The 57,671-nt window shown below is 68.6% G+C and carries 49 protein-coding genes and 2 pseudogenes (1 of these 51 running past the window's edge); 25 read left to right on the top strand and 26 right to left on the bottom strand.

Going from position 1 to position 57,671, the window contains the following annotated elements:
- From ACSGC5_RS13985 to ACSGC5_RS13970, 4 genes are all read right to left on the bottom strand, one after another.
- A protein-coding gene (locus tag ACSGC5_RS13985) for a thioester domain-containing protein (protein ID WP_434971210.1) crosses the window boundary here: on the bottom strand, positions 1-774 show its 5' portion. Its footprint begins 720 nt before the window's first position; only the first 774 of its 1,494 coding nucleotides appear in the window; the start codon lies at positions 772-774; the stop codon falls past the left edge of the window.
- The gene (locus ACSGC5_RS13980; RefSeq protein WP_434971209.1) at positions 771-1,250 is read right to left on the bottom strand and encodes a cupin domain-containing protein; all 480 of its coding nucleotides are present in this window, start codon (positions 1,248-1,250) and stop codon (positions 771-773) included. Before ACSGC5_RS13980 ends, ACSGC5_RS13985 begins: the two co-directional genes overlap by 4 nt.
- A gap of 60 nt (positions 1,251-1,310) precedes the next feature.
- Entirely contained in the window at positions 1,311-2,552 is a 1,242-nt protein-coding gene (locus ACSGC5_RS13975) for a cation:proton antiporter domain-containing protein (RefSeq protein WP_434971208.1), read from the bottom strand.
- Between the two features lie 84 nt (positions 2,553-2,636).
- Entirely contained in the window at positions 2,637-3,110 is a 474-nt protein-coding gene (locus ACSGC5_RS13970; protein WP_434971207.1) for a DUF4383 domain-containing protein, read from the bottom strand.
- 183 nt (positions 3,111-3,293) lie between these two features.
- Between ACSGC5_RS13970 and ACSGC5_RS13965 the strand changes: the two genes are divergently transcribed.
- The 4 genes from ACSGC5_RS13965 to ACSGC5_RS13950 all read left to right on the top strand — a co-directional run bounded on the left by ACSGC5_RS13965 (position 3,294) and on the right by ACSGC5_RS13950 (position 11,522).
- Positions 3,294-4,835 (top strand): FAD-dependent oxidoreductase, encoded by a 1,542-nt coding sequence (locus tag ACSGC5_RS13965; RefSeq protein WP_434971206.1) that lies wholly within the window; start codon positions 3,294-3,296, stop codon positions 4,833-4,835.
- On the top strand, positions 4,832-5,800 hold the full coding sequence (locus ACSGC5_RS13960) for a TIGR03557 family F420-dependent LLM class oxidoreductase (protein WP_434971205.1): 969 nt from the start codon (positions 4,832-4,834) through the stop codon (positions 5,798-5,800). The genes ACSGC5_RS13965 and ACSGC5_RS13960 overlap by 4 nt, the downstream gene beginning before the upstream one ends.
- 186 nt (positions 5,801-5,986) lie before the next feature.
- Positions 5,987-10,756, top strand: coding sequence for an Lhr family ATP-dependent helicase (locus tag ACSGC5_RS13955; RefSeq protein ID WP_434971204.1), 4,770 nt, complete (start codon positions 5,987-5,989; stop codon positions 10,754-10,756).
- On the top strand, positions 10,749-11,522 hold the full coding sequence (locus ACSGC5_RS13950; RefSeq protein ID WP_434971203.1) for a DNA-formamidopyrimidine glycosylase family protein: 774 nt from the start codon (positions 10,749-10,751) through the stop codon (positions 11,520-11,522). The genes ACSGC5_RS13955 and ACSGC5_RS13950 overlap by 8 nt, the downstream gene beginning before the upstream one ends.
- 29 nt (positions 11,523-11,551) lie before the next feature.
- On the opposite strand, the gene ACSGC5_RS13945 is transcribed toward ACSGC5_RS13950, so the two are convergent.
- Positions 11,552-12,253 (bottom strand): YitT family protein, encoded by a 702-nt coding sequence (locus tag ACSGC5_RS13945; protein WP_434971202.1) that lies wholly within the window; start codon positions 12,251-12,253, stop codon positions 11,552-11,554.
- Positions 12,254-12,442: 189 nt separating this feature from the next.
- Here ACSGC5_RS13945 and ACSGC5_RS13940 point away from each other — a divergent pair, with 189 nt between their 5' ends.
- The gene (locus ACSGC5_RS13940; protein WP_434971213.1) at positions 12,443-12,850 is read left to right on the top strand and encodes a transferase; all 408 of its coding nucleotides are present in this window, start codon (positions 12,443-12,445) and stop codon (positions 12,848-12,850) included.
- A gap of 53 nt (positions 12,851-12,903) precedes the next feature.
- Here the strand turns inward: ACSGC5_RS13940 and ACSGC5_RS13935 are convergent, their stop codons facing one another.
- Positions 12,904-13,290: a DUF1304 domain-containing protein gene (locus tag ACSGC5_RS13935; RefSeq protein WP_434971201.1), complete on the bottom strand. Its 387-nt coding sequence runs from the start codon at positions 13,288-13,290 to the stop codon at positions 12,904-12,906.
- Between the two features lie 119 nt (positions 13,291-13,409).
- On the opposite strand from ACSGC5_RS13935, the gene ACSGC5_RS13930 reads away from it, so the two are divergent.
- The gene (locus tag ACSGC5_RS13930) at positions 13,410-14,057 is read left to right on the top strand and encodes a LysR family substrate-binding domain-containing protein (protein ID WP_434971200.1); all 648 of its coding nucleotides are present in this window, start codon (positions 13,410-13,412) and stop codon (positions 14,055-14,057) included.
- An 8-nt stretch (positions 14,058-14,065) separates the two neighbouring features.
- Here ACSGC5_RS13930 and ACSGC5_RS13925 read toward each other — a convergent pair whose 3' ends face one another.
- The 9 genes from ACSGC5_RS13925 to xylA form a co-directional block, all read right to left on the bottom strand.
- A complete protein-coding gene (locus ACSGC5_RS13925) occupies positions 14,066-14,566 on the bottom strand; it encodes a glutaminase (RefSeq protein ID WP_434971199.1) in 501 nt (166 codons plus the stop codon).
- A 4-nt stretch (positions 14,567-14,570) separates the two neighbouring features.
- Positions 14,571-15,761 (bottom strand): cation:proton antiporter, encoded by a 1,191-nt coding sequence (locus ACSGC5_RS13920; protein WP_434971198.1) that lies wholly within the window; start codon positions 15,759-15,761, stop codon positions 14,571-14,573.
- A 37-nt stretch (positions 15,762-15,798) separates the two neighbouring features.
- Positions 15,799-17,610 (bottom strand): malto-oligosyltrehalose trehalohydrolase, encoded by a 1,812-nt coding sequence (gene treZ, locus ACSGC5_RS13915; protein ID WP_434971197.1) that lies wholly within the window; start codon positions 17,608-17,610, stop codon positions 15,799-15,801.
- 72 nt (positions 17,611-17,682) lie between these two features.
- Positions 17,683-20,079 (bottom strand): malto-oligosyltrehalose synthase, encoded by a 2,397-nt coding sequence (treY, locus tag ACSGC5_RS13910; RefSeq protein ID WP_434971196.1) that lies wholly within the window; start codon positions 20,077-20,079, stop codon positions 17,683-17,685.
- Between the two features lie 2 nt (positions 20,080-20,081).
- Positions 20,082-22,292 (bottom strand): glycogen debranching protein GlgX, encoded by a 2,211-nt coding sequence (gene glgX, locus ACSGC5_RS13905; RefSeq protein ID WP_434971195.1) that lies wholly within the window; start codon positions 22,290-22,292, stop codon positions 20,082-20,084.
- A gap of 28 nt (positions 22,293-22,320) precedes the next feature.
- Positions 22,321-22,446, bottom strand: coding sequence for a hypothetical protein (locus ACSGC5_RS13900; protein WP_434971194.1), 126 nt, complete (start codon positions 22,444-22,446; stop codon positions 22,321-22,323).
- Positions 22,443-23,159, bottom strand: coding sequence for a GTP pyrophosphokinase (locus tag ACSGC5_RS13895; protein WP_434971193.1), 717 nt, complete (start codon positions 23,157-23,159; stop codon positions 22,443-22,445). The genes ACSGC5_RS13900 and ACSGC5_RS13895 overlap by 4 nt, the downstream gene beginning before the upstream one ends.
- Before the next feature lie 118 nt (positions 23,160-23,277).
- Positions 23,278-24,612 (bottom strand): xylulokinase, encoded by a 1,335-nt coding sequence (locus ACSGC5_RS13890; protein ID WP_434971192.1) that lies wholly within the window; start codon positions 24,610-24,612, stop codon positions 23,278-23,280.
- Positions 24,613-24,816: 204 nt separating this feature from the next.
- A complete protein-coding gene (gene xylA, locus ACSGC5_RS13885) occupies positions 24,817-26,007 on the bottom strand; it encodes a xylose isomerase (protein WP_434971191.1) in 1,191 nt (396 codons plus the stop codon).
- Positions 26,008-26,098: 91 nt separating this feature from the next.
- Between xylA and ACSGC5_RS13880 the strand changes: the two genes are divergently transcribed.
- A complete protein-coding gene (locus ACSGC5_RS13880) occupies positions 26,099-27,286 on the top strand; it encodes an ROK family protein (protein ID WP_434971190.1) in 1,188 nt (395 codons plus the stop codon).
- Here ACSGC5_RS13880 and ACSGC5_RS13875 read toward each other — a convergent pair.
- The gene (locus tag ACSGC5_RS13875) at positions 27,249-27,638 is read right to left on the bottom strand and encodes a response regulator transcription factor (protein WP_434971189.1); all 390 of its coding nucleotides are present in this window, start codon (positions 27,636-27,638) and stop codon (positions 27,249-27,251) included. The two genes, ACSGC5_RS13880 and ACSGC5_RS13875, sit on opposite strands and share 38 nt — an antisense overlap.
- A 100-nt stretch (positions 27,639-27,738) precedes the next feature.
- Between ACSGC5_RS13875 and ACSGC5_RS13870 the strand changes: the two genes are divergently transcribed.
- The 4 genes from ACSGC5_RS13870 (at position 27,739) to ACSGC5_RS13855 (ending at position 31,082) form a co-directional block, all read left to right on the top strand.
- Positions 27,739-29,745, top strand: coding sequence for an ATP-binding protein (locus ACSGC5_RS13870; protein WP_434971188.1), 2,007 nt, complete (start codon positions 27,739-27,741; stop codon positions 29,743-29,745).
- Positions 29,746-29,887: 142 nt separating this feature from the next.
- Positions 29,888-30,289 (top strand): DUF4259 domain-containing protein, encoded by a 402-nt coding sequence (locus tag ACSGC5_RS13865; protein WP_434971187.1) that lies wholly within the window; start codon positions 29,888-29,890, stop codon positions 30,287-30,289.
- 76 nt (positions 30,290-30,365) lie between these two features.
- Positions 30,366-30,725, top strand: coding sequence for a YidH family protein (locus ACSGC5_RS13860; protein ID WP_434971186.1), 360 nt, complete (start codon positions 30,366-30,368; stop codon positions 30,723-30,725).
- Positions 30,726-30,737: 12 nt separating this feature from the next.
- Positions 30,738-31,082 (top strand): DUF202 domain-containing protein, encoded by a 345-nt coding sequence (locus ACSGC5_RS13855; RefSeq protein ID WP_434971185.1) that lies wholly within the window; start codon positions 30,738-30,740, stop codon positions 31,080-31,082.
- On the opposite strand, the gene ACSGC5_RS13850 is transcribed toward ACSGC5_RS13855, so the two are convergent.
- A complete protein-coding gene (locus ACSGC5_RS13850; protein ID WP_434971184.1) occupies positions 31,083-32,084 on the bottom strand; it encodes a LacI family DNA-binding transcriptional regulator in 1,002 nt (333 codons plus the stop codon).
- A gap of 194 nt (positions 32,085-32,278) precedes the next feature.
- On the opposite strand from ACSGC5_RS13850, the pseudogene ACSGC5_RS13845 reads away from it, so the two are divergent.
- The 6 genes and pseudogenes from ACSGC5_RS13845 (at position 32,279) to ACSGC5_RS13820 (ending at position 38,968) form a co-directional block, all read left to right on the top strand.
- Positions 32,279-33,559 (top strand): annotated as a pseudogene (locus tag ACSGC5_RS13845) (extracellular solute-binding protein).
- Positions 33,560-33,568: 9 nt separating this feature from the next.
- A complete protein-coding gene (locus tag ACSGC5_RS13840; protein WP_363497488.1) occupies positions 33,569-34,579 on the top strand; it encodes a carbohydrate ABC transporter permease in 1,011 nt (336 codons plus the stop codon).
- Positions 34,579-35,463, top strand: coding sequence for a carbohydrate ABC transporter permease (locus ACSGC5_RS13835; protein ID WP_434971183.1), 885 nt, complete (start codon positions 34,579-34,581; stop codon positions 35,461-35,463). Before ACSGC5_RS13840 ends, ACSGC5_RS13835 begins: the two co-directional genes overlap by 1 nt.
- Positions 35,464-35,572: 109 nt before the next feature.
- Positions 35,573-37,849: a beta-glucosidase gene (locus ACSGC5_RS13830; protein ID WP_434971212.1), complete on the top strand. Its 2,277-nt coding sequence runs from the start codon at positions 35,573-35,575 to the stop codon at positions 37,847-37,849.
- 100 nt (positions 37,850-37,949) lie between these two features.
- The gene (locus ACSGC5_RS13825; protein ID WP_434971182.1) at positions 37,950-38,603 is read left to right on the top strand and encodes a hypothetical protein; all 654 of its coding nucleotides are present in this window, start codon (positions 37,950-37,952) and stop codon (positions 38,601-38,603) included.
- A 47-nt stretch (positions 38,604-38,650) separates the two neighbouring features.
- Entirely contained in the window at positions 38,651-38,968 is a 318-nt protein-coding gene (locus tag ACSGC5_RS13820) for a YbjQ family protein (RefSeq protein ID WP_292709477.1), read from the top strand.
- 138 nt (positions 38,969-39,106) lie between these two features.
- Here the strand turns inward: ACSGC5_RS13820 and ACSGC5_RS13815 are convergent, their stop codons facing one another.
- Positions 39,107-39,331 carry a three-helix bundle dimerization domain-containing protein gene (locus tag ACSGC5_RS13815; protein WP_434971181.1) on the bottom strand — a complete coding sequence of 75 codons (225 nt, stop codon included), beginning with the start codon at positions 39,329-39,331 and terminating at the stop codon, positions 39,107-39,109.
- 143 nt (positions 39,332-39,474) lie between these two features.
- Positions 39,475-40,596, bottom strand: a complete 1,122-nt coding sequence (locus tag ACSGC5_RS13810) for a LacI family DNA-binding transcriptional regulator (protein WP_434971180.1) — start codon at positions 40,594-40,596, stop codon at positions 39,475-39,477.
- A gap of 51 nt (positions 40,597-40,647) precedes the next feature.
- Here ACSGC5_RS13810 and rhaI point away from each other — a divergent pair, with 51 nt between their 5' ends.
- The 6 genes from rhaI (at position 40,648) to ACSGC5_RS13780 (ending at position 49,207) form a co-directional block, all read left to right on the top strand.
- Positions 40,648-41,814: an L-rhamnose isomerase gene (rhaI, locus tag ACSGC5_RS13805; protein ID WP_434971179.1), complete on the top strand. Its 1,167-nt coding sequence runs from the start codon at positions 40,648-40,650 to the stop codon at positions 41,812-41,814.
- A 137-nt stretch (positions 41,815-41,951) separates the two neighbouring features.
- Positions 41,952-43,988 carry a bifunctional aldolase/short-chain dehydrogenase gene (locus ACSGC5_RS13800; protein WP_434971178.1) on the top strand — a complete coding sequence of 679 codons (2,037 nt, stop codon included), beginning with the start codon at positions 41,952-41,954 and terminating at the stop codon, positions 43,986-43,988.
- A gap of 138 nt (positions 43,989-44,126) precedes the next feature.
- The gene (locus tag ACSGC5_RS13795) at positions 44,127-45,566 is read left to right on the top strand and encodes a rhamnulokinase (RefSeq protein ID WP_434971177.1); all 1,440 of its coding nucleotides are present in this window, start codon (positions 44,127-44,129) and stop codon (positions 45,564-45,566) included.
- Positions 45,567-45,582: 16 nt separating this feature from the next.
- A complete protein-coding gene (locus ACSGC5_RS13790; protein WP_434971211.1) occupies positions 45,583-46,845 on the top strand; it encodes an alpha-hydroxy acid oxidase in 1,263 nt (420 codons plus the stop codon).
- Between the two features lie 77 nt (positions 46,846-46,922).
- On the top strand, positions 46,923-47,564 hold the full coding sequence (locus tag ACSGC5_RS13785; protein ID WP_434971176.1) for a TetR/AcrR family transcriptional regulator: 642 nt from the start codon (positions 46,923-46,925) through the stop codon (positions 47,562-47,564).
- Positions 47,561-49,207, top strand: coding sequence for an MDR family MFS transporter (locus ACSGC5_RS13780; protein WP_434971175.1), 1,647 nt, complete (start codon positions 47,561-47,563; stop codon positions 49,205-49,207). The genes ACSGC5_RS13785 and ACSGC5_RS13780 overlap by 4 nt, the downstream gene beginning before the upstream one ends.
- Positions 49,208-49,325: 118 nt before the next feature.
- Here ACSGC5_RS13780 and ACSGC5_RS13775 read toward each other — a convergent pair whose 3' ends face one another.
- The 7 genes from ACSGC5_RS13775 to ACSGC5_RS13745 all read right to left on the bottom strand — a co-directional run bounded on the left by ACSGC5_RS13775 (position 49,326) and on the right by ACSGC5_RS13745 (position 56,365).
- Positions 49,326-50,258 carry a ribokinase gene (locus ACSGC5_RS13775; RefSeq protein WP_434971174.1) on the bottom strand — a complete coding sequence of 311 codons (933 nt, stop codon included), beginning with the start codon at positions 50,256-50,258 and terminating at the stop codon, positions 49,326-49,328.
- An 11-nt stretch (positions 50,259-50,269) separates the two neighbouring features.
- Positions 50,270-51,268, bottom strand: a complete 999-nt coding sequence (locus ACSGC5_RS13770; protein ID WP_434971173.1) for a nucleoside hydrolase — start codon at positions 51,266-51,268, stop codon at positions 50,270-50,272.
- An 8-nt stretch (positions 51,269-51,276) separates the two neighbouring features.
- Complete coding sequence (locus tag ACSGC5_RS13765; RefSeq protein ID WP_434971172.1) at positions 51,277-52,131, bottom strand: carbohydrate ABC transporter permease; 855 nt, start codon at positions 52,129-52,131, stop codon at positions 51,277-51,279.
- 2 nt (positions 52,132-52,133) lie between these two features.
- On the bottom strand, positions 52,134-53,021 hold the full coding sequence (locus ACSGC5_RS13760) for a carbohydrate ABC transporter permease (RefSeq protein WP_434971171.1): 888 nt from the start codon (positions 53,019-53,021) through the stop codon (positions 52,134-52,136).
- Between the two features lie 54 nt (positions 53,022-53,075).
- Positions 53,076-54,371: an ABC transporter substrate-binding protein gene (locus tag ACSGC5_RS13755; RefSeq protein WP_434971170.1), complete on the bottom strand. Its 1,296-nt coding sequence runs from the start codon at positions 54,369-54,371 to the stop codon at positions 53,076-53,078.
- Positions 54,372-54,413: 42 nt separating this feature from the next.
- On the bottom strand, positions 54,414-55,433 hold the full coding sequence (locus tag ACSGC5_RS13750; protein ID WP_434971169.1) for a LacI family DNA-binding transcriptional regulator: 1,020 nt from the start codon (positions 55,431-55,433) through the stop codon (positions 54,414-54,416).
- A gap of 146 nt (positions 55,434-55,579) precedes the next feature.
- Entirely contained in the window at positions 55,580-56,365 is a 786-nt protein-coding gene (locus ACSGC5_RS13745; RefSeq protein WP_434971168.1) for an SDR family NAD(P)-dependent oxidoreductase, read from the bottom strand.
- A gap of 241 nt (positions 56,366-56,606) precedes the next feature.
- On the opposite strand from ACSGC5_RS13745, the gene ACSGC5_RS13740 reads away from it, so the two are divergent.
- A complete protein-coding gene (locus tag ACSGC5_RS13740) occupies positions 56,607-57,374 on the top strand; it encodes an aminotransferase class III-fold pyridoxal phosphate-dependent enzyme (protein WP_434971167.1) in 768 nt (255 codons plus the stop codon).
- Positions 57,298-57,671, top strand: a pseudogene (locus ACSGC5_RS13735) (hypothetical protein); the annotation flags it as partial. The gene ACSGC5_RS13740 and the pseudogene ACSGC5_RS13735, both read left to right, overlap by 77 nt.

The following is a 57,671-nucleotide window of genomic DNA, read 5'->3' as shown; positions in this document are numbered from 1 at the left end:
CGGAACGGGGACTGTACCGGCAGGATCCGAGAACACATCCACCCCCCGAGCCTCGATCGTCGACGAACTCACTGACCCGCCCACCGCGAACGGCCCGACGACGTCTCCGGTCGTCGGTGCCGTCCCGGCGTCGGGGGTGATGGTCAAGGTGGGAAGCGGTGGCGCGGGGGGCGACCCCCCGGCCAGAGCCGTCTGGGTTGCCTGGACGATGTCGCGGATCGCCGCGTGCTGCGCCGGATAGCCGAACTGCGGCACGACGAATTGATCGGTGAAGTACCAGATCGCGCCCTGCACCGCCGCGACCTTCTCGGCGTCCGTCGACAACGCCGGCGCACCCGGCACCACGGGGTAGTAGTTGTTGAGGATGTAGGTGACGTAGTCGAGGTTCGGGACGTTGGCCGAGGTCCAGTCGCCGAGTTCGTAGTGCACGCCGATCTCGGTCTCCGTGGCCAGATCGATGCAGTAGGTCAGGATGTCGCCGGGACTGCTCGAACGCGGATCGTTCAGCACGATCTGCGCTGTCGAGAACGTCCCGCCGGTTCCGGTGATCGTCGTGGGATACGGCGTCTGCGGGTCGGTGATGGTGGTCTCTTGCGATCCGAACAGACCGCTCTGATGCCGCATCGCGACGACGGTTGCTTCGGTCGAGACCTGCGGCGGGTCTGTGACGCCCGGACCAGTGCCCGGTTCGGCGAGCGCGGGTGCGGCGGCTGTGCCGACGAGAACTGCGGCGATCAGGACGGCGGCGAGGGCAGCGGGGCGGCTCCGCGTCATCCGGCGTCGGGCTCGCTGTCGTAGTAGTCGACGGCGTCGTCGTCACGGAAGAGCATCGTGGGGCGGACGGTCGTGTACGCCATCGTCTTGTCCGAGTCCGGGTAGCCGATCACGTCCGGATCGGAGGTCGTGTCGAGGTCGACGTACCGCAGCGGCTCACCGCCGGTGGCCGTCATCCGGTGCGCACCCGCCGGCCCGGGCGGGAAGACGACGACCTCCCCGGGGCCGACGTCGAACTCGGCATCCGGGGTACGCACCCGACCGGTGCCCGACAGGATGACGTACGCCTCGGTGATCCCTGCGTGCCAGTGGTAGGGGTACGCCGACTGGCCCGGCGGGATCTCCATGAAGGAGACATGCAGCTGAGTGCCCTCTTTGGGAACAACGACGTGCTTGGCGAATGTGAACCGACCGCGGTCAGTGCGCCGCGCCTCGAAATCGTCCTGCCGCCCGTGCACCACCTGATCGAATGCCATGACCGCTCCTTCGCTCACCGCCACGGTACTCGCTCGTGGGCGGCACCGGAGGGTCTTCTGTCACCCTCGGCGCGCAGCCCGGGCGCGCGCACGATCCAGTAGCAGACTCGCCGGCAGCGTCGAGAGTCCGTGCACCAGCACCGACAGCGCGATCGCGACGAGCACGATGCGACGGATGTCGTCGGTGCCGGTCTCTTGCGCTGCCAGTGACGCGTAGAGCAGTGCCGACACCCCGACCGGCGCGAACCATGAGATGAACGCGGTCTCGGGCAGCGACTGAACGCGGCCTAGCAGGGGTCGTAGCATCCAGACGGCGGCAAGGCGCCGGCCCAGAAGTGCCAGCAGCAGGACCGGCACCAGCCACGGGCTCTGACCGAGCAGCCACGAGACCGGAATCAGCGTGCCGATGAGGGCAAAGACGGGGACGATGAGGAACTGCGAGATCCCTTCGACGTGTTCGGACAGTGAGGCGCGGATGGGCTCTGGGACGATGACGGCGAAAGCCACAGCGGCGACGAAGGCTCCGAGCACGGCATCCAGATCTGCCAGGCGCAGCACGGCGAATGTGACGATGACCAGGGACAGCGCGAAGGGCACTCGCGATGTCGGCTCCGCCTCTGCGTGCTCCGCCGTGTGGGTGTACAGCAGTCCCCCGACGGCGCCGATCGCGAGCCCCCCGACGATCGGGACGAGAACGTCGATGAGAAGCACTGTCGAGCCCCACTCCTGCCAGGCGAGGTCAGCAGGACGGGTCAGCAGGAGCACCGGGAGCATCAGCAGGAGGTAGCCCAGGCCGTCGTTCAGGCCGCTTTCGGCCGAGAGGTCCCAGCGCACGGACGTCGGGATCCGCCGCTCGGCTTCGGGCCCGGTCACGATCGGTGTGATGACCACCGGATCGGTCGGGGTGATCGCCGCACCGACGGCCGCGGCCACCAGCAGGGGGAGCCCGAGCAGAGCGACAGCCCCCGTTGCGATGACGAACATCAGGGGCATCCCGAGCGCGATGCTGAGCACGATCCAGCGCCGCCGTGACCGCCACGCGCGCCCCGGGAGTCGGAGCGCCACGCCGCAGAGTGTCACGACGAGCACGACCCGACTGATCTCGGCGGTCGCCGCCGCCGAGCCGTATCCGAGCACTGTCGGATCGACGACGGCGAGGATCTCGGGTCCGATGAGCAGCCCCAGGCAGAGGGCGACGAGCAGCCGCGGGATGCCGCGCCGCTCGGCCGACAGGGAGAACGCCGCAAGGGCGCACGCCAGGATACCGACGACGACGAGGGCGATGAGGACTCGGTCGGTCACGGCATCTCCCCCTTGCTGCGGCCCGAGCATCCTGCGTGGCGCCGCGCGAGGAAAGCCCTCGCGCGGCGCCATGCAGTCTGCGTTCTATTGCGTTGCGGGGTCGGCCCGCACGGCGCTGCCCCGGGGGACGAAGATGCCGAGCAGGATCATCGCCACAGTCAATCCGAGGTGCAGCCAGTTGTCGGCGGTGTTCAGCGGCACGAAGTTCCAGGCATCCGCCATGCCCGCCGTGAACAGACCGTAGATCCAGAGCACGGCATAGATGACGCCTCCCCAGATGAGGTACTGGCGGCTTGCGACCGCACTGGCTGCCACCGCGAGTCCCACGATTCCGAAGAGCAGATGAACGGCGTTGTGCAGCACGGAAACCTGGAAGACCCCGAGCAGCATCGCCTCCGAGTGGTGCCCGGCGAACATCATGGTGTCGAAGTTCTGCGTGAGGCCGGGGATGAAGCCGGCGATCCCGACGAGCAGGAAGACGACGCCGAAGACGAGGGCGACGATCTGGATGAGCGAGCCGCCGTATCGGCGAGTGGCGGCGGGCGCGGATGCGGACATAGCTCCTCCTTGGTCGTGGCCGCGGTGCGACCTGGAGTGATCGACCCTACGGAAGCGACGCCGGCAGCACGGGGGGCCTTGACATCTCAGGGAAACGTCAGGCACAGCTACTGCCCGAGGTGCGGGATCGCCACACTGTCAAGGCCCTCGGAAAGGACGGATGCGGCGCCTAGCGTCCACAGGGTGACGCGATCGTTCCCCCCTCCCGAGTCCCTCTGGCATCGGACGGCTCCTCCCATTCCGACCGACGACGAGGTCCCGGGCAGCACCGAAGTCCTGGTGGTGGGAGCAGGCCTCACCGGCCTGTCCGCCGCGACGATGCTCGCGGAGGCGGGCCTCGCGCCCGTCGTCATCGACGCCCACCGCGTGGGCGCCCTGACGACGGGCGCGACGACGGGCAAGCTCAGCATGCTGCAGGGGAGCACGCTCTCGCAGGTGCGCAGCCATGCGGGCGACGACGCCGTGCGTGCCTATGCAGAGGCGAACCGCGCCGGCATCGCTTGGCTGCGGTCGGCTCTCTCTGAGCATCCGCGAGCGATCGAGAGTCGCACTGCCTACACCTACGCGACAACCGATACCGGCCTGCACACCCTGGACAGCGAGGCGGAGGCCAGCAGGATCGCCGGCGTCGACGTCCGATCCGCCGTCGATGGTCGCGATGAGAGCGGACTGCCGTTCCCCGTACGCGGCGCCCTCTGGCTGGCCGATCAGGACCAACTGCATCCGATGGAGGTGCTCGCGGTGCTGGCGGCGCGCGTGCGCGATGCCGGGGGCCGCATCCTCGAAGGATGCCGACTCGTGACCGCGGACGTCGGGAGCGAGGCCGTGCGGGTCACGACCTCCGCAGGCCGGATGACGGCGCGTCGTGTCATCCTCGCCACCGGAACACCCGTGCTGGACCGGGGCCTGTTCTTCGCAACCCTCGAGCCGACGCGTGAGTTCGTCGGCGCGTACCGCGTGGACGGGAGGATGCCGGAGGGGATGTACCTCTCGGTCGACCCCACCTCGCGCTCGCTGCGCACAGCGCGAGACACCGACGGCGCCGAGGTCCTTCTCGTCGGCGGCAATTCCTACACCCCTGGCCGTGACCAGGACACCGCTGAGCGACTCGCAAAGCTGGATCGATGGGCGCGCGGCACCTTCGGCGTCTCCTCCCGCGTGACGTGGTGGGGCGCGCAGGACTACCGACCCGTCAGCCGGCTTCCGGTCGCGGGACCCGTGCCCGGCGGCCGCGGCCGGCTCTTCGCAGCATCCGGATACAACAAGTGGGGCATGAGCAACGCCGTCTCCGCCGCACTCGCGCTGACGGGGCAGCTCACCGGTGACGTTCCGGAGTGGGCACGAGAGCTCCGCGCGCACGCGCTGAGCCTGCCCGACATCGGCAGTTACGCGAGCGCCAACGCGGCTGTCGGCGGCTGGTACGTCAAGGGGTGGGGCGGAGCGCTCGCGGGCGAGCGACGGCGCGGCATCCGTCCCGTGGCCGAGGCGACGGTCGACGGGGTCACGTGCCGCGTATCCGGAGTGTGCACGCATCTCGGCGGGGTCGTTACGTGGAACGAGGCTGAGCGGTCGTGGGACTGCCCCTTGCACGGTTCGCGTTTCGCGCCCGACGGAACAGTCATTGAAGGTCCCGCGACGCGACCGCTCGCGCCTGTGCCCCCGGCATCCGACTCCCCCGAACCGCCGTCGCCCGCGGGTGACCCCACGACGAAGGAGACCGCATGACCGCTGCATCCGCTCCCCGCATCGGACTCAAGCTCGCCACGGAAGACCTCGGCCCCGCCGAGGTCGTCGAGCTGGCCGTGCTCGCCGAGGACGCGGGACTGGATTTCGTCGAGCTCAGCGATCACTTCCACCCGTGGCTGAGCACGCAGCACCACAGCCCCAACACGTGGGTGACACTCGGCGCGATCGCCGCGCGGACGACGCACCTCGGCCTCGTGACGGGGGTGACCTGTCCGTCCTTCCGCTACCACCCGGCGATCGTCGCGCACATGGCAGCGACGCTGCAGCTGATCTCGGACGGGCGCTTCACCCTCGGAGTCGGCTCCGGCGAGCGGCTCAACGAACACATCACCGGCGAACCGTTCCCCGCTGTCGACAAGCGGCACGAGGCGCTGCGCGAGGCCCTGCAGATCATCCGGATGCTGTGGAAGGGCGGCTACCAGTCGTTCGACGGGCGGTACCTGCAGCTCGAGGATGCTCGCGTCTTTGATCTGCCCGAGACCCTCCCCCCGATCTGCGTGGCAGCCAGCGGGGGCCAGTCCCTGGCTGTCGCGACCGACCTCGGTGACGGACTGTTCGCGGTCGAACCCGATGCCGATCTCGTCTCGGGCTTCCGCTCCGCAGGTGGCACCGGGCCGATCTACGGCGAGGTCTCGATGGCGTGGGGACCGGATGCGGATGCTGCCGCAGCTGCTGCAGCGAAGACCGCGACGTTCGGGCTGCTCGGGTGGAAGGTGATGGCGGAGCTTCCCAACCCGGTCAACTTCGACGCTGCTGTCGCGCACCTGGGCGAAGACGACATCCGCGCCCAGATGCCCGTCGGCCCTGACCTGGAGCCGCACGTCGAAGCAGCCCGCGCCTATCTCGATGCCGGGTTCGACAACCTCGTGCTCAACTGCACCGGCGGCGACGTCCGCGGCTTCATCCGCTTCGCCGCCGAGGACCTCATCCCCCGGCTGCGCTAGCCGCGGGATCCTGGGTCGGGGCGGTTCGGGCGTCGCGAACTCCTCAAGATCGGCCCGCATAGCCCGGTCCCATGCGCCCCACGCAACACCCTGCGCCGGTTTTGAGGAGTTAGCGGCGGGACGTCGGCGCGACGGCGGCTCCCCGGCCTCGTCCCGGATGTCGGCGGGGCGGGCGAAGATAGGGGGATGGCGGATGTGCTCGAGAGGTTCGGTCCTGCCACGCAGGACTGGTTCCGGGGCGCCTTCGCCGCACCGACTCCCGCCCAGGCGGGGGCGTGGGAGGCGATCTCCGCCGGTCGACACGCTCTCGTGGTCGCACCGACCGGATCCGGCAAGACGCTCTCGGCGTTCCTGTGGGCCATCGACCGCGTCTTCCGCGAAAAGGCCGAAGCACCGCAGGATGCCGCGGGTACCCGCATCCTGTACATCTCGCCCCTGAAGGCGCTCGGGGTCGACGTCGAACGCAACCTCCGCTCGCCGCTGGTCGGCATCGACCAGGCGGCGAGACGTCGTGGGCTCACCCTGCCTGCGGTGTCGGTCGGCGTCCGATCGGGCGACACGCCCTCCGCCGATCGGCGGAAGCTCGTTGCCTCACCGCCCGACATCCTGATCACGACGCCCGAGTCGCTGTACCTCATGCTCACGAGCCAGGCAGGTCGCACGCTCACGGGCGTCCACACGGTGATCGTCGACGAGGTCCATGCCGTGGCCGCGACCAAACGCGGCGCGCACCTGGCCGTCAGTCTCGAGCGGCTCGACGCCATGATCCGCGCCGAGAACCCGGATGCGGCATCCGTGCAGCGCATCGGGCTGTCGGCGACGGTGCGACCGATCGACGAGGTCGCGCGATTCCTCGGGGGTGCGGCTCCCGTCGAGATCGTGGCTCCGCCGGCCTCGAAGACGTTCGAGATGAGGGTCACCGTGCCGGTGGAGGACATGCTCAACCCCCCTCCCGCGGCACCCGCGGCCACCGGCGGCCCGGGGGTGAGATCGACGGATGCCACATCATCGGCATCCGCCCCCGAGAGCGGAGACTGGTTCGCTCCGCCCGGCGGAGCATCCGCGCGCCCTGAGAACACCGAGATGACCGGCTCGGTGTGGCCGCACGTCGAAGAAGCGATCGTCGATCGAGTGCTGGAGCACCGCTCCACCATCGTGTTCGCGAACTCGAGGCGGCTGGCCGAGCGCCTCACGGCACGCCTGAACGAGATCTACGCCGAACGCCTCGGCATCGATCTGCCCGAGCCGACCATCGCGGCGGCGATGCCGGCGCAGAGCGGACAGACTGCCGGGGCCGAGCCCGTCCTCGCAAAAGCGCACCACGGCTCCGTCTCCAAGGAGCAGCGGGCACTCGTGGAGGAGGAACTCAAGGCCGGCATCCTGCGGTGCGTCGTTGCGACCAGCAGCCTGGAGCTGGGCATCGACATGGGCGCGGTCGACCTCGTCATCCAGGTCGAGGCGCCGCCGAGCGCGGCTTCCGGCCTGCAACGCATCGGCCGCGCGGGTCACCAGGTCGGGGAGATCAGCCGGGCGTCGTTGTTCCCCAAGCACCGTTCCGACGTGCTGCACACGGCGATCGTGACCGAGCGGATGCTGGCGGGCCAGATCGAGGCGATCCAGGTGCCGCAGAATCCGCTCGACATCCTGGCCCAGCAGACCGTGGCAGCCGCGGCTCTGGCGCCGCTCCCTGTCGAAGAGTGGTACGAGACGGTCAAGCGCAGTGCGCCGTTTCGCGCGCTCCCCCGATCCGCGTTCGAAGCCACGCTCGACCTGCTCGCGGGGAGGTTCCCGTCGGACGAGTTCGCCGAGCTCCGTCCGCGGGTCGTGTGGGATCGGGATGCGGGGACGTTGACCGGCCGCCCCGGTGCGCAGCGAATCGCGGTGACCAGCGGCGGCACGATCCCCGATCGCGGGATGTTCGGGGTCTTCGTCGCAGGCGAAACCCAGAACGCGCGGGTCGGCGAGCTCGACGAAGAGATGGTGTACGAGTCGCGTGTGAACGACGTGTTCACGCTGGGTACGACGAGTTGGCGCATCGTGGAGATCACACACGACCGGGTCAACGTCGTGCCCGCGTTCGGTCAGCCCGGCCGCGTTCCGTTCTGGCACGGCGACGGCATCGGCCGGCCGGCAGAGCTCGGCGAGGCCCTCGGCGCCTTCACGCGCGAGATCGCCGCCGCGGCGCCGCCCGCCGCCGACGCCCGGCTGACGGATGCCGGGCTCGACCCCAACGCGAAGGCCAACCTGCTCTCCTACCTCGCCGACCAGCGCGAGGCGACGGGAACGCTCCCCACCGACCGGAGCCTGACGGTGGAGCGCGGCCGCGACGAGGTCGGCGACTGGCGCGTCATCCTGCATTCTCCGTACGGAATGCAAGTGCATGCACCCTGGGCCCTTGCCGTCAATGCCCGGATTCGGGAGCGTCTCGGCGTCGAGGGCTCCGCGGTGGCCAGCGACGACGGCATCATCGCTCGCGTTCCCGACACGACGAGCGAACCACCGGGCGCCGACCTGTTCGTCTTCGACGACGACGAGCTGGAGCCGCTCATCACCCAGGAGGTCGGAGGCTCCGCTCTGTTCGCGTCGCGGTTCCGGGAGTGCGCTGCCCGCGCGCTCCTGATGCCCCGCACCAACCCGAACCGGCGCAGCCCGCTCTGGCAGCAGCGCCAGCGATCGGCGCAACTGCTGGAGGTCGCCCGCCGCCATCCGACCTTCCCCGTCATCCTCGAGACGCTGCGCGAGGTGCTTCAGGATGTCTACGACGTGCCCGCCCTGCTGCGGATCATCCGGTCGATCGCCGACCGTCGCATCCGCCTGATCGAGGTCGAGACCGCGCAACCGTCGCCGTTCGCGCGCGACCTGCTGTTCGGGTATGTCGGGGCGTTCATGTACGAGGGCGACTCCCCGTTGGCAGAGCGTCGCGCCGCCGCTCTCGCTGTCGACCCGGCTTTGCTGTCGGAGCTGCTCGGCACCGTCGAGATGCGTGAACTCCTCGACCCGGAGGTCATCGCGCAGTTCGAGACCGAGGCGCAGCACCTCGCGCCGGATCGACGCGTTCGGGGGCTCGAGGGCGTCGCCGACCTGCTCCGGCTCCTGGGACCCCTGTCCGTCGCCGAGGTCGCTGAGCGACTGACCCCGACATCCGTCCCGCATGCAGAATCCTCACCGTCGGACACCGCCGGTACGCAGGGGGCGGACGCAGCCATCGCCACCGTCGCCGAGGCAGCCGCGCACCTCGACACTCTCGTTGCGAGTCGCCGCGCGATTCCGGTCACGATCGCGGGAATCGACAGGGTCGCCGCGATCGAAGACGCGGGCCGTCTCCGCGATGCCCTCGGACTGCCGCTCCCGGTCGGCATCCCGGTGGCCTTCCTCGAGCCCGTGGCCGACCCGCTCGGCGACCTGGTCGCCCGCTATGCCCGCACGCATGCTCCCTTCACGACGGATGCCGTCGCCGGCCGCCTCGGGATCGGCGCCGCTGTCGCCCGCCTGGCACTGCAACGGCTCGAAGCACAGGGCCGCCTCACAAGCGGGTATTTCCTACCCGCCTCGTCAGCGCTCGATGGCGGCGAGAACGAGTGGTGCGATTCCGAAGTGCTGCGCCGGTTGCGGATGCGGTCACTCGCCGCGATCCGCGGCAGCATCGAGCCGGTGCCGCAGGCGGCGTTGGCGAGGTTCCTGCCCGCCTGGCAGCACCTGACTCGCCCTCTCGAGGGTGTCGATGGGGTGCTCGCGGCGATCGAGCAGCTCGCGGGGGTACCCATCCCGGCGAGCGCGTGGGAGGCGCTCATCCTGCCGTCCAGAGTGCGCGACTACCGTCCGAGCCTGCTCGATGAGTTGACCGCGACGGGTGAGGTTGTCTGGTCCGGGCACGGCACGCTTCCTGGCCGCGACGGATGGATCGCGCTGCACCCCGCCGAGACGGTGTCGCTGAGCCTGCCCGCGAGATCAGCCGATGACATCCCGGCCGAATCGCTGGAGTCCCGCATCCTGGACGCGCTGGCCGGGGGCGGTGCGTACTTCGCGGCGCAGCTTCGTGCCCTGACCGAGGCTCCCAACGAGCAGTCGGTCATCGACGCGCTGTGGGTGCTGACCTGGGCGGGACGGGTCACGAACGACACCTTCGCGCCCGTCCGCGGACTTCTGTCGGGCGGGTCCCAGGCTCATCGCAGCGTGCGGCGCGCTCCCCGCGCTCGAATGTTCCGCGGATCGTCGCTTGCCGCGACGCGCGCCGTGATGTCGCCCACTCCCGGCGCCGCCCCTCGCACCAGCGCCGCCGCGGGTGGACGCTGGTCGCTTCTTCCCGAGCCCGAGCCCGATGTCACCGTGCGCGCAGCCGCCACCGCCGGCATCCTGCTCGACCGGTACGGTGTCGTGACTCGCGGCCCGGTCCAGAGCGAGGGAGTGCCCGGTGGCTTCGCGCAGGTGTATCGCACTCTCGCGGATGCCGAGCGTGCGGGCCACTGTCGACGGGGCTATCTGGTCGAAAAGCTCGGCGGCGCACAGTTCGCCGCATCCGCGACGGTCGACCGACTGCGCGAGTTCGCTGCCGTTCCCGACCCCGCGCCCCTCACAGCGATCACCCTCGCCGCCACGGACCCCGCGAACGCGTATGGCGCCGCCCTGCCGTGGCCGACCCTCGACGGTGTCGGACACCGCCCCGGCCGCAAGGCCGGCGCCCTCGTGACCCTCGTCGATGGCGAGCTCGTCCTCTACCTCGAACGCGGCGGCAAGTCAGCTCTCGTCTTCACCACCGACGAGCACGCGTTGGCGGCCGCGACCGCACACCTCGCGGCGACCGCGCGCACCCGACACCTCGATACGCTCACCGTCGAGCAGGTGGGCGGTGAACCGGTGTTCGGCACGGCTCTGGCACGGGCACTTCGGGAGGCGGGCTTCGTCGAGACGCCGCGGGGTCTCACTCTGCGCAAGGCATCGGGCCCACCTCGTGCCTGAGGGAGACACCGTCTTCCGCGTGGCACGGATGCTCAACGCCGCGCTGGCCGGCCACACGGTGACCCGTTTCGAGCTGCGGGTGCCGCAGCTAGCGACCGCCGATCTCACGGGCGACCCGGTGCACGCCGTGGTGCCGCGAGGAAAGCACCTCCTCGCCCGCATCGGGCCCTGGACCCTGCATTCGCACCTGAAGATGGAAGGGGAATGGCACCTCTACCGGCCGGGAGAACGGTGGAGGGTTGCGGGGTTTCGCGCGCGGGCGATCGTGGCCACGACACACGCCGAGGCCGTCGGGTTCGACCTCGCCGATATCTCGCTCATCCCCACCGCGCGCGAGAACGAGACGGTCGGATACCTCGGACCCGACCCCCTGAGCGAGGCGTGGGATCTCGACGAGGCATCCCGCCGCGTGGGCGCTGACCCGCGCGCGGTCCACGTCGCGGTGCTCGACCAGCGCAACGTCGCCGGCTTCGGCAACGTGTACGCGAACGAAATGCTGTTCGTCCGCGGCATCCGCCCCGACACACCGGCAAACGATGTCGACGCGCCAGCGCTGCTGGGTGTCGGCACGCGGATGATCCGAGCCAACCGCGACCGGGTCGAGCGCACCTTCACGGGCGACGATCGGCGCGGCCGGCGAACCTGGGTCTACGGACGCGAAGGGCAGCCCTGCCGCCGGTGCGGAACGCCTATCCGGGTGGGCGCGCTCGGGGCAGACCCCACGCGGGAGCGCAACGTCTTCTGGTGCCCGCGCTGCCAGAGATGAGGTCCGCAGGCACGGGGCAGCGGAGACCGTCAGTGGCCGATGTATCTGCCCGGCCGGTGGTTCATCGCCAGGACGAGGTTGAGCACGACCGCACCCACGGCACTGAGCACCACGTTCGGCCACGGGACCACCAGCAGTGCCGTGGCGACGATGATGACGTCGAAGATCATCTGCGTCCACCCCGCGCGCAGTCCCCACCGGTCCTGCACGATGAGGGCCACGATGTTGATGCCGCCGAGGCTCGCCCGGTGGCGGAACAGGATGAGCAGACCGACCCCGGCGAGCAGGTTGCCGCCGAGAGTGCCGTAGATCGGGTCGAGCGAATCGATCCGGAAGAGGGCGTGATGCACGACGGACCAGCCCGAGACCATCGCGATCGCGACAACCGTCCGGATCGTGAAGCTCCACCCCTTCTGCCACACCGCCAACCCCGCGAACGGGAGATTGATCAGCAGGAAAAGCAGCCAGAACGGCAGGCCGGATGCGTATTGGATGAGCAGGGACAGCCCCGCCGTCCCGCCGGTGACCGCTTCCGACGTTTGCAGCAGGTAGAGCCCCAGGGATGCCGTGAACGTGCCGGTCAGGATGCCCAGGAGGTCCTCGGCGGGCGAATGCGCGGTGGCGCGTTCATCGAAGACGAGCGTTCGACTCGCCTCCGCAGGGGGAGTGGGGGACGGATCCGGGGTCACCGGATCGGTGTCGCGCGCGGCACCGAGATCGTCGGCTGGCATGTATCCCATTCTGTGCCAATCCGATATCGCATCGGTTCCGAACAGTTGTCAAGCCGGGAGACGACCGACCCGACATCCGCCACCATGGCCGCTACGCAACCACTATCGGCAAACGGATGCAGGGGAATGAATCTCCGCATCACGGCGTTGGGGATCGTACTGGGGCCGAACGGCCCCGTGGAGGAGATCGTGGGCAAGAACTACGTCGACATCGAGAACGACCACGGCGAGACGCTGCGGTATCGCAAGCACGCCAACGGGCGGGGATTGATCGCGCACGGGGCCAAAGTGCACCCCACGGCGGTCGTCGAGGCGGGAGCCTATGTCGAACCGGGAGTTCAGATCGCCGCGGGCGCACGGATCGGCCGTGGCGTGTGGATTGAAGCTGACGCGCTCATCGGACCGGAGGTCGTCGTCGCGCCTCACGCGCACATCGGCCCCGGCGCGGCCATCGGCGCCGGCTCGCGTATCGGCGTTCGCACCGTGATCGGCGCCCACGCTCGCGTCGCCGTGGGTTCACTCCTCGGCGACGACGAGACCGTCAGCGAGAACGAGCGGGTCGCCACCGACCGCCGAGGGCTCCGGCTCGCCGCCTGAGGCGCGCGGGCGGGGCACCTGCGTGTCCGCTGCGTGAGGCGCGTTCTGTGGGCTCAGGCGAACAGAAACGCAATCCCGGCCAGAAGCGGCAGTGTGCCCTGCACAGCCGCCGGCCGTAGGTAGCGTGCGCCTCCGGTGGCCAGGACGATCGCAGCGGCCACCATCGACCCGAGCGAGAACAGCGCGAGCGCGAGTCCGGCAACCGGTGACGCTGCCCAGAACAGGGTGACGCCGAGCAGAGCACCGATGGCCAGGAACAGGTTGTAGAAACCCTGGTTGTATGCCATCGGACGCAGTGTCTCGGCCGACTGCTGGTCTCGGACGCCGAAGCGGCGCCACACCCGTGGGGACCGCCAGGAGATGCTCTCCATCGCGAAGATCCAGACGTGGAGCACGGCGGCGAGCGCGGCGAGAACGGATGCGATTATCCCGACGACCATGCACCGCACCCTACCCCGCCGCCGCCCGAAGGGCGACGGTCCAGCTGCGCAACACCGAACCTGCCGGCGCATTGAGCCGGGGCGAGGGGTTCGCGCAGCGGTGCGGGTAGCCTGACGGAATGGCAAGGCGTGACCGACCCGACAGTTCGCGCACTGCGCCCTCCCCGGCTCCCGCCGCCGTGTTCCGGTTGGGCGCGGTTCCCGGCGCCACCCCGGGGAAGTGGATCTCGATCTGGCGGCAACGGATGCGGCAGACGACCATCGAACTGGTCGAGCTCGATCCCGCCTCGCAACGGCAGGAGCTCGTCGCGGGGCACGTCGATGCAGCACTGGTCCGACTCCCGATCGACAGGGCCGATCTGCACGTCATCGCCCTCTACGACGAAGTCCCCGTCGTGGTCATGTCGACGGATTCGGCGCTGACCGTGGCGGAGGAACTGACCCTCGACGACCTCGCCGGGGAGGTGCTGATCGTCCCTGACGACGACGTCCTGCATGCTGCCGCGCCCGGCACGAGCCCTCCCGCGTTCGCCGCGCCGGCGGACACGGCGTCAGCGACCGAGCTGGTCGCGACGGGCGTCGGCATCCTGATCGTCCCGATGTCGCTCGCCCGCCTGCATCATCGTAAGGATGTGACCTATCGTCCGCTCGGGGACGGGCCCCTCTCCAGCGTCGGTCTGGCGTGGGTCGCGGAACGGACGACGCCCGAGGTGGAGGCGTTCGTGGGGATCGTGCGCGGTCGCAGCATCCGTTCCTCCCGCAGCTGACCTGCCCATCAGGTAGCTCCCTGCGGCGGGTGCCGAAGCAGCTCGACCCGCTCACGCACGTACCTGTCGGCGTCCGCGAAACCGCCCGACGCGCTCCAGCGCACCCGGACCTGCCCGTCGATCACCGCGAGTGGCGAGCTGTCGACGGATGCCGCGCCGGCGAGGGTCTCGAGGTCGATCCTTCGCCAGCCCAGATGGACAGCGGTTCCGGGGAGGATGCCCCCACGAAAGGCTGCCTCCGCCAGGCTCGCCCGCGCCCGTTGAGACTCCGCCGTGTACCCGCGCCGCGCCGGCTCCCGCGACCGCACGATCTCGCCGGTCGCGTACACCTCGTCCTCTCCGAGGAGCAGCACCCCGAGGTGCCACGCCTGGGCTCGCAGCGCGACGCGCGGCGCGCGAGGGATGCCGAGCATCCGTGGCGTGACGACCTCGCCGAGGAGGTCCTGGGGTGCGCCCGCGAGCTCGGTGCGGGCCCAGCCCAGGAGGTCGCGGAATTCGGCGGGTCGCACGGCGTCAGACCGCATCATCGAGCTCGGCGGGCACGCGGCTGACGCGTTCGCCGCGCAGCATCATGCCGATGAGGGGGTAGAGCAGCACCGACAGCATCCCGCCGGTGACAAAGAGCGCGGCCTGCGCAGACGTGAGGAGGTTCTCGTCGACGCCGATCGCGGTGACGGCGACGATGATGGGCAGGCCTGTCGCGCCGAGGAGGCCGAGCGCGAGCCGGTCGCGCACCGTCGCGCCGGGCGGCGCCACGAACATCGACGGGATCCCGCGCACCACGAGCAGGGCGATCAGCACCACGGGCACGAACAGGAGCAGCATCGGGTCGGCCAGCAGCGCCGCCAGGTCGAACGTCACGCCCGTGTAGATGAAGAAGATGGGCACGAGGAAGCCGAACGCGATGCCCTCGATCTTGCTCTCCACGGCCTCGCGGTTCTCTTCCGACGCATCGCGCATCATCAGTTGCCAAACGATCCCTGCCGTGAAGGCGCCGAGCAGGATGTCGAGATCGAGAGTGATACTCAGCGCCAACAGCGCCCCGAGAATCAGAAAGACCACGCGGATCGCGTACTGCCCCGACGTGTGCAGTGTCGCGCTCACGACCCGGTGCATCATGCCGTGCGGGATGCGGAAGGCGAGCCAGATCGCGAGCCCGGCAATCAGCAGGAACGCCGCGAGCACGATCGAGGCGACGCCCGGGTCGCGTCCACCGAGGAAGACGGAGATCGCGACGAGGGGACCGAATTCGCCGACGGCTCCCACCGCGGCGACTGCCTTGCCGAACGGGGTCTTCAACTCCCCCGCGTCGCGCAGGATCGGAAGGATCGTACCGAGCGCCGTCGAGGACAGCGCGATGCCGATGATGATCGCCGCCCCCAGCGGACCGACGAGCAGCCCGATGAGGATGCCGATGCCCAGCGACAGCAGCCACCCGACCGCGGCGTTGCGGCCGGTGCGGCCTCGGAAGGCAGCGAAGTCCAATTCTGAGCCCGCGACGAAGAAGAGCATCGCCAGTCCGAACTGCGCGAGCGTCGCGAGGAACTCGATCGGCTCGACCCACGCGAGGACGGAGGGCCCGACCAGGATGCCGAGCACGAGCTCGAAGACGACGATCGGCACGGCGAACCACCGTCCGATCACCCGCGTCAGCAGCGGTGCGAGCGCCGCCAGCAGCGGGACGATCAGGAGGTTCGCGGACATTCCTTCACGATAGCGAGAGCTGTCTCACGATCGGGGCTCAGCGGGTCGGTGGACCGACGATGGCCGCGGAGTCGGGCGCGAGCGTGAGGAAGGATCCCGCATCCCTCGACTCGTGCCGCAACGCGGCCGCCGCGAGTTCGGCGGGGCCCGACCCGTCGGGCGCACCGGTGTGCAGCAGGATGCCGGCATCCGGGGCCACAGCGAAGGTGTGGGAAGCGCCCGTGAGATTCACCAACACCGACAGCTCGCCACGCTGCAGCACGAACCACCGCGCGCGGGGGTCCTCGCCCTCGGCGCCGCCTCCGGAGAGCGCCTCGCAGTGCGCGAACGACGGGTCGGCCAGCTCCGGCCGCGCCCGGCGCAGCGCGGCAAGATCGCGGTAGAGCTGCAGCAGCCGGGCATGATCGACGCCCACGTCGGGGGATGTCGATGCCTCGTCCCAGTTCAGCCTCGAGCGGCGGAACGTCTCGGGATCCTGCGGGTCGGGAACGATCGCCGGGTCCCAGCCCATCTGCGCGAACTCCTCGATCCTGCCCTTCGCGGTGGCCTCGCCGAGCTCCGGCTCGGGATGCGACGTGAAGAACTGCCAGGGCGTGGAGGCGCCCCACTCCTCGCCCATGAACAGCATCGGCGTGCCGGGAGTGGTGAGGGTCAGGACTGCCGCGACGGCGAGCCGATCGGTGGACAGGGTCTGGCTGAGCCTGTCGCCAGCAGCGCGGTTGCCGATCTGGTCGTGGTCCTGACCGAACGTCACCAGGCGCCAGGTCGGCACGGCGGGCGGGATCGGGAAGCCGTGGTCGCGCCCCCGGAATGACGAGTACGTGCCGTTGTGGAAGAAGCCCTCTGTCCAGACCTTGGGCAGCGCGCCGAGAGCTCCGAAGTCCTCGTAGTAACCAACGGTCTCGCCGCTCACGGCGACATGGAGGGCGTGGTGGTAGTCGTCGCTCCACTGCGCTGTCAGCCCGTAGCCCCCTGCCTCCCGCGGCAGGATCAGCGTCGGGTCGTTGAGGTCGGACTCGGCGATGAGGGTCAGCGGCCGCCCCTGGTGTGCCGAGAGCGCATCGGCGGCCTCGGCCAGCTCCTGCAGGATGTGCGTCGGACTCTCGTCGTGGAGGGCGTGGACGGCATCCAACCGCAGCCCGTCAACGTGGTAGTCGCGCAGCCACATGAGGGCGTTCTCGACGATGTAATCGCGCACCTCTCGGGCGTCGAGGTTCACCGACAGCCCCCACGTGTTGCGCGCGGCGTCCCTCAAGTACGGCCCGAACTCGGGCAGGTAGTTCCCGCTCGGGCCGAGGTGGTTGTAGACGACGTCCTGGATGACGGCGAGCCCGGCGGCGTGCGCGGCATCCACGAAGCGCTGGTATGCGGCGGGGCCACCGTAGGCCTCGTGGACGGTGTACCAGAGCACGCCGTCGTAGCCCCAGTTCCAGGTGCCGTTGAACCCGTTGACCGGCAACAGCTCCACGTGTGTGACGCCGAGGGAGATGAGGTGGCCGAAGCGATCGATGGCGGCATCCAGGGTGCCTTCGGGCGTGAAGGTACCGACGTGCATCTCATAGATGAGCCCGCCGGCGAGCTGGCGGCCGGTCCAGGCCGCGTCGGTCCACGCGAAAGCGCCCGGGTCGAAGAAGGCGGATGCGTCGTGGACCCCGCGGGGCTGGCGGCGCGACCGCGGGTCGGGGCGCAGGGCATCTCCGTCACCGAGGACGAATCCGTACTCCTCGCCATCGGCGAGATCGACCTCTGCCGACCACCACCCGCGGGGCCGGGCCGACATGTCGATGTCCCCGCCACCAGCGCGCCGCACCCTCACGCGCTCCGCTCGGGGAGCCCACACCTCGATCATTGCTTCTCCTCCATCACGGGCGAGACACGCTCATGCGAACGAGGCGCCCTGCGCGCCGCGGCGCCTCGGTGCTCATGGCGCGTCTCGGTGCTCATACGGTGTCTCGCGGGTCAGCAGGGCGACGGGATAGCGCTCCAGCAGATCCGCGAGCGGTAGCTCGCCGCCCGGATAGACCCGGTTGGTGAGCGCGTCGATCCACACTCCGCCGGGGATCAGGATCCGCGTGTCGCCCCACCCTCCCCGCGACGCGAGACCGACCGGAAGGCGGGTCGCCACGGCAACGGCACCACCGCGATCGAACGCGATCGCGTGCCCGGATGCTGTGCCGAGCACCTCGACGGGAAGATAGCGCGTGAACAGCTCGGGCCGGTCCCGCCGCATCCGGAGCACACGCGAGGTGACCAGGAGCTTCGCCGCGCCGGATGCGTCGATCGCGGGCGTGCGCCCGTCACGCGCATCGCGGTCGAGCTCTGCCAGCATGGCGGCGCGCTGCTCGATGTCGACGGGGCGACGGTTGTCGGGGTCGACCAGCGAGGTCTCCCACAGCTCCGAACCCTGGTAGACGTCGGGAACGCCGGGGCCGGCCAGTTGCACGAGCTTGGCCGACAGTGCGTTGCTCCAGCCGGGGTCGGCGATCTCGTCGACGAACGCCGTGACGATCTCGCGCGCGGACCCGAATGCGGCGTCCACCACGGCGTGCATGCGGGCCTCGAAGTCGGCATCCGGATTCCACCACGTCGTCACCTCGGCAGCTTCGCGCGCCGCCTTCTCGGCGTAGGCGTGGAGTCGCTCGGGGGTCGCGGGCCAGGAGCCGATGATCGCCTGCCACAGCAGGCTGTCGAACGGGCCATGGCCGGTGGAGGCGACACGGCGCAGGTCTTCCAACGTCGCCGCCCACCGGTGCGGGATCTCGGCGAGCACCGACAGTCGAGCGCGCACGTCCTCGCCGCGCTTGGTGTCGTGGGTCGACAGCGCCGTCATCGCGTTCGGCCGCTGCGCCTGGCGCCGCGCGAACGCGGCGTGGAAGTCCTCGACGCTGAGCGAGAACACCGACGGGTCGCCGCCGACCTCGGTGAGGGTGCCCAGCCTCGTCGCGCGATAGAACGCGGTGTCCTCGACGCCCTTGGCCGTGACCGGCCCCGTGGTCTGCTGGAAGCGGCGCGCAACCTCGAGAGCCGGGTCGGCGAGGACCGCGCCGAGGGACTCGATGGCGGGCGCGAGATCGGGGCGGTGAACGGATGCCGCGGCAAGCGCGTCCTCGAGCGCGTCACGGCCCGCGGGGAGATAGGACCGGTAGACCGGGAAGCACGCGAGGATCTCGGCGAGCGCGTCTTCGGCATCCTCGATCGGGTCCGGCAGGCACCGCACGAGCCGGCGGATCTCGCTGCCCTGGATCGTGTCGGCGATCATTCGCTTCGTCCCGTGGATGAGCTCCGCCCAGGAGGGCGCAGGCGGTAGGCCGGTCGCTTCCCGAAGGCGGTCATCGAGCGCGTCGAGAGCTCCCTCGCCCGCCGGATCGATGAAGACTCGGTCGATCTCGGCCATCGCGTCATAGCCGGTCGTCCCGTCGGCATCCCACCATGCCGGGAGCAGTTCGGGATGGTCGGTCGCGCTGTGCTCGAGGATCTTCTCGACGAGCGTGTAGCGGCGGCCGGTGAGCGTCGCGAGCCGCTCGAGGTAGCCGCCGGGATCGACGAGGCCATCGGGATGGTCGATTCGCAGTCCGTCGGCGAGGCCCTCCCGGAACCACCGGGCGACCTCGACGTGCGCCTGGTCGAACACCGTCGGGTCTTCGATCCGCAGACCGGCCAGGCTGGAGACGGCGAAGAATCGCCGGTAGTTCAGCTCGGATGCCTCCCGCTGCCAGAACATCAGCTCGAAGTGCTGCCGGGCAAGAACCTGGCGGACGGCATCCGGATACGACGTCGCCTCAGCCGGCGCCGTCCCCGCCGCCAGGGGGAAGACGTGGTCGAAGTACCGCACGGTGCCGTGCGGTGCGAGCCGGGTCGGGGAGGGATCGACGCGGATCTGCATCTGGTCGATGACCTCGTCGGCGTCGGCGCCCAGGACGGGAACGCGCACCTTTCCGCCGCCGAACTCCCAGTCGATGTCGAACGCTGGCGCGTGGGGCGAGTCGCGCCCGCGCAGCAGGACATCCCACCACCACGGATTCTGCGGGGGATCCGAGATGCCCATGTGGTTGGGAACCGTGTCGATCAGGATGCCGAGGCCCTCGGCGCGGGCTGCGGCGGCGAAGCGCGTCAGCCCCTCCTCGCCGCCGCGTGCCGGGTCCACGCGGGAGGGGTCGACCACGTCGTAGCCGTGGTCCGATCCCGCCGTGGACTGCAGCAGCGGCGAGAGGTACGCCCATCCGACGCCGAGCTCGCGCAGGTATCCGGTGACGGCCGCTGCGGCATCCAGGTCGAACGTGGCGCGGATCTGTAGGCGGTACGTCGACGTGGGATGCATCACTACCTCGGCAGCTCTTCCTTCGGGGCGGCGCCGGGGACCTCGTCGATCGGGACGGTCCCCGCGGCCAGCGACGCGGCGACGAACCGGTCGACCTCGATCTCCTCGTCCACGTGCTCGCACAGCACGACGACGGACTTCGTCGCCAGCTCGACGACGGTTCCGGGATGGACCGGCTCGGTGTGCCCGAGCACCCCGGCGGTATCGACCAGCACGTCCCAGTTCGGGCTGAACTCGACATCCGGGAGGGTGAACTCGACGGGCTCGTCGCCGGCGTTGAACAGGACGAGGAAGTGGGCGTCGGTGATGGGCTCGCCTCGCCGGTCCCGCTCACGGATGCCGTTGCCGTTGAGGAAGACGCCGATCGACCGGCCGAATCCGGAGTCCCAGTCCTCGGGCTGCATCTGCGTCCCGTCAGGACGAAGCCACACGATGTCAGGGATCCGCTCGACCTCTTCGCGTCGCACAGGACGGCCATCGAAGAAACGACGCCTGCGGAACGTGGGGTGGTCGCGGCGCAGGCGGGCAAGCGCGGACGTGAAGTCGATCAGACTCGCATCGACGTTCTCCCAGTCGATCCAGGTGATCTCATTGTCCTGCGCGTACCCGTTGTTGTTGCCGCGCTGCGTGCGCCCGAGCTCGTCACCGTGCAGGAGCATCGGCACACCCTGCGACAGCAGCAGCGTGGCGATGAAGTTGCGCTGCATCCGCTCCCGCAGTTCATTGATGGCCGGGTCATCCGTCGGGCCTTCGACGCCGAAATTCATCGACCGGTTGTCATCAGCGCCGTCGCGGCCGTCCTCGCCGTTGGCCTCGTTGTGCTTGTTCTCGTACGAGACGAGATCGCGCAGGGTGAAGCCATCGTGGGCGGTCACGAAGTTGATGGATGCCACCGGCCAGCGCCCCGAGTGCGCGTAGAGATCGCTCGAGCCGGTCAGTCGCGAGGCGAACTCGCCCAGCGCCTGCGGCTCGCCGCGCCAGAAGTCGCGGACGGTGTCGCGGTACTTGCCGTTCCACTCCGTCCACTGCGGGGGGAAGTTTCCGACCTGATAGCCGCCGGGCCCGACGTCCCAGGGCTCGGCGATGAGCTTGACCTGGCTGACCACCGGATCCTGCTGCACGAGCTCGAAGAAGGTCGCGAGGCGATCGACGTCGTAGAACTCGCGGGCCAGCGTTGCGGCGAGATCGAAACGGAAACCGTCGACGTGCATCTCGAGCACCCAGTACCGCAGGGAATCCATGATCAGCTGCAGCGCGTGCGGGTTCCCGACGTTCAGGCTGTTCCCCGTGCCGGTGTAGTCGGTGTAGTACCGCTTGTCGTCGTTCTCGAGCCGGTAGTACGCCTCGTTGTCGATCCCGCGGAACGAGAGCGTCGGACCGAGGTGGTTCCCCTCGGCGGTGTGGTTGTACACGACATCCAGGATCACTTCGATGCCCGCCTCGTGCAGGGCCCTGACCATCCCCTTGAACTCCTGCACCTGCTGGCCCCGTTGGCCCGAGGAGGAGTAGGTGTTCTGTGGCGCGAGGAACGCGATGGTGTTGTAGCCCCAGTAGTTCGACAGGCCCTTCTCCTGCAGCATCGAGTCGTTGATGAACTGGTGAACCGGAAGCAGTTCGATCGCCGTGACGCCCAGACGCTTGAGGTGCTCGATGATCAACGGGTGCGCGATCGCGCTGTAGGTCCCGCGGATCTCATCGGGAATGTCCGGGTGACGCATCGTCAGGCCCTTGACGTGGGCCTCGTAGATGAAGGACTCCGAGTAGGGCGTGCGCGGGGGCCTGTCACCTCCCCAATCGAAGAAGGGGTTGATGACGACGCCCTTCATCATGTCCGCGCCGGAGTCGTCGTCGTTGCGGGAGTCGGGGTCGCCGAAGGTGTAGCCGAAGACCGACTGGCCCCATGTCACCTGGCCGTCGACCGCCTTCGCGTACGGGTCCAGGAGCAGCTTGTTGGGGTTGAAGCGCTTGCCGGATGCGGGGTCGTATTCGCCATGGACCCGGTAGCCGTACCGCTGCCCCGGGGCGATGTTCGGGAGGTAGGCGTGCCAGACGTAGGCATCCACCTCGATCAGGTCGACGCGCGTCTCGCGCCCCCGCTCACCGAACAGGCACAGCTCAACCCGCTCGGCGCCCTCGCTGAAGACAGCGAAGTTCGTTCCGTTCCCGTCGAAAGTCGCACCCAGCGGATACGCCGACCCTGGCCATGTCTGCACGGCACCCCTTCCTGGTGGGGCTTCCACACTAGTCGAGCGCGATGACGCGCTGCCCCGGGTTGCGCCCGTCCTGCCGATCTGCAACCGCTGCCCGCGCACGGCACAGGATCGCGAGCGCGTGCAGCCTCGGGGGACGCGGGAGAAGGGCGCTCACACCTCGAGGGTGCGAGCGGTCGGGGAGGGGTGGATGCTGTGCACCTGGCGGTGCAGGCGCTGCATCCGTTCGTCGAGCTCCGCCGCGCTGGCTGCCGCATCGCGCAGCTCCGCGAGGAGGGACTCGGGAACCTGGCGGTCGAACTTGTAGTAGATCTTGTGCTCGAGACTCGCCCAGAAATCCATCGCGATGGTGCGGAACTGGACCTCGACCGGCACGTCCACGCGGCCGGTCGAGAGGAACACGGGAACGCGGACGATCGCGTGCAGACTCTTGTAGCCGTTGGGCTTCGGGGAGGCGATGTAGTCCTTCACCGAGTGCACCTCGATGTCGTCCTGCTGCGTGAGCAGGTCGAAGAGGCGATACGTGTCGGCGACGAAACTGCACGTGACCCGGACGCCGGCGATGTCGGTGATGTGCGCGCGGATCGACTCGAAGTCCCCGTCGATGCCCTTGCGGCCGACCTTCGCCACGAGACTGTCGGCTGACTTCACCCGGCTGGTGATGTGCTCGATCGGGTTGTAGTCGTGAAGCTGGCGGAACTCGTCGCGAAGGATCTGCACCTTCGTCTCGATCTCTTTGAGCCCGAACTGGTAGGGCAGCAGAAACCGCTGCACCTCGTCGCGGGCGGCGCGAAGCTGCGAGAGCGACACCGTCACCTCGTCGTCGATCGGAGGCTCTGACGGGCGGAGCGGGGCCGCAGCGTGGCTCATGTCTCCAACCTAGGAACCCCGCGTACGAGATCGCTGTGAACCGCACGCGTCCTCATGTCCGCGTTCCGCAGTCGCGCTCCGCCCCGCGGGACGGCGGGAGAGGGCGCCGCGGCGCAGGTCAGGCCAGCACGGATGCCGCCTGACGGGCGGCGCCCAGGGCGACGTACTCGCCCGGCGGGGGGACCTCCACCGGCATCCCGAACACGGCCGGCGCGATCTGGCGGACGGCGTCGGACTGGGCGCCGCCGCCGATCAGCAGCGCCCGCCGCAGAGGGACTCCGAGAGCCCGCAGTGCCTCCACGCCCGCGCCGAGGCCCGACAGCATCCCCTCGACAGCCGCACGCGCGAGGTTCTCGCGAGTTGTCGAGGCCAGCGTCATCCCCGTGAGCGACGCGGTCGCGTCGGGAAGGTTCGGCGTGCGTTCGCCCTCGAAGTACGGAACAAGCGTGAGACCTGCAGCGCCGGGCTGGGCAGCGAGCGCCAGCGCGCTCAGGCCGGCGTGATCGACACCGAGCAGCCCGGCGATGGCGTCGAGCACCCGCGCCGCATTGAGGGTCGCCACCAGCGGAAGGTAGTGCCGGTCGGCATCCGCGAACCCCGCGACCGTCCCCGACGGATCGATCGTCCGCTGCTCGCTGACGGCGAAGACCGTCCCGCTCGTGCCGATCGAAACGACGACGTCCCCGGGAACCGCGCCCACACCGAGCGCCGCCCCGGCGTTGTCACCGGCTCCCGCGCCGACGCGGCGGCCGTCGGCATCCGTGACCGACTCCCGCGGTCCGAGCACGCGGGGCAGCACGGCGTCGTGACCGAGCGCGGCGACCAGCAGCTCGCGGTCGTAGCCGTCCGCGGTCGCACGGCCTTCCGGGGCCGCGCGCCAGGCATCCGGCGCCCAGTATCCCGTTCCCGATGCGTCGGAGCGATCGGTGATGAGCTCATCCAGGACAGGACCTCGGGGCGACTCATCGACAGGCCCGAAGCCCCGCAGGCGCCACGTCAGCCAGTCGTGGGGCAGCGCGACTGCCGCCACACGTGCCGCATTCTCGGGCTCATGGTCGCGGAGCCACCGCACCTTGGTGATCGTGAACGACGCGACCGGGACCAGTCCCGTACGTCGGGCCAGCGCGTCCGCAGTGAACTCCGCGATGAGCTCCGTCGCAGCGCCCGCCGAGCGCGTGTCGTTCCACAGCAGAGCGGGACGGATGACGCGGCCTTGGGCATCCAGAGCGACCATCCCGTGCTGTTGTCCGCCGATCGACCACGCTGCGACGTCATCGATGCCGCCGGCGGCACCGATCGCCTGCTGGAGCGCTGTCCACCATGCCTCCGGGTCGACTTCCGTTCCGCCCGGATGCCGCGAGCGGCCCTCTCGGACGATCGCGCCGGTGTCGGCATCCGTGATCACGACCTTGCATGACTGGGTCGACGAGTCGACTCCCATGACCAGCGTCATGCCTGCCTCTCCTTCTGCCCCGAAGGGCATCACATCCTCGGCGGCTCGCGTCGCCCGGCTCACGCCGGCCTGTTCCTCCCCCGTGCGGGCGCCTCCTCAACAACGGAACCGAAGGACCCGGACGGCGAGGGCCGCCGTCCGGGTCCTTCCGCTCGTGAGGACCTCCCTGCCGGCTGCGGTTCGGGGTTCGCGCCGCGGCGGTGGTCAGCCCCGGGCGCCCATCAGGTGCTCGGTGGCCAGCTGCTGGAGGCGGACGAACCCGAAGCCCTTGGCGCCGAAGTACTGCGCCGGGTCGAAGTCCTCGAAGGCCGAGCGGTCGGCGAGCAGGTCGTCGTACGACTCGCCCTCGCCGAGCGTCGGAACCGAGAGCTCCGGCACGCGGGCGGCCGCGAGCGCCTCCTGCACCTCGGGGTCGGCGCGGAACGCCTGCGCCCGCTCCTTGAGCAGCAGGTACGTGCGCATGTTGGCGGCAGCCGAGTCCCAGACCCCGGTCTCATCCTCGGTCCGGCTGGGCTTGTAGTCGAAGTGGCGCGGCCCCTCATAGGACGGTCCGCCGTTCGGGCCACCGTTTTCGAGCAGGTCGACAAGGGCGAAGGCGTTGTGCAGGTCGCCGTGCCCGAACACGAGGTCCTGGTCGTACTTGATCCCGCGCTGGCCGTTGAGATCGATATGGTAGAGCTTGCCGTGGTACAGCGCCTGCGCGATGCCTGCGGCGAAGTTCAGGCCCGCCATCTGCTCGTGTCCGACCTCGGGGTTCAGACCCACGAGTTCGGGCCGTTCGAGGGACTCGATGAACGCGAGCGCGTGTCCGACCGTCGGCAGCAGGATGTCGCCGCGGGGCTCGTTGGGCTTGGGCTCGATCGCAAATCGGATGTCGTAGCCCTTGTCGGTGACGTAGTCGCCGAGCAGGTTGACTGCCTCGCGGTAGCGCTCGAGGGCGGCACGGATGTCTTTCGCGGCGTCGTATTCGGCGCCTTCGCGTCCGCCCCACATGACGAACGTCTTCGCGCCGAGATCCGCGGCGAGGTCGATGTTGCGCAGAACCTTGCGCAACGCGAATCGGCGCACCTGCCGGTCGTTGGAGGTGAAACCGCCGTCCTTGAAGACGGGAGCCGAGAAGAGGTTCGTGGTCACCATCGGCACGATCAGACCGGTGTCGGCCAGAGCGCTCTTGAGGCGGTCGATCTGGGTCTGGCGCTCGGCATCCGTCGATCCGAACGCGAACAGGTCGTCGTCGTGGAACGTGAGTCCGTAGGCGCCGAGTTCGGCGAGTTTCTCGACGGCGTGGACGACGTCGAGTGCGGGCCGGGTCGGGCCACCGAACGGGTCAGCCCCGTTGTAGCCGATGGTCCAGAGGCCGAATGAGAACTTGTCGGCGGGGGTGGGCGTGGGCATGACCGCTCCTTTGCACAGCACGCGGATGGAAATGTTGTCAGCAACAACCTATACCACGACGGATGCCGCCGCCATCCCCTACAGTGAACGCATGATCGAGCCGGGAAACGACAACGTCAGGACCCGAAACCTAGCCCGCATCCTGGGACTGGTTCATCTCGAGGGTCCTCGGTCGCGCGCGGCGCTGACCTTGGCGACGGGGCTGAACCGGTCCACCATCGCCGATCTGGTCACCGAACTGTCAACGGCCGGGCTCGTGACCGAGACAGCGCCCGATCCCTCCCGGCGCGTCGGTCGCCCCTCGCCGATCGTCGCGGCCGACCCGCGGATCGTCGCGATCGCCGTCAACCCCGAGGTGGATGCCGTCACGATCGGGGCCGTAGGACTCGACCAGTCGATCGCCGCCCGGGTTCGTCTCGAGCGCACCGAACTCGTCTCTCCCGACCAGACCGCTCACCTCGTCGCCGAGACCGTCGAGCGATGGCGCACCTCCGCGCTCGCCGACAATCGCATTGTCGGCGTCGGCGTCGCCGTTCCGGGCCTCGTGCGCGCCCGCGATGGACTGGTGCGCACCGCCCCGCACCTCCAATGGCAAGACGCGCCGATCCGGGAGCTCATCGCCGAGTCGACGGGACTGCCCACCGCCGTCGACAACGATGCGACGCTCGGCGCGGTCGCCGAACACCTCTACGGCGCAGCGCGCGGGCTCGATCACGTCGTCTACCTCAACGGCGGGGCCAGCGGCATCGGTGGTGGGCTCATCGTCCATGGGATGCCGGTCCGTGGCGTGTCGGGCTACGCCGGCGAGTTCGGACAGAACCGGCCCGGTATCGCGGCGACGACTGATCAGCAGGCTCCGGATGGCGTCCTCGAAGACGAGGTGAGCCGCGCCCGGCTGTTGCAGGCGCTCCGCCTCGGCAGTGCGGACGACCCCACACTCGAGGCGGCGCTCAGGGCATCCGACGTCCCCGCCGTCGCCGCCGAGACCGACAGGCAGCGACGGATCCTCGCAACAGCACTGGCCAACGCGGTGAACGTCCTGAACCCCCGGGCGATCGTCCTCGGCGGGTTCCTCGCGATGCTCATGGAGGGCGCGACCGACCAGCTCACCGACCTCGTCCGCGCGCAGTCGATGCCCGCGAACGCCGAAGACGTCGACATCCGCGCCGCCGTGCTCGCCGATGACCGGCTGCTGATCGGGGCCGCCGAGGCTGCTTTCGCGGGCCTGCTCGCAGACCCGCTCACTCAGCTGTCGAGTCCTGCTCGTTCGGAGGGATGAGCGCGTTCACAGCGCTCAGCAGTTCCGTCTTGGTGAACGGCTTGGTCACAACTGCCGAGAAACCCTGGGCACAGGCGTAGTCGTGTTCGGCAGGATCCGACCGGGCGGTGAGCAGCAGTAACGGCATGTCAGCGAGGGTCGGGTCCGCGCGCACCGCCTGTGCAACACCGATTCCATCCAGACCCGGCATCATCCAGTCGACCACGGCAAGATCCGGGCGCGAGGATCGGATCGCATCCAGACCCGCGGTTCCGTCGTAGTACTCCGCCACGTCATGTCCGACGCGAGAGAGTCGGATCGCAACGAGACGGACGATGTCCGCGTCGTCATCGATGACGATGATCCTCGCCACGCAACCCTCCCGATCCACGAAAGCCCGCCTGTTATCTGCCAAAGGCGCGCCTCCTGAGCCATGCTAGTGCGAAGGGGTGGGGACGTCAGAAAGGATCGGGATGACGCGGCCGAGCGTTGCGGCAACGATTCGCATGGCGCGACCGGCATGGAGGACAGTCGCCGTCGCAGGCCTCGTCGTCCTGAGCGGTCTGCTCGCGGTGGTCTTCGCCCTCGAGCAGGCGGGGCCGACGGGACTTGCCTGGTGGTGGCCCTCGGCAGCTGTGGGGGCGGTCGCCGCGGCAGCATCCCCGGTGCGGTGGCGATGGATGACGGCGATCGGTGTCGGGCTCGCCTCGGCCCTCGGCTCCGCGGTCGCCGACCGACCCCTGCTGGTCGTGGTCTTGGGCGGGATCGGCACAGCTGCCGAAGCATGGCTTGTCGGCACCGCCGTCTCGGGTGAGTCCGATCGCCCGCGTCTGACGACCCTCATGGATGTCGGGCGCTTCGCGGTCGCGGTGATCAGCGGGGCGGCACTTGTCGCTGCCCTCATCGGGATCGGGCGCGAGTTCACCGGCGGTGCGTTCCTGGACGCCTTCTGGACCATCGGCGCATCGCACCTCTCAGCGATGGTCCTCATCGCTCCCCTCGGTCTCATCGCGATTCCGAGGTCACCGTCTCCACACTGGTGGCGCAGTGCGATGCTGACCGTGGCGATGCTCGGCGCGACGGCTCTCGCGTTCTTTCCCGGCACGCCGGTCCCGGTGCCGATTCTGGCGATGCCGCTCATCGCCTGGGCCGCCGTGGCGGAACCCATGTTCTTCGTCGCCGTGCAACTGCTGGCGGTCGTGGGCACCGCTGCCGGGCTCACCGTCATGGGCGGCGGCGTGTACCCGATGCTGGCGTCGCAGATCCCGACGGCGACGGCGCTTCAGCTCTTCACGATCTGCCTGGGGGCGACGACGCTCGCGATCTCGGCCTCGCAGAACGATCGCCGCGCTCTGGAGAGCAAACAGATGGCGATCTCACATCTGCTCCATGACGCGTTCCGCCAGTCCAAGAGCGGGTTCGTCATCCTCCAGGAGGAGGGAGCCGACAAGTACAGCGTGCTCGAAGTCAATGCCGCAGCCGTCGTGATGCTGCGCAGCGAGTTCGAGCGCACGGATGCGGGCCGGTGGCAGCTTCGCGCGGACGCGCTCCTGCGCCCCTGGCTCGCGCAGGCGACATACGACGTGTCGGTGACTGTCGACTGGGAGGATGTCGCACCCGGGAACACCCCGGCGACGATCACGATCGACGCGGTCAACCGGTCAGGGCTCAATCGGGTACTGCTCGTGTCGGTCCAGGACCTCCGGCCCCTCCGCGAGGCCGAGCGAGAGATGGAGTGGCGGCTCGAGCGCGAGCGGCAGGTGAGTCGGACCTTCCAAGCGCTCACGCAGCAGAAGGTCGACTTCGTGGCCAGCGTCACGCACGAGCTTCGAACCCCGATCACCTCGATCCTCGGGTTCGCGGAAGAACTCAGCGAGACGACGGCGGACCCGGCCGTGCGCGAGCAGGTCGACGTGATCCTCCGCAACGCGAGCAGGCTGCGCGGGGTCATCGACGACGTCCTCCTCGTCTCCAAGCTCAGCCGGGGCCCTGCGACAACCGATGCGCTCCCGGTCACGGATGCCGGCCTCGCCCTGCAGCGCAGCATCGAGGACGCCAAGCACAGCATCCGGCACCGCGAACTCACGGTGGTCACCGAGATCGAGGACGACCTTCCCGTCCACGGTCGCGAAATCGACCTCACGCGCGTCTTCACCAACATCCTGACCAACGCGATCAAGTTCTCTCCCGATCGCGGCACGATCGCCGTCGTCGCGTACCGCACGGATCACCAGGTGGTCGTCACGATCACCGATCAGGGCGAGGGTATTTCGGAGGAGGACCTCGCCCACATCTTCGACCGCTTCTACCGCAGTCCCTCGAGCACGCGCCGCGGCGTTCCGGGGACGGGCCTGGGGCTGGCGATCGTCAAGGAACTCCTCTCGGGGATGGATGGGAGGATCGAGCTGGCGCGCGCGGACCCCATCGGAACGTGCGCGCAGATCACGCTGCCGGTCGCGGACGTGGACGCGTCCGCGTGACCGGAGGGGCCTGATCGCCCGAGGGAATGCGCCGAGCGCCGGAGACACGCGCCCGTGCGCATGGTGAGCCTTCCCGCGAGAGTCACGCCGGGTCCACCTGGCAAGGGGAAACCGTTCACACGCGGGACATACGGTGATCGGCATGGGTGCATGGAGTGTTGAGCCGTTCGGCAACGACGTCGCGGCCGACTGGGCGTGGGAACTCGAAGAGGAATCGGACTGGGCGTTCATCGACGACGCACTGACCGACGCCCTCGAGGATCTCGAGGAGATCGATCAGGAGACGGCGATCATCGCCGTTGCGGCGGCCGAGGTCGTTGCGCACGGCCTGGGCCACGCGACTCAGTGCGATGCGTACACAGAAGAAGTGGAAGCCTTCATCGGCCGAGCCGGCAGGCCGAGCGAAGAGACTGTCGCGTTGGCCCTGGCAGCGCTCGCGGCAGCCGGCGGCGCAGGGAGCGAGCTCGCGGCGGAGTGGGCGGACGCCGGGGACACGGGCTGGGTCGAGGCGATGGACGAGCTGCGCGCCGCGCTGACGGCATAGCGTCGCCCACCAGACGGGCGGGCACGGCGAGCGGCTGCGCGCTAGGGTTGTCATCCGTCACTGATCTGGAGGAACGATGAGTCCGCGGTTCCCGCAGTCCGTATACCGGCACGGCACGGAACCGGACGTCCGCTTCACACTGGCCAACGAGCGAACGTTCCTTGCATGGATTCGCACGGCGCTGGCACTGATCGCGGGCGGCGTCGCCCTCGAAGTCCTGGGGTTGGCGCTGCACCCGGGTTTGCGACTGGCGGCGAGCCTCGTTCTGATCGTCACGGGGATGCTCACCCCCGGGCTCGCGTGGCTCGGCTGGGAGCGCAGCGAACGCGCGCTGCGGCTGAACAGCCCGCTCCCCGGCTCGCTCCTGGGGGCTGTCGCGGGCATCGCGGTGACGGTCTCGGCTGCCCTCATCCTGCTGGCCATCGTCTTCGTCTGAGTCGATCATCTCGTGAGCGGCGAACTGTTCGATCCAGGGCTTCAGCCAGAACGGACGGAGCTGGCCTGGCGACGAACCGGACTGAGCATCGCGGTCGGGTCGGTCGTGGCGATGCGGTTGCTGCCGGAGGCACTCGGAAACGGCTGGTGGATCGTCCCCGGCATCCTCGGGGTCATCTTCTCCGCGGTCCTGTGGCAGTGGTCGCGCCGCCGCTACGAGAAGGTCTCGTTCGCGACGGTCACGGTGCGCGATCACACCCTCGTTCCCGACGGCGCACTCCTGCTCGCGCTGGCGATGTTCGTGACCCTCGTCGGGGCACTCGGGATCACCGTCCTGGTGGCGCTCCCGCTGCGCTGACTACCGGGGTGGGGCGGTCGTTGCACGCGGAATGAGCTGCGTGGCCAGCCGGACGTGCCGCTCCGGCGGCTCCTCGCCGTTCATGAAGGTCGTCAGCAGCGACATCGCGGCGGCCCCCAGGCGCCGCATGGGTTGACGCACCGTCGTCAACGGCGGGGACATCCGAGAGGCCTCGAGCACGTCGTCGAACCCGATCACGGACAGGTCCCGAGGAACCTCGAGTCCGATCTCGCGCGCGACCTCGATGATGCCGATCGCCGAGAGGTCGTTGGCTGCGAAGACCGCCGTCGGCCGCCGGGGCGAGTCCAGGAGCGACAGCGCCGCGGTACGCGCGGCATCCTGTTCGTAGAACCCGACCCGCACGACCTCGGGGTTGTAGGGGATGCCCGCGTCGGCGAGCGCCCGCCGGTACCCGGCGTCACGGGCACGAGATGACCGCAGGTCGGGTCTGCCCGCCACGAACCCGATGCGTCGATGGCCGAGTTCGATCAGGTACTTGACCGCCGAGACCGCTCCCCCGAAGCTGTCGGCTTCGACCGTGGGCACTCCGTCGCCGGGGCCGACATGGGGGTCGATCGCGACGACCGGGATGTCCGCGACGATCGCCTCCACGGTCGGGGTGACGATGATCGCGCCGTCGATGAGGCTTCCGGCCAGGCGTGCCAGCGACGTGTTCTCCCAGCCCGCCCCGTGCACACGCCGCGGCGTGCTGTAGGCGAGGACATCCAGTTCGAGAGACTCCGCGGCAGCGCCCACGCCCTTGAGCACCTCGGCGCTGAACGGCTCGAACTCCGCGACGAGCACCCCGACCACGCCCGTGCGCACACCCCGCATGCGGCTGGCCACGAGGCTGGACTCGTACCCCATCTGGGCGACGACACGCATGACCTTGTCGACCGTCTCGGGGGCCACGCCGTAGCGGCCGTTGACCGCCTTGGAGACGGTCGCGACCGACACCCCCGCTGCCGCAGCGATGTCGGTGATGGTGGGACGTCTCGCCATGGATCGTCACCCTACCGGATCTGGAAAAGGTTTTCGAAAACGTTTGACATGGTTCCGGTGGCGTGGCGACACTGTTCCCACGTCGCCCCACGGGATGCGGGATCCGGGAAGCTCACCCGGCGAACGTCCGTGACCACGCAGCAGCGGCTCGACGAGCGAGCCGCTCCTCAACGAAGAGAACAGGTGAGAATCACATGAGATACAGCAAAGTCCTCACGGCGTCGGCCGCTCTGGCCGTCGGCGCTCTCGCGCTCAGCGGATGCAGCGGCTCCGGCGGCGAGTCTGGAGACGGACCGGTCACACTGACCGTCTGGCAGAACTCGACGACCGGCGACGGCATGCAGTACTGGGAGGACGCGGCAGCTGCCTTCATGGCGGAGAACCCCGACGTCACCGTCGAGGTGCAGTCCATTCAGAACGAAGACATGGACGGCAAACTGCAGACCGCCCTGAACGCCGGAGACGCACCTGACGTCTTCATGGCGCGCGGCGGCGGCAAGCTGGCCGATGTCGTCGACGCCGGCCAGGTGATGGACCTGACGGGAAAGATCTCCCCCGAGGCCGAGGCCGCGATGGCCTCGTCGCTGAGCGCCTTCACGATCGACGGCAAGGTCTTCGGCATGCCGCTGGCGGTGCTGCCCGAGGGCATCTTCTACAGCGAGAACCTCTTCGAAGAGGCCGGGGTCGAACCCGCCGGCACGATCGACGAACTCGTCGAGGTGAACGACACCCTGAAGGCCGCCGGCATCACGCCGATCGCCGTCGGCGCGAAGGATGCCTGGCCCGCCGCCCACTGGTACTACAACTTCGCTCTGCGCGAGTGCTCGCAGGAGGCCATGGAACAGGCAGCACAGACGCGCTCGTTCGACGACGAGTGCTGGCTGCGCGCGGGTGAAGACCTCGCGGAGTTCATCGCCACGGAGCCCTTCAACGACGGCTTCCTGACGACGCCCGCGCAGCAGGGCGCGGGATCGTCCGCGGGTCTGCTCGCGAACCGTCAGGCTGCCATGGAGCTCATGGGCGCCTAGAACCCCGGCGTCATCGCATCGCTCACGCCGGACGAGCAGCCCCTGCCCGACCTCGGCTGGTTCCCCTTCCCTGAGATCGAGGGTGGCGACGGCACGCCCGGCGCCATGATGGGCGGCGCAGACGGGTACTCCTGCTGGGTGAACGCCCCTGAGGAGTGTGTCGACTTCCTGAACTTCCTGGCGACCAAGGACCAGCAGGAGGCGTACGCGGAGGCGTTCCAGACGCTGCCCGCCAGCAACGAGGCACAGGGCGTGGTCACGACGCCCGCGCTGCAGTCCGTGCTCGAGGCCTACAGCGAGGCTCCGTATGTCGTGCTGTGGCTGGACACGCTCTACGGCCAGAACGTCGGAAACGCGCTCAACGTCGCGGTCGTCGACCTTCTCGCTGGCAACGGTTCGCCCGAGGCCATCGTCCAGGCCGTCAACGACGCAGCAGCCCGAGGCTGATAGGCCACCATGTCCGTTAGCGAACGAACCTATCCGGTCACGGATGCGGTCGTGAGCGTCACGGAAGAGGGGGACGGCGCCTCGGCGTCGTCCCCCTCCCCGCGCCCACGCCGGCGAGGGTCGTGGCGCAGCCGCGCCGAGATCGGCATCCTCGTCGGCCCTGCCCTGATCGTCTTCCTGGCCTTCGTGATCTTCCCGGTCGTGATGGCCGCGTACTACGGCTTCTTCAGCTGGAGCGGCTACGGCCCCGCCACCGATTTCGTCGGCCTCAACAACTACATCGTCATCCTCAGCGACCCGGCCTTCCAGGCCGCGCTGTGGCACAACGCGATCATCGTGGTGCTCTCCCTGGTGATCCAGGGTCCGATTGCGATCGGGCTCGCGCTCCTGCTCAATCGCCGGATGCGGGGTCAGTCCCTCATCCGCGTGCTCATCTTCGTCCCGTACGTCATCGCCGAGGTCGTCGTGGGCACCGGCTGGAGCCTGATGCTCGCCACCAACGGTGCGCTCAACGACTTCCTCGAGAAGATCGGGCTCGGCGCGCTCGCCCAGGACTGGCTCTCCAACCCCGACCTGGCGATCTGGACGCTGATGGGGATCATCACCTGGAAGTACATCGGGTTCGCCGTCATCCTCTTCCTCGCGGGACTCCAGGGCATTCCCGAGGAACTCTACGAGGCAGCGGCGATCGACGGCGCCTCGTACTGGCAGATCCAGCGGCGCATCACGTTGCCCCTGCTGGGGCCGACGCTGCGCATCTGGGCGTTCCTGTCGATCATCGGATCGCTCCAGCTGTTCGACCTCGTCTACATCATCTGGGGACAGTACGTCGCGTCCACCGCCGGCACCTCGACGATGGCGACATACATGGTCGTCACCGGGCGCAACGCCGGAAGCTTCGGCTACGGCAGCGCGGTCGCCGTGGTCATCTTCCTCATTTCGCTGGCCGTCGCCCTGCTCTACCAGCGGTTCGTGCTGCGACGCGACACCGAAGGCGCCGTTACGGGAGGTAAGAACTGATGGCTACCGCAACCCTCACGGTGCCTCGCGGAAAGACCGGCAGGCGCCGACCGCACCGCACGGTAGGTCAGCGCACCGGGAACTTCTTCATCTACTTCCTCGCGTGGGCGCTGGTCGTGGTGATCCTGGTTCCCGTCGCCTACATCATCATCGGTGGTTTCCGCACCAACTCCGAGATCACGCAGGATCCGGCGGGCCTGCCTGCCACCTGGCGCGTCGAGAACTACGTCGATGTCCTCGTGAGCGAGGTGTTCTGGCGCGAGGTCCTCAACTCGTCGATCGCGGCGATCGCGACCACGCTGTTCGTCGTCACCCTCGGACTCATGGCGGCGTATGTTCTCGCCCGCTACCAGTTCCGGATGCGCGGGGTCCTCTACGCCGTCTTCGCGGCGGGACTCATGTTCCCCATGACGGTCGCGATCACCCCGCTCTACATCCTGGTGCGCAACCTCGGCCTGATGAACTCGCTTGTGGGCGTCATCATCCCGCAGGTCGCGTTCGCACTGCCGATAACGATCATCATCCTGGTGCCGTTCCTGCAGGCGCTCCCGCGCGAGATCGAAGAAGCGGCGTTCATCGACGGATGCAGCAGACTCGGCTTCTTCTGGCGCATGGTGATCCCGCTCTCGATGCCCGGAGTCATCACTGTCGGCATCCTCGCGTTCATCGCCAGCTGGAACAGCTACATGCTGCCGCTGTTCATCCTCAACAACGAGGCGAGCTTCACACTGCCGCTGGGTGTGCAGGCGTTCGCGTCGCAGTACTCGGTGGACACGGCGAAGGTGCTCGCCTTCACGTCGCTGTCGATGATCCCGGCCCTCGTGTTCTTCAGCCTCTTCGAACGCCGCATCGTCGGCGGACTCACCGGAGCTGTCAAGGGCTGACCGCACCCGGGATGCCCCCGCGGTGTCCCCCGTACCGAAGGAAACTCTGCTCGTGTTCGATGAACCGACTCCCGCCGTCAGCGATCGAGTGCGATCGCTGCACGCCGAGATGACCCTCGACGAGAAGCTCGCGCAACTCGTCGGATTCTGGGTCGACCAGGGCGACGACATCGTGGCCCCGCTCCAGGGCGAGATGGCCACGTCAACCGTCTACGCGGATGCCTCGGCCCATGGCCTCGGCCATCTCACACGCGTATACGGCACACGTCCGGTGGATCCGGTCGAGCGGGCGCAGTGGCTGTGGAGCGAGCAGAAGCGCCTTCGTGAGCGCTCGCGGCTGGGTATCCCGGCGATCGTCCACGAAGAGTGCTTGACCGGGTTGGCGGCGTGGCAGGCGGCGACGTTTCCCACGCCGCTGGCCTGGGGGGCCGCGTTCGATCCCGACCTGGTGGGCGAGATGGCGCAGCTGATCGGCCAGTCGATGCGCGAGCTCGGCATCCACCAGGGTCTGGCGCCGGTGCTCGATGTCGTGCGGGATCCGCGGTGGGGTCGCGTGGACGAGTGCATCTCGGAGGACCCGTACGTCGTCGGCGTCGTGGGCACGGCGTATGTGCGTGGCCTTCAGTCGCAGGGCGTTCACGCGACCTTGAAGCACTTCGTCGGCTACTCGGGGTCGCAAGCCGGGCGCAATCACGCCCCCGTGCACGCCGGCCCGCGAGAGATCGCGGATGTGTACCTGCCCCCCTTCGAAATGGCCGTCATCGAAGGCGGCGCCCGATCGGTGATGAACTCCTATGCCGAGATCGACGGGATTCCGGCCGCCGCGACGCCCGAGTACCTCACGGACGTGCTGCGCCGGCGGTGGGGCTTTGACGGCGTGACCGTCGCGGACTACTTCTCGGTGGCCTTCCTGCACACGATGCATCAGGTTGCCGCCGACCGCGGCCAGGCCGCGGTCCTCGCGCTGCGCGCCGGCGTGGATGTCGAGCTTCCGACCGGGGACGCGTTCACGGACCCGCTGCGGGAGGTCATCGCCGAGCACCCGGAACTCGCCGCGCTCGTTGATCGGGCCGTCCTGCGCGTCCTCTCGCAGAAGGAGGAGCTCGGTCTGCTCGATGAGACCTTCGACGCCCCGCCGACGACCGTGGATCTCGATTCCCCGGCCCACCGCGATCTGGCGCGGCGCCTCGCCGAGGAGTCCGCGGTCCTGCTGCGAAACGATGCACTGCTCCCGCTGGGTGCTGCTCCCGGGCTGCGGCTGGCCGTCAGCGGCCCCAACGCCGACAGCCATGCCGCGCTGATGGGGTGCTACTCCTTTGCGAACCACGTCCTGGCCCACCACCCCGCCACCCCCCTCGGATTCGAGGCGCCGAGCGTCCTCGACGCCATCCGCGAGCGATTCACGGATGCCGAAGTGACCTTCTCCCCCGGGTGTGCCGTGGAGGGCGAGGACCGCTCCGGTTTCGCGGCGGCGGTCGACGAGGCGGCCCAGGCCGACGTCGCCGTCGTCGTGGTCGGCGACAGCGCCGGCCTGTTCGGGCGCGGCACCGTCGGTGAGGGCAACGACGTATCGAGTCTGGACCTGCCCGGCGTCCAGCGAGAGCTCGTGGCGGCGATCGCGGCCACCGGCACTCCGGTCGTGCTCGTCGTGCTGAGCGGCAGGCCGTACGCCCTGGACTGGGCGCTGGACGGTCCCGATGCCGTCGGCGCCGTCGTTCAGTCGTTCTTCCCCGGGGAGGAAGGCGGCCGGGCACTCGCGCGCATCCTCGCGGGAGACGTCTCGCCGTCGGGCCGGCTCCCGGTGTCGCTGCCCCGTTCGGCAGGAGCTCAGCCATACAGCTATCTGCATCCGCTGCTGGGCGGACCGTCGGAGATCACGACGGCCGACAGTACGCCGCTGCGCCCGTTCGGCTTCGGCTTGAGCTACACGAGCTTCCGCTACACCGACCTGACGGTCACCGACACGGTGACCACGGACGGACATCTCGATGCGACCGTGACGGTCACCAATACGGGCTCACGCGCGGCGACCGATGTCGTGCAGCTCTACGCGCGGACGCCGTTCCGATCCACGACGCGGCCCGTTGCACAGCTGATCGGTTTCCATCGGGTGGCTCTTGAGCCCGGCCAGAGCGCGGTCGTCGCGTTCGACGTGCCGAGCGGGCGGTTCGCTGCCGCAGGAGCGGATCTGGTTCGCCGCGTCGAGCCGGGCGAGATCGAGCTGTGGGTGGGGACGGCATCCGACCGGGCGGCGTCCGGTGCGGCGACGCTGGTCGGCGATCCCCACGAAGTGGCACTCACCGACCGCCGCGTGACGTCGACCCGCTCCCTGCCGGCGCCCACCGCGCAGCACCAGCCCGCACCCGAGCTCTCCACGGCCGGCTGAGGGAGCCGGAGGATCGTGCAATCGGCGATCTGTCAACGGGGTGTCGGGAAACCGTGCGGAGAGAGAGGCTGAGCATCCGATCGCACGGAAGGAGCTCGCCATGACGAACCCCACGCACAGGACCGTGGAGTCCCGCCGCAGCACCGACGAGACGGATGCCGCGCTCGATGCGGCCGCGGCGGACACTGCGCCCAGCCGCCGGGGCTCCCGTTCTACCGCCCCCGCGACCGTACCGGCGGGCGGGCGCGGCGCCGATTCCGGCTCTGCGGACGCGGTGGAGATCGAACCGGGCGACACGGAAGAGATCCCCGACCGTTCCTGGGGCAACGACGCCCCCGGAGTCGGGACGCGTGGCCCCGGCGACTCGGGCGAGGTCGAGACCCCGTCCGAGGACTCGTACGCAGAGCGCGCCGACGATGCACCGCTGCCCGACCTGCACGACGAGCGCGAGGACTCTCGCGTTGAGCGCTCGCTTCATCGCCGGCTGCGCCGGGACGTCGGACCGGATGCCGCCGCACGCGACGCGGCCGACCCCCACACCCAGAGCCGCCCGAAGATGGCCCAGCACGTTGCGACGGTGGAACAGGAGATGTGGGGGCTTCTCGTGCAGACGCGCACGGACATGCCCCGCGCCGATCGGCGGCGGCTTCGCGAGGTGTTCCAGGAACGTCTGTGCCAGGCCGGGATCGATCTTCCCGCCGACGAGGTGGACCGGTTCCTCCGGCTGCGTCTGGCAGACAGAGACGAGCACTGACCCGGCGACCTCTTCCTCGCCGACACTCGCCCTGGCAGACTGACGACATGCTGATCGTCACCACGAACGACGTCCCCGGTCACACCATCACCGCCGTCCACGGCGAGGTCTTCGGACTCACCGTTCGTTCACGCCACATCGGCGCGAACATCGGCGCGTCCTTCAAGGCGCTAGCCGGTGGGGAGCTCAAGGGCATCACCGAGCTGCTCCACGAGACCCGCATCGAGGCCCTGTCCCGACTGTCGGCCGAAGCCGAGGCCAAGGGAGCCAACGCCGTGGTCGCCTTCCGGTTCGAGACGAACGACTACGGCGACAGCGGCGGCGTCGAGGTCTGCGCCTACGGCACGGCCGTCACGATCTCCTGAGCTCCGGCGGCAGAGCCGTCCCCGCGACGCATCCGACGTCAGGCACGCCTGTCGGCGGATGAGGTCGGGTTCAGTCGCGCCGCCGTGCGGGTTCCGGATGCCGCGCCCCGCCACACGGCGCGATCGAACTGTGGCGGCTCACCCCGAGATGAGAAGAGGGCCCGGCGCCCGCAGCCTCCGCAGAACCCGCGCCTCCACCATCGCCGGGATGAACGTGCGCAGCCTCGCGTTGGCAAGCGCCGCAACCTCTTCGGCCACCATCAACCGCACGGTGTCCTCGTCGGCCCAGGGGATGCGGCGCACGAGGCGATCGACGGCGTGAGCGAGCGCCTCATATTCGTCTCTGGGGTTGGTCGCGCTCATGCCAACAGAATGCGCGCTGATGCCGAGAATTCTCCGAAAACGCGGCACGCCGACCGGCGTGGCGATTCCGTGTCCGAACGGTCACCGTCTGCCAGGCGTGGATCGTCGCCCCGACCGGCGCCGTGACCCGTGCGGCGAGTCGATCATCGCGCACCTTCCCGATCGTGAACCGGATCAGGATGGTCAGATCGAGGATGCTCGTGAGCGCCGGAGGTCACCACCGCCGGGCTCGGCCGACTCGACTCCCGGATGACGAGCTCGGGCATGAAGCGCACTCGCCTGGGCTGCGCGGGATCATCATCCTGCTCACGCAGGAGTTCGACGGCGGCGCGTCCGATCTGCACGGCAGGCTGTCGCACGGAACTCAGCGGCACGATCGCCGTGGCCGCGAAGTCGATATCGTCATAGCCGATCAGCGCGATATCGGCGGGGACGCGAACGCCACCGCTGATCGAGAGCCCCTGAAGCATCCCGATGGCGACGAGGTCGTTCGCACAGAACACGGCATCCGGTCGCTCGATGGGATCCCGTTCGAGGATCCGCGCTGCGGCCTCGCGGCCCGCCATCACCGTGAGCTCCGTGGTCGCCATGTACTCGAGGTCGGATCCGTTCACTTCGGCGGATGCCCGCCTCGCGCCCGCGAGCCGGTCGATCACCTGAGGAAGGGTGGGCGGCCCCCCGACGAAGACCACCCGCCTGCGCCCGGTGCCGAGCAGATGGGACACCGCCAGATACCCACCGTGCACATCATCGACCGAGACCGAGCTCAGCCGGGCGTCGCCCGCATCCCGGTCGACGAGCACGATCGGCGCGCCGACGGCTTCGAGCCTGGCCAGCGCGCCCGGGTCACCGGATGCCGGTGTGACGAGCACGCCGACCACGCGCTGCTCGCGGAAGTGGTCGAGGTACGCGACCTCCCGCTCGGGGGTGTCATTGCTCGCCGCGGCGAGAACGAACAGCCCCTCCTCTGCGGCGCGCTCCTGCGCGCCCTTCGCCACGGCGGCGAAGAAGGGGTTCGCAAGGTCCAGCGCGATGAACCCGATACTGAGGCTCCGGCCGGCGCGAAGCTGGCGAGCGGCATCGTTGCGCACGTACCCGAGCTCCTCGATCGCGGCGCGCACGCGGGTCAGCGTCGCAGCGGAGACCCGATCCGGCTGATTGAGGACATTCGAGACCGTCCCGATCGAGACTCCTGCGGCGGCCGCGACATCCTTCACGCTCGCACCCACGCTCGTGGCCTCCTCCCCATTGCTGAAACGATACATCCGTCCTACTCTTGAAACGATTCATTCGCCTCGAGTTCGGAGCACCCCGCGATGACAGCGCTCGCCCCCCGCATCCTTTCGATCCTCGAGGCTCAGGCGATCGAGCTGCCCTCGTGGGCGTTCGGCAACTCCGGGACCCGCTTCCGGGTGTTCGGTACGCCCGGGACGCCGCGCGACCCGTTCGAGAAGATCGTCGACGCCGCCCAGGTGCACCGGTACACCGGCCTGGCGCCGAGCGTGGCGCTGCACATCCCCTGGGACAGGGTGGATGACTACGCCGCCCTGCGTCGGCACGCCGAGGACCTCGGCGTGCGACTGGGAACCGTCAACTCGAACACGTTCCAGGACGAGGACTACAAGTTCGGGGCGCTGACCCACCACGACCAGCGCATCCGCCAGAAGGCCATCGACCACCACCTCGAGTGCATCGACATCATGCACGAGACGGGCTCTCGCGATCTGAAGATCTGGCTGGCCGAGGGCTCGAATTACCCCGGGCAGAACGACATGCGCGCGCGGCAGGACCGCCTGCAGGATTCGCTGCAGCAGATCTACGCGCGGCTGGGCGACGAGCAGCGCCTGGTCCTGGAGTACAAGTTCTTCGAGCCGGCGTTCTACCACACCGACGTGCCCGACTGGGGCACCTCCTACGCCCAGGTCGCCGCGCTCGGCGAGAAGGCGATGGTGTGCCTCGACACCGGTCACCACGCCCCCGGCACCAACATCGAGTTCATCGTCATGCAGCTGTTGCGGCTCGGCAAGCTCGGTTCGTTCGACTTCAACTCGCGCTTCTATGCGGATGACGATCTCATCGTCGGCGCGGCCGACCCGTTCCAGCTGTTCCGCATCCTGTTCGAGGTCATCCGCGGCGGCGGGCTGAACAACCCGGACGTCGCGTTCATGCTCGACCAGTGCCACAACATCGAGGACAAGATCCCCGGCCAGATCCGGTCGGTACTCAACGTCCAGGAGATGACGGCGCGCGCCCTGCTCGTCGACCGCGAGGCGCTCGCGGCCGCGCAGGAGGCCAACGACGTGCTCGCCGCCAACGCCGTGTTCATGGACGCCTTCTACACCGACGTGCGCCCGGCGCTCGCGCAGTGGCGCGAGTCGCGGGGACTTCCCGCCGACCCGATGGCCGCGTACGCGGCATCCGGCTACCAGGCCCGCATCGCCGCCGACCGCGTCGGCGGCACCCAGGCCGGCTGGGGCGCCTGACCACCGACCGACGCCCGCCCGCCCCGGCTCCCCCGTTCGCTTGCCGCAACACGCCGCAACCGACCCCCAGCCAGCGACATCTGCGGCAAACGAAGCACCCACGACCGAACCCCGCGCCTCTGACGAAAGACACACCAATGACCAATCCGACCGTTGCCGACCTCCTCGCGCGCAGCAACCGCCTCGGCGCCGACCCCACAGTGACCAACTACGCGGGCGGGAACACGTCGGCCAAGGGCACGGATGCCGATCCGGTCACCGGCGAGCCCGTCGAGCTGCTGTGGGTCAAGGGGTCCGGGGGCGACCTCGGCACCCTCACCGAGAACGGCCTCGCGGTCCTGCGCCTCGACCGGCTGCGCGCGCTCGTGGACGTCTACCCGGGAGTCGAGCGCGAGGACGAGATGGTCGCCGCGTTCGACTTTTGCCTGCACGGCAAGGGGGGAGCTGCCCCGTCGATCGACACCGCGATGCACGCGCTCGTGGATGCCGCGCACGTCGACCACCTGCATCCGGATGCCGGCATCGCGATCGCCACGGCCGCCGACGGCGAGCGCCTCACCCGGGAGATCTTCGGTGAGAAGGTCGTGTGGGTGCCGTGGCGCCGGCCGGGGTTCCAGCTGGGCCTGGACATCGCCGCCATCAAGGCGCAGAACCCGGCGGCCATCGGCTGCATCCTCGGCGGCCACGGCATCACGGCGTGGGGCGATACCTCGGCCGAGGCCGAAGCCAACTCCACATGGATCATCGAAACGGCGACCGACTACATCGACAAGAACGGGAAATCCGACCCGTTCGGTGGGGTTCGCGACGGCTTCGAGGCGCTCCCCGACACCGAGCGCCGGGCACGCGCCGCCGCGCTCGCGCCCACGATCCGCGGGCTCGCCTCGACCGACAAGCCGATGGTCGGCCACTACACCGACACGGATGCCGTGCTCGAGTTCCTCGCCTCCGAGAAGGCTCCGGCCCTCGCGGCGCTCGGTACGAGCTGCCCCGACCACTTCCTGCGCACGAAGGTCAAGCCGATGCTGCTCGACCTTCCGGCCACAGCATCCGTCGACGAGCAACTCGCGCGCCTGAAGGAACTGCACGCCGCCTACCGCGCCGACTACCAGGCCTACTACGACGCTCACGCCGACGAGAACAGTCCCGCCATCCGCGGCGCGGACCCCCTCATCGTGCTCGTTCCGGGTGTCGGGATGTTCAGCTTCGGCGCGAACACGCAGACCGCACGGGTCGCCGGCGAGTTCTACGTCAACGCGATCAACGTCATGCGCGGTGCCGAGTCCGTCTCCACGTACACCCCGATCTCGGATGCCGAGAAGTTCCGCATCGAGTACTGGGCGCTCGAAGAGGCCAAGCTGAGGCGGATGCCGAAGCCGAAGTCCCATCAGGGCCGCATCGCGTTCGTGACCGGCGCGGCATCCGGCATCGGCAAGGCGATCGCGACCCGCCTGGCCGCCGAGGGCGCCTGCGTCGTCGTCGCCGACCTGGATCTCGAGAAGGCGCAGGCCGTCGCTGCCGAGCTCGGCGGCACGGATGTCGCCATCGGCGTGGCCGTGAACGTCGCCGATGAGGCAGCAGTGCAGGCCGCGATCGATGCGACCGTGCTCGCGTTCGGCGGCATCGACCTCGTCGTCAACAACGCGGGACTGTCGCTGTCCAAGCCCCTGCTCGAGACCACCGAGAAGGACTGGGACCTGCAGCACGACGTCATGGCCAAGGGCTCGTTCTTCGTCTCGAAGGCGGCCGCGGCGGCGATGATCGCACAGGGCATGGGCGGCGACGTCGTCTACATCTCGTCGAAGAACTCCGTGTTCGCCGGCCCCAACAACATCGCCTACTCGGCGACGAAGGCAGACCAGGCCCACCAGGTGCGGCTGCTGGCTGTCGAGCTCGGCGAGTTCGGCATCCGGGTCAACGGCATCAACCCCGACGGCGTCGTGCGCGGCTCGGGCATCTTCGCGTCGGGCTGGGGCGCGAACCGCGCCGCGACCTACGGCGTCAAGGAGGAGGACCTCGGGCAGTTCTACGCGAACCGCACGATCCTGAGGCGCGAGGTGGTCCCCGAGAACGTCGCCGACGCCGTGTTCGTGTTGACGGGCCCCGAGCTGTCGCGCACGACGGGCCTGCACATCCCCGTGGACTCCGGGGTGGCTGCGGCGTTCCTGCGATGAGCGTCGACCCCGGCGCCGCGGGCGCCGTTTCGACTCGTCGCTTCGCTCCTCGCTCAACGAGCGAAGGCCCGATGGTCGTTGAGCGAGCTGAGGGCCCCGGATCGTTGAGCGAGCGAAGCGAGACGAAACGGAATGCCGATGAGTGAGACAGGTAGCGTCGCGGCGATCGATCTGGGGGCGACGAGCGGTCGGGTCATGATCGGCCGGATCGGTCCCGACACGCTCGCGCTCGAGCCGGTCGCGCGCTTCCCGAACGGCCCCGTCCCCCTCGCCTCGGGCTTGCACTGGGATCTCACGGGCCTGTACCGCCATGCGCTCGAGGGCCTGCGGAAGGCCGCGCACCGGGAGCCGGCGCTCGCGAGCATCGGGATCGACTCGTGGGCCGTCGACTATGTCCTGCTGCGCGGCGACCGGATGCTGAGCGAGCCGTTCCACTACCGCGACGAGCGCACCGTGGCGGGTGTCGAGGCTGTGCACGCGCGGCATACGTTCGCGGACCTCTACCGGCGCAACGGGCTGCAGTTCCTGCCGTTCACGACCCTGTATCAGCTCGCCGCCGAGCAGGCATCCGGGATGCTGGACCTGGCCGACGCCGCGCTGCTCATCCCCGACGCGCTCGCATTCGAGCTCACGGGCCGCCGCGTCGCGGAGCACACGAACGCCTCGACGACGGGCCTCGTGCGCATCGACGACGGGCAGTGGGATCGCGCCCTGTGCGACGATCTCGGCATCCCGTCCGCGATCCTTTCGCCCCTGATCGACCCCGGTGAGCGCATCGGGCCGCTGCGCCCGATGCTGACGGAGGACCTCGGCGTCACGGCCGAGGTCGTCGCGGTCGGCTCCCACGACACCGCGTCAGCCGTCGTCGCGGTCCCCATGAGCGATCCGGACACGTCGGCGTACATCTCGTGCGGCACGTGGGGCCTCGTCGGTCTGGAGCTCGAGAGCCCGGTCGTGACGGATGCCGCGCGCGAGGCGAACTTCACGAACGAGCGCGGCGTCGACGGACGCATCAGGTTCCTCCACAACGTCATGGGGCTGTGGCTGCTGAGCGAATCCGTGCGGCAGTGGGAGAAGGAGACCGGCGAGGCGATCGACCTCGCGACACTTCTCGGCGACGCAGCGGAGGTCTCGGAGCCCGCCCAGGTCTTCGACGCGAACGATCCCCGGTTCCTCGCTCCCGGTGACCTGCCGGCGCGGATCGCGCAGTGGTACCGGGAGCGCGCGCTGCCGGTACCGACCACGCGCGCCGCGTTCACGCGAGCCATCGTCGAGAGTCTCGCGCACGCCTTCGCGGATGCCGTCCACACGGCATCCGCGCTCACGGGCCGCCGGATCCTGACCCTTCACCTCGTCGGCGGCGGCTCCCTCAACCGCCTGCTGTGCCAGCGGACCGCCGACCGTGCCGCCATCCCGGTGCTGGCCGGTCCCGTGGAGGCGACGGCGCTCGGGAACGTGCTCGTCCAGGCCCGGGCCGTCGGGCTGGTCTCGGGAGAGCTCGAAGATCTGCGCTACCGTGTGGTCAGGTCACATCCGCCGCGGCGCTACGACCCGGTTCCGACCCGCCGGACCCCATGACCGGAAGGACCCCATGATGGTGCAGCGTCAGCTTCCCCGCCCCGCCGAGATCTTCGAGTTGATGAAGTTCAAAGCCCCCGAGCTCGACGGGCGCAAACGGCGCCTCCAGTCCGCGCTGACGATCGCCGACCTGCGCACGATCGCCAAGCGCCGCACCCCGAAGGCCGCGTTCGACTACACCGACGGCGCGGCCGAGGGCGAGCTGTCGCTGGCCCGGGCCCGGCAGGCGTTCGAAGACATCGAGTTCCACCCCGGCATCCTGACCCCCGCGCCCGATCTCGACACCTCCGTCGAGATCCTCGGCGGCCCCTCGGCACTCCCCTTCGGCATCGCCCCGACCGGATTCACCCGGCTCATGCAGACCGAGGGCGAGATCGCGGGGGCCTCGGCGGCGGGAACCGCGGGCATCCCGTTCACGCTCTCGACGCTGGGGACGACCTCGATCGAAGACGTGAAGGCCGCGAACCCGCACGGGCGCAACTGGTTCCAGCTCTACGTCATGCGCGATCGCGAAATCTCGTACGGCCTGGCCCGCCGGGCCGCCGCCGCCGGGTTCGACACCCTCATGTTCACGGTCGACACCCCCGTCGCCGGTGCACGCCTGCGCGACAAGCGCAACGGCTTCTCGATCCCGCCGCAGCTCACGCTCGGCACGATCGTCAACGCCATTCCGCGGCCGTGGTGGTGGTACGACTTCCTCACCACACCCAAGCTGGAGTTCGCCTCGCTCTCGACCACCGGCGGCACGGTGGGTGAGCTGCTGGATGCCGCGATGGACCCGACGATCGGCTACGACGATCTCGCCGTCATCCGCGACCTGTGGCCCGGGAAGATCGTCATCAAGGGGGTGCAGAACGTCGAGGATTCCGTGCGGCTGGTCGACCTCGGCGTCGACGGGATCATCCTGTCCAACCACGGCGGCAGGCAGCTCGACCGGGCACCGATCCCCTTCCACCTGCTACCCAGCGTGGTGCGTGAGGTCGGTAAGGATGCCACGATCATGATCGACACGGGCATCATGAACGGCGCGGACATCGTGGCATCCGTCGCGCTCGGCGCGAAGTTCACCCTCATCGGTCGCGCTTACCTGTACGGGCTGATGGCCGGCGGTCAACAGGGCGTGGACCGGGCGATCGAGATCCTGCGGGTCGAGATCGAACGGACGATGCGCCTGCTCGGCGTCTCGAGCATGGCCGAGCTCGAGCCGAAGCACGTGACGCAACTCGCACGCCTCGTCCCCGTCGGATCAGGAGCGGTCCCCGTTCCCATCGACGGCTGACCGTCCGGCGCCGGTCCTCGGCGGCGGGCGACATGCCGCGATTGCACTAAGCCATGAATCGTGCAAAACTGCACCTCATGGTCGATAGTGCAGATTCGTCGCGGACACGTCGCCGTGACGAGACGACGCGGCGACTCGTCCGCGTCGCACGGCACTTCACCGCCGAACGCGGACTGGCGGGATTCACCCTCGAAGAGCTGTGCAGCGAAGCGGCCGTCTCCCGCCGCACCTTCTTCAACTACTTCGCGTCGAAGGACGACGCGGTCCTCGGCATCCCGATCGAGCGCTCGGATGCCGAGGCGATCGCTCGATTCCTCGCCTCCGGCCACGGCGGTGGCGAGCTCTCGCCCACCCTGCTCGCGGACCTCGCCGAACTCGCCGAACATCGGTGGCGCGCGCTCGACCTGGCTCCCGACACCTTCGAGGACATGTCGGCGGCCGTCGAACGCGAACCACGACTGCTCGCCCGCATGCTCGATCTCATGAAACGGGGGGAGGAGTTCGACGCTCGCCTGATCGAACAACGCGAGGGCCTCCCCGATGGCGATCTGCGGGCACAGGTCGCCGCTGCCCTTGTCGGTGTACTCTCCCGCGACGCCGCCGCGGACTTCCTCGCCGATCCCGTCGAGAGCACGTTCCGCGACCACTTCGAGCGACGGGTGGCGGCCGTAAACACCCTCGTCTCTTCCCAGGCTCTCCCCGAAAGAACACACCTATGACCTCCCCCATCGAGACCGTCTCCGCGGGAGACCGGCCCTTCCTGCTGACCAAACGGCGGATCTGGATCATCTTCGGCGCCCTCATCGCCGGAATGCTCCTCGCCTCACTCGACCAGACCATCGTGTCCACTGCCATGCCCACGATCGTGGGCGAGCTCGGCGGTGTCTCACACCAGGTATGGATCACGACGGCGTACCTGTTGGCGACGACGATCGTCATGCCCATCTACGGCAAGTTCGGCGATGTGCTGGGGCGGCGCCGGCTGTTCATCGTCGCCATCGCCATCTTCACACTCGCATCGATCGGCTGCGCTTTCGCCGGCGACTTCTGGACCTTCGTCGTCTTTCGGGCCGCCCACGGACTCGGTGGCGGCGGGCTGATGATCCTCTCGCAGGCGATCATCGCCGATATCGTGCCCGCATCCGAGCGCGGCAAGTATCTCGGCCCGCTCGGCGCGATCTTCGGTCTCGCGGCAGTCGGCGGCCCCCTGTTGGGCGGGTTCTTCGTCGATCACCTCAGCTGGCAATGGGCGTTCTACATCAATATCCCGATCGGCATCGCCGCACTGATCATCGCCATCGTCGCGCTGCGCCTGCCCGACAAGAAGGCCACGAAACGGATCGACGTGGCGGGTGTCCTGTTCCTGTCGGCTGCCACGACGTGCCTCATCTTCTTCACCGACTTCGGCGGCTCGGCAGAGTTCGGCTGGGACTCCTGGTCGACCTGGGCGTGGGGTGCAGGTTTCCTCCTGGCTGCCGCACTGTTCGTGTTCACCGAGTCGCGCGCCGAGGACCCGATCATGCCTCTCGGGATGTTCCGCAAACCGATCTTCATCAACGCGACCGCGATCGGACTGACGCTGGGTCTGGGGATGTTCGCGGCGATCGGATTCGTACCGACATTTCTGCAGATGTCTTCCGGCACCTCGGCTGCCGCATCCGGCCTGCTGATGTTGCCCATGATGATCGGGCTCATGGGAACCTCCATCGCCTCCGGATTGCTCATCACGCGCACCGGTCGCTACAAGATCTTCCCGATCCTCGGCACCCTCATCACGGGCGCCGCGATGCTCGCGATGACGACCCTCGCGGCCACGACACCGATCTGGCTCATCGGCGTCTACCTGTTCGTCTTCGGCGCCGGGCTCGGACTGATCATGCAGGTCATCGTACTCGTCGTGCAGAACGCGGTGCCCGCATCCGACATCGGGACGGCCACCAGCACGAACAACTACTTCCGAGAGGTCGGCGCTGCGCTGGGCATCGCCATCTTCGGCACCGTGTTCACCACTCGACTCACCGAGAACCTCACCACTGTGTTCACCGACGCCGGAGCGACTGCCGACCAGGCCGGCCAGGCCACCGCGACGATCGACCCGACTGTGCTCAACACTCTCCCCGATGCCCTCCGCGAGGGAGTCGTGACGGCCTACGCCGACGCGCTCGCCCCGGTCTTCTGGTACCTGATCCCCTTCATCGCGCTCGCGTTCATCCTTTCCCTCTTCCTCAAAGAGATCCCCCTGTCGGATGTCGCGGGTCTGGTCGCGCGTGGCGAAGCCGTGGGAGGTGACGAGGCAGAGCGCCTCGAGGCGGAGCAGCGCCGCGGCGCGACCCATCGCGCACATGCCACCGACAGCGATTGACGCTGACCCGCGCTGACCGTGCCGGCGGGCGAGGATCGTGCCTCTTTTCGCTATTCCCCGTGCGGCCCGCCGAATCGGCCCCCTCACGCCTTCCCGGAGCGGTATCGTCCTGCGAGGATCAGCGACGCGCCCCGCGAGACGCCGAAACAACCAGCGCTGCCGCGTGAGAAGCCTCCCGGGCGGCGGCGGCGAGCGTCGCACCGGTCGCCAGCCGCGCGGCGAGCACTCCCGCGAACGCGTCGCCGGCACCGGTCGTGTCGACGGCGGCGACACGCTCCGCAGCAACTGCGGTCATCTCGGCGACGGTCCCTGCGTGGCAGCCGCGCGAGCCGTCCGTGACGACGACCGAGGCGACCGTTCGGGAGAGCGCGACCGCAGCGTCCGCCGCGGTCATCCGGTCATCCGCGTCCAAGATCGCTCGAGCCTCCCCTGCGTTGACGATGAGGGGGTCCGCACGCGTCACGAGCGCACGGAGGGGATGATCGGGCGCAGCTCGGGTGAGCCGGTCGATCGGGCTGGGGTTGAGCATCCATCGCGCCCCGCGGCTCTCGGCCCACCTCGCCGTGGCGACCGCCACCTCGAGGGGGGTTTCGAGCTGCGTGACGACGACGCGAGGCGTGAGCGCGTCCAGCGCAGCGAAGACCTGGTCGCCGTCGACATCGTCGTTCGCGCCCGCGATCACGGTGATGGAGTTCTCGGCGTCTGCCGACACGTGCACCACCGCGATCCCCGTCGCAGCGGTGCCGACACGCAGGTGCGACGTGTCCACTCCGACATCGCGCAGCGCCGAACGCAACTCCTCCCCGGCGGCGTCGTCCCCGATCGTCCCTACGAAAGCCGTGCGAGCGATGCCCGCTGCGGCCACCGCCTGATTCAGTCCCTTGCCGCCCGCATGCCGCTCGAACCCGTCTCCGAGGACGGTTTCGCCGGGGCGAGGTAGGCGATGGGCGTACACGACGTAGTCGGTGTTCGCCGAGCCGACGACGACGACCTCGGATCTCCGGGAGGTCTCGATTGTGTGCTCCTGACTATCGGGGCTCGCGGCGTCCATCGTCCCGGGCCTCATGCGACCCTGAACGCACGGATGCCGTCCACCAGCATCGTCGCGAACCGCTCGGCATCCACGTCTTCGGCGACCCTGATCGCTGGCACATCCGGAAGCACGAGTGAACCACCGCCCAGGATGACTCCGTCCGGGTCCCATCGCACGGGGCGTCCGCGCGCGATCGGGTCGGCGAGCACCACGTCCGCGACGACCGACGACCAGCGTACGAGCGTCGGGTCGATCAGCGCCGCCACCACCAGAGGATCGTGGAGGAAGCAACCGCCCAGCGCGAAGCGTTCGTCGGAGAACCGCAGCCACGGTTCGGTCGTCGCCTTCAGATAAGCCTGGAACGGATCCCGATCGTCAAGGGTAGACAGCCGCTCGTGTGTCAACAGGGTCCGCGCCGTGACGTCGAACGGGATGAGACTCACATTCGCGCCGGACGTGAGCACGGTATGCGCTGCGTCTGGGTCGTAGCCGAAGTTCAGCTCCTGCGGCATCCGGTCGTGCTGAAACGCTCCTCCCATCACCGCGATGTGGGCGACGCCGCGAGCGAACCCCGGATCGCGACGGATCGCCGCGGCGATGTTCGTGAGCGGACCAATCGCCGCGATGGTGATCTCTCCAGGCGCCGAGAATACGAGGTCGCACAGGTACTCCGCCGCGGTATCGTCACCGGCGGGATGTGCGTCCGGCAACTGCTCGTCACCCCCGTACCGCTCACGCCACGTAGGCGCATCCCGTCGAGCATCCAGCCGATCGCGCCAGATCGCTGCGTCGACCGCGGTCCCCCCGGGACCGCACGCACCGGGGATGACGGGAGTTCCCGTGCCCGCACGCGCCACGAGCGCCTCCGCGGCGGCGAACCCCACATCGCGCGCCGTATTGCCCGCGACGATCGTGATCGCCTCTAGCGTGATGGCAGGATGCGCGAGCGCGAGCGCGATGGCGAGTCCGTCATCGACGTCCGAGAAGGGAACGCCGTTCCCGGGGTCCGCATCGATCACCAGTCTCATCGAGGCGCTCACTCCTTCGTCCCGCTGGACGCGAGGGATGCCGTGAACTGTCGCTGGAACACCAGCAGGATCAGGAGCGGGAGAAGAGCGGTCAGAATCGCTCCGGCGAACATGGCCCCGAAGTCTATCTCCGCTTCGCCGGCGAGGTCGGCGATCGCGATCGGCGACACCTTCATGTCGGGACTGGGCGCGATCACGAGCGGCCAGAGGAACGACTGCCACTGGAACACGAAGAGGATGAGTCCCGCGCCCACGAGCGACGGCCGCGACAGCGGCAGGTAGATCGTCCAGAACACGCGGAGCCATGACGCACCGTCGATGCGTGCGGCCTCCGCCAGAGAGGGTGGGATACCCAGGAAGAACTGCCGGAGCAGGAAGATCGCGAGACCGTTCCCCAGTCCAGGGAGGATCAGCCCGACGTACGTATTTGCGAGGCCCCAATCGCGGAACATCGACGAGAGCGGGATGGCGACGGCCTCGAAGGGGATGAGGAAGCTCAGCACGAGCACGACGAACAGGGTGTTCTTGAACGGGAAGTCAAAGACGGCCAGACCGAACGCAGCGAGCGAGGCGACCGCCAGACCAAGGACCACTGTGAGGCTGGTGACGATCACACTGTTCAGCAGCGCACGCAGAAAGTCACCCGAGAGCAGGGTCGTGTAATTGTCGAGGGTGATCTCCTGCGGCCAGAACGTGTTTATCGACAGCGGGCTCAGGAACTGGAAGATCTCGCTGCCGGGACGGAACGAGGAGATGATCGTGTAGAACAGCGGCAGGAGTGAGACCAGCACGATGGGCAGCACCGCGATGAGCAGCCACCGTCCGTAGCGGCGCTCGCGTGCCGTGGATGCGTCGAGGGACATGGTCAGTCCTTTCCGGGCAGGAGGCGGAACTGGATCCCGACGACCACGACGACGATCAGCACGAGGACGATCGTCCCGGCCGATGCTGCCGGCATGTCTCCCAGCTGATAGGCGCGCTCGAAGATCGTGTTCATGATGAGGTTCGTGGATCCTTCCGGGCCGCCGCGCGTGAGCTGGCGAACCGGGGCGAAGACGAGGAAGTTGGCGACGGTGTCGGCGACGAGCACGAACAGCAGTGGACGACGCAGCCCCGGCAGGGTGATGTTCGTGAACCGCTGCCAGGGGCCGGCGCCGTCTAGTTGCGCCGCTTCATAGAGAGACTCCGGGATGTCCTTGATGCCCGCGACCAGGAAGGTCATCCAGTAGCCCACCCCGACCCAGCTGCAGATGATCATGATCGACCACAGCGCCATGTCAGGGCTCGTCAGCCACGGAATCGCAGGAAGGCCCAGAGCCACCAGGACACTGTTGAACGGACCGTCAGGTCGGAACAGCACTCCCCAGATGATGGCAGAGACGATCTGCGGTATCGCCACCGGCAACAGGATGAGTGTGCGCCAGAGACCGACGAGTGGAACCCGCTGCGTCAAGAGCACTGCAAGGAACAGTGCGAGCGCGATCTGCAGCGGATTGATGATCAACGAGAACAGCAGAGTGACCCGCAGCGAGCCGAGGAACGTCGGATCGGTGAATAGTCTCTCGAACGTGCCGAACGTGAAGTCGCCGTGCCTGTCGGTGAACGAGGTGAGGAGTGCCTCTGCCGCCGGCCAGAGTCGGAGCACCACGACGCCGACGATTGCCGGTGCCAGGAACGCGAGGGCGGTCGCGGCGGATCTGCGCGCGCGTAGGCGCGCACGGTGACGTGTGTGAGTGTCGAGTGCGGCGGACATTCCAGGCTCCTTGAAGTGAGCGGGGCCAGCTCGTCAAGAGCTGGCCCCGCGGGTTCAGCGGTACTGCGCGAGCTGGGACTCGAGCTGCTGCTGCGCAGAGTCGAGAATGCCGCTCACGTCACCGCCGTTGCGGATATCGGAGAACGCCTTGTTCATGATCGTCTCGAACTCGACATATCCGATGCTCGATGGGCGGTGCAGCGCGTGATCCTGCGAGTCCACGACGAACAGGGCATCCATGACCGGCGCCTGCTCCGGGGCTACACCTTCGAGGGTCGCGACGAAGTCCGGATAGACGTCCTCGTTGACCGGGGGAAGGGTGTAGATCTGGCTGATCTGGTTTCCACCGTCCACCGACATGGCGAGGAATCGACCGAACTCGCGGGCTGCGTCCTGGTGCTCGCTGTACGCGCTCACGCCGACCGCCCAGCTGTCGGTCGGGGTGTAGACCTCTCCGCCTGCGAAGTACGGCAGCGGTGCGACACCCCACCCATCCGCGATTGGTGAGTCCTGGAACTGCCGGACCCGGGTGGAGGATGCCACGAAGTAGGCGACCTGACCGCCGGTGAACATCTCTGGCATCTGCGTTGCATCCACACCGACGGGTGCGAGGCCGGTGGTGTGGAGGTCTTGATACCACTGACCCCACTGCTTCCACTCGTCGGAATTCACGTCGGGAGTGAGGTTGCCTTCACCGGTCAGGCCACTGGATGCGCCGAACGATTCGATGAGCGGCTGCAGCTGGTAATACCGGTCGACCTGTTCGAATCCGAGCCCGTACGCTGCACCGGCGTCCTGAGCCGTCTGCGCATCTACGAGCACCTCCTCCCACGTCATCCGCGCATCGTTCTCACCCGACGGGGCTGCGATGCCGGCAGACTCCAGAAGCGCCTTGTTGTAGAGGAGGAAGCCGTCCGAGGACCACAACGGGTACGAGTACTGTGCCCCCTCCCAGGTGGCTGACTGGATGCCGGGTCCCGAGAGAGTGACGGCTGCGTCGGCGAAGTCCTCGCTGACGTCGAGGAGGTAGCCGTTGTCGACCATGGACGGCAGCCGGGGGGGATCGACCGCGATGACGTCGATCGAGCTGTCGCCAGAGCCCAGGCGGGCCTGCGTCTGAGAGATCAGCTGATCGAACGGGACGGATTCCGATTCGACGGTGATGCCCGGATTCGCCTCCTCGAAGGCGGCGATGGCGTCGTCGAAGCCCTCACCGAAGATGTGGACGAAGGTGATCGTGACGTTCTCGTCATCTCCGGAGCCGCCATCTACCCCGGAGGAGCAGGACGTCACCAGCGCCGCGACGGCTGCGACGACGACAACGGCGCTCCAGCGCGCAGTTCTTCTCATGTCAGTTTCCTTTGCAGTGGTGTTTCGGATGGTGATACTCGGTCAGCTGACCCCGCCGGGGCCATCGCTCACGGGCCTGACCGAGCGGCCCTCTATGACCCGGTGAGCAACCGTGATGCGGTGAGGTTGACCGCGCGGGCCGTGCGTGAGCATCTCGAGGGTCTGTCGAGCGATCTCGTCAACGGGCTGTTCGACGGAGGTGAGCGGAGGAACCGTGTAGCGGCCATCATCGGTCCCGTCCATCGAAACGACCGAGATGTGCTCAGGTACCCGTATGCCTTCCTCGGCGAAGGCCGCGAGAAGACCGATGGCCTGCTGATCGCTCGCGACGAAGAGCGCATCCGGGCGATTGGTCGATGCCGCGATACGGCGGCCGACGCCGTAGCCTCCGGCCTTGGTGAAATCCGCCGCGAAGTCCCACTCGGGGCGGGTCTGCCCACCTCCGGCGTCGAGTGCTTCGACGAATCCCGCACGGCGCTGATCAGCGATCCCGAGATCATGAGGCCCGCCGACGTGGCCGATGCGCTCATATCCAGCGGCGATCAGTACCTCAGTTCCGGTCCGCGCGGCTGCGACGTTGTCAATGCAGACCGACGAGAATCCCGGCGCTTCGGTGACGCGGTCGAGCATCACGACCGGAACACCGTAGCGGCCGGCGGCTTCGAGATGGGGCGCGTCGTCCACGCCCGCCACGATCAGAGCGTGCACTCGCTGCTCGAGAAAGGCGGTGAGGAGTCGTTCCTCACGGCCCTTGTCACCCGCGGAGTCGCCGAGCAGCAGCGCGATGCCGTGTCCCAACGCCTCGTCCTGCAGCGCGTGGGCAAGCGCGGCGAAGAAGGGGTTCGAGATGTCGGGCAGCAGAAGCCCGCACGAAAACGGTCGAGACCCTGCGAGGGCCTGTGCGCTGCGATTGGGCACATAGCCCAGTTCCTCGATCGCACGGAGCACGCGCTGTCGCGTCGCGGGCGCGACGGCTCTCGGCCCATCGTTTACGACGTAGCTCACGACTGCGACGGATGTCCCCGCCCGCGCCGCCACGTCCGCCCGAGTGACGTAGCTCATCGCTGCACCTCTGCGCACGGGCTGGGGGGCGGGGACATCCTCATCGACAAATCCTCTGTGGGGGTGAGGCTACGCGCGTAGCTGCAATATCTACGCGCGTAGCTGATTCGAAGAGGCTAATTCTGTTAGGCAGATTTTGTCAACCGCTAAACATGGAGCATCCCTCCATTGACGTGCAGCGTCTGGCCTGTGACAAAGGAACTCGACTCGCTAAGGAGGAAAAGCACGGAGCCCACCATGTCCTCGGCGTGCGCCTCGCGCGGCAGCGCCTGGCGAGCGAGCATCGCCTCCTTCTGCGCGGGAGAAACCGTCTCGCGCTCGACTTCGGTATAGGTCGGACCGGGCGAGATCGTGTTCACTCGGATGCCGTCCGAACCGAGCTCGTGCGACATCGCATAGCTCAGCGCAGCGACGCCGCCCTTACTCGCGACATAGTGCAGATACCCCGGCCGACCGAGCCAGGCCGCATCGGAGGCAACGTTGACGATCGAGGCCGACGGTGAGGCGCGAAGAGCGTCCCGCATAGCGCCAGTCAACAGCCAGGGTCCGCGCAGGTTGATAGCCATGAGACGATCCCATTCCTCGATCGATATCTCCCAGAACGGCTTCATTCGGATGGTCGAGAAGACCGCGGCGTTGTTGACGAGGCCGTCCGCTCGACCGAACCGATCGAGCACGAACGACCCCAACGCCCGGCAGCTCTCCTGCGAACCGACGTCGAGGGGGTGGAAGACCGCCTGCCCGCCTGCTTCATGTATCTCTCGCTCGACAGACCGCCCCGTCTGCTCGTTGACATCGGCGATCACCGCAACTCCGCCGTCATCGGCGATGGCGCGCGCATATGCGCGGCCGAGACCCTGCCCACCGCCCGTCACAACCACGACGCGGCCGGCGAGCGCACGCGGGGATGACGAAGGTGCGGAGCCGCTCATCCGGCACTCCTCTCTGTCGCATCCAGGATTCTGGCGATGAGAAATATGAACTTGCGCACGATGTCCCTCCAATGAACTCGTCGCGGATCGACGGCCGAGCGGCCGCACGGAGGCACACTCAACCACGCGATTCGCGTCGATGTCCAGCGGTCACATTTGTCACACAGAGGATGGGTTGCATCCGGTTCAAGTGAAGGCTCGCATATATTCCCTGTTCGACATGTAAGCTCCCCGGGGCTACATGTCGACCCCCACCGTGACCCGAATGCGCGCAGAACCACGCTCCGCGGGAACAGCGGTCATCACCTCATGCGCGCCCAGATCGGCGAGCCTCCCTGTGTTGAGCATGATCGGGTGCGCACGCTCCACGAGCTCACACGGCAATCCCAGGGCCGGTGAGGCAGCGCTGGCCGAGCTGCTCATCGAACGCATCCCGTCGATCGAGCAGGTGCAGTTCTCGTGTTCATCGACCGAATCGTGCATGAGCGCCGTGCGGCTCGCGCGCGCGTTCACCGGGCGTACGAAGATCGCCAAGTTCGAGGGGGGATATCACGGCTTCAGCGACCAACTGATGGTGTCGTCGCACTCGGAGCCCGAGCATGCGGTCGGCAGCGACTCCGCAGCTTCAGCGGTCGCCGACTCCGCAGGAATCCCCGCGTCCGACGTCGACAATGTGGTCCTGCTGCCGCAGAACGATCTGTCCGCAACGCGCCGACTCCTCACCGAGTCCGCCGACGACATCGCGTGCCTGATCTCCGAGTTCCAGTCCGGCTCCGGTCGGCTTGTCGCGCTCGACCGGGACTTCGTTGCAGCCCTGCGGCAGATCACGAGCGATCTCGGCATCCTTCTGATCGCCGACGAGACCATCAGTCTGCGCGCGGGGCATCGCCGGTGTACAGGGCCGGTACGCCGTCACTCCCGACCTCACCGTCATGGGGAAGATGATCGGCGGCGGCCTGCCCCTGGGTGCCGTGGGCGGACGCGCCGACGTCATGGCTCTGCTGTCTGATGGCACCGTCAGCATCTCTGGGACGCATCACGCGCATCCGCTCTCGATCGCCGCGGGGTACGCGTGCATGACCCAGATGGACGAGGCAGCGTTCGAGCGTCTCAATTCGGGTGCTCGACGCATCCTGACGGAGGTGAACGATCGCGCCGCGCGGCAGGAGCTCCCCCTGCTGGCCTACGGCAACGGCAGCTCGCACATCGGCTACGCGATACTCACCGAGCCGGGGCTCGAGATCACCAACCACCGCGACATCTGGCGCAACGTCGATCATGAGCGCACGCTCGCGTGCTCCCTAGA

It is taken from the genome of Microbacterium sp. bgisy207 (genome assembly GCF_965345035.1).
GTDB lineage: Bacteria > Actinomycetota > Actinomycetes > Actinomycetales > Microbacteriaceae > Microbacterium.
The sequence above is the reverse complement of the archived record's forward strand: the minus strand, read 5'-3'. Positions and strand labels throughout refer to the sequence as shown.

Coding starts and splice junctions, on each gene's coding strand:
- ACSGC5_RS13980 (WP_434971209.1), bottom strand. CDS start 1,250: ATGGCATTCGATCAGGTGGTGCACGGGCGGCAGGACGATTTCGAGGCG.
- ACSGC5_RS13970 (WP_434971207.1), bottom strand. CDS start 3,110: ATGTCCGCATCCGCGCCCGCCGCCACTCGCCGATACGGCGGCTCGCTC.
- ACSGC5_RS13960 (WP_434971205.1), top strand. CDS start 4,832: ATGACCGCTGCATCCGCTCCCCGCATCGGACTCAAGCTCGCCACGGAA.
- ACSGC5_RS13955 (WP_434971204.1), top strand. CDS start 5,987: ATGGCGGATGTGCTCGAGAGGTTCGGTCCTGCCACGCAGGACTGGTTC.
- ACSGC5_RS13945 (WP_434971202.1), bottom strand. CDS start 12,253: ATGCCAGCCGACGATCTCGGTGCCGCGCGCGACACCGATCCGGTGACC.
- ACSGC5_RS13935 (WP_434971201.1), bottom strand. CDS start 13,290: ATGGTCGTCGGGATAATCGCATCCGTTCTCGCCGCGCTCGCCGCCGTG.
- ACSGC5_RS13930 (WP_434971200.1), top strand. CDS start 13,410: ATGGCAAGGCGTGACCGACCCGACAGTTCGCGCACTGCGCCCTCCCCG.
- ACSGC5_RS13920 (WP_434971198.1), bottom strand. CDS start 15,761: ATGTCCGCGAACCTCCTGATCGTCCCGCTGCTGGCGGCGCTCGCACCG.
- treZ (WP_434971197.1), bottom strand. CDS start 17,610: ATGATCGAGGTGTGGGCTCCCCGAGCGGAGCGCGTGAGGGTGCGGCGC.
- treY (WP_434971196.1), bottom strand. CDS start 20,079: ATGCATCCCACGTCGACGTACCGCCTACAGATCCGCGCCACGTTCGAC.
- ACSGC5_RS13895 (WP_434971193.1), bottom strand. CDS start 23,159: ATGAGCCACGCTGCGGCCCCGCTCCGCCCGTCAGAGCCTCCGATCGAC.
- ACSGC5_RS13890 (WP_434971192.1), bottom strand. CDS start 24,612: ATGACGCTGGTCATGGGAGTCGACTCGTCGACCCAGTCATGCAAGGTC.
- xylA (WP_434971191.1), bottom strand. CDS start 26,007: ATGCCCACGCCCACCCCCGCCGACAAGTTCTCATTCGGCCTCTGGACC.
- ACSGC5_RS13880 (WP_434971190.1), top strand. CDS start 26,099: ATGATCGAGCCGGGAAACGACAACGTCAGGACCCGAAACCTAGCCCGC.
- ACSGC5_RS13870 (WP_434971188.1), top strand. CDS start 27,739: ATGACGCGGCCGAGCGTTGCGGCAACGATTCGCATGGCGCGACCGGCA.
- ACSGC5_RS13865 (WP_434971187.1), top strand. CDS start 29,888: ATGGGTGCATGGAGTGTTGAGCCGTTCGGCAACGACGTCGCGGCCGAC.
- ACSGC5_RS13860 (WP_434971186.1), top strand. CDS start 30,366: ATGAGTCCGCGGTTCCCGCAGTCCGTATACCGGCACGGCACGGAACCG.
- ACSGC5_RS13850 (WP_434971184.1), bottom strand. CDS start 32,084: ATGGCGAGACGTCCCACCATCACCGACATCGCTGCGGCAGCGGGGGTG.
- ACSGC5_RS13840 (WP_363497488.1), top strand. CDS start 33,569: ATGTCCGTTAGCGAACGAACCTATCCGGTCACGGATGCGGTCGTGAGC.
- ACSGC5_RS13835 (WP_434971183.1), top strand. CDS start 34,579: ATGGCTACCGCAACCCTCACGGTGCCTCGCGGAAAGACCGGCAGGCGC.
- ACSGC5_RS13830 (WP_434971212.1), top strand. CDS start 35,573: ATGACCCTCGACGAGAAGCTCGCGCAACTCGTCGGATTCTGGGTCGAC.
- ACSGC5_RS13825 (WP_434971182.1), top strand. CDS start 37,950: ATGACGAACCCCACGCACAGGACCGTGGAGTCCCGCCGCAGCACCGAC.
- ACSGC5_RS13820 (WP_292709477.1), top strand. CDS start 38,651: ATGCTGATCGTCACCACGAACGACGTCCCCGGTCACACCATCACCGCC.
- ACSGC5_RS13815 (WP_434971181.1), bottom strand. CDS start 39,331: ATGAGCGCGACCAACCCCAGAGACGAATATGAGGCGCTCGCTCACGCC.
- ACSGC5_RS13810 (WP_434971180.1), bottom strand. CDS start 40,596: ATGTATCGTTTCAGCAATGGGGAGGAGGCCACGAGCGTGGGTGCGAGC.
- rhaI (WP_434971179.1), top strand. CDS start 40,648: ATGACAGCGCTCGCCCCCCGCATCCTTTCGATCCTCGAGGCTCAGGCG.
- ACSGC5_RS13800 (WP_434971178.1), top strand. CDS start 41,952: ATGACCAATCCGACCGTTGCCGACCTCCTCGCGCGCAGCAACCGCCTC.
- ACSGC5_RS13795 (WP_434971177.1), top strand. CDS start 44,127: ATGAGTGAGACAGGTAGCGTCGCGGCGATCGATCTGGGGGCGACGAGC.
- ACSGC5_RS13790 (WP_434971211.1), top strand. CDS start 45,583: ATGGTGCAGCGTCAGCTTCCCCGCCCCGCCGAGATCTTCGAGTTGATG.
- ACSGC5_RS13785 (WP_434971176.1), top strand. CDS start 46,923: ATGGTCGATAGTGCAGATTCGTCGCGGACACGTCGCCGTGACGAGACG.
- ACSGC5_RS13780 (WP_434971175.1), top strand. CDS start 47,561: ATGACCTCCCCCATCGAGACCGTCTCCGCGGGAGACCGGCCCTTCCTG.
- ACSGC5_RS13775 (WP_434971174.1), bottom strand. CDS start 50,258: ATGGACGCCGCGAGCCCCGATAGTCAGGAGCACACAATCGAGACCTCC.
- ACSGC5_RS13770 (WP_434971173.1), bottom strand. CDS start 51,268: ATGAGACTGGTGATCGATGCGGACCCCGGGAACGGCGTTCCCTTCTCG.
- ACSGC5_RS13765 (WP_434971172.1), bottom strand. CDS start 52,131: ATGTCCCTCGACGCATCCACGGCACGCGAGCGCCGCTACGGACGGTGG.
- ACSGC5_RS13760 (WP_434971171.1), bottom strand. CDS start 53,021: ATGTCCGCCGCACTCGACACTCACACACGTCACCGTGCGCGCCTACGC.
- ACSGC5_RS13755 (WP_434971170.1), bottom strand. CDS start 54,371: ATGAGAAGAACTGCGCGCTGGAGCGCCGTTGTCGTCGTCGCAGCCGTC.
- ACSGC5_RS13750 (WP_434971169.1), bottom strand. CDS start 55,433: ATGAGCTACGTCACTCGGGCGGACGTGGCGGCGCGGGCGGGGACATCC.
- ACSGC5_RS13745 (WP_434971168.1), bottom strand. CDS start 56,365: ATGAGCGGCTCCGCACCTTCGTCATCCCCGCGTGCGCTCGCCGGCCGC.
- ACSGC5_RS13740 (WP_434971167.1), top strand. CDS start 56,607: ATGTCGACCCCCACCGTGACCCGAATGCGCGCAGAACCACGCTCCGCG.